Here is a 57,671-nt window from a genome sequence, read left to right on the forward strand (position 1 = left end):
GAGCAGCTGATCCCCGAGGGCATCGAGGGCCAGGTGCCCTACCGCGGCCCCCTGTCCTCCGTCGTGCACCAGCTGGTCGGCGGCCTGCGCCAGTCGATGTTCTACGTCGGCGGCCGTACGGTCCGGGAGCTCCAGGACAACGGCAGGTTCGTCCGGATCACCTCGGCGGGCCTCAAGGAGAGCCACCCGCACGACATCCAGATGACGGTCGAGGCGCCGAACTACAGCGGCAAGAAGTAGCGGCACACGCGCGTGCCGTCCGTTTCACCCGTCCGAGGGCGGCCCCGGAACCTCCGGGGCCGCCCTTGTCGTGCCCGTCGGCGATACTGGTAGACGCTGCAACGCATCAGGGAAAGGCCACACACGTGACTGAGATCGAGATCGGGCGCGGCAAGCGCGGCCGCCGGGCGTACGCCTTCGACGACATCGCCGTCGTCCCCAGCCGCCGTACGCGGGACCCGAAGGAGGTCTCGATCGCCTGGCAGATCGACGCCTACCGTTTCGAGCTGCCGTTCCTGGCCGCCCCCATGGACTCCGTGGTCTCGCCGGCCACCGCGATCCGCATCGGCGAGCTGGGCGGCCTGGGCGTGCTCAACCTCGAGGGCCTGTGGACGCGGTACGAAGACCCGCAGCCGCTGCTGGACGAGATCGCCAAGCTGCCCGTCGACACGGCGACCCGCCGGCTCCAGGAGATCTACTCCGCCCCGATCAAGGAGGAGCTGATCGGGCAGCGCATCAAGGAGGTGCGCGACTCGGGTGTGGTCACCGCCGCCGCGCTCTCCCCCCAGCGCACGGCCCAGTTCTCCAAGGCGGTCGTCGACGCGGGCGTGGACATCTTCGTCATCCGCGGCACGACGGTCTCCGCGGAGCACGTCTCCGGCTCGCACGAGCCGCTGAACCTGAAGCAGTTCATCTACGAACTCGACGTCCCGGTGATCGTCGGCGGCTGCGCCACCTACACGGCGGCCCTGCACCTGATGCGTACGGGTGCCGCGGGTGTCCTCGTCGGCTTCGGCGGCGGCGCGGCGCACACCACGCGCAACGTGCTCGGCATCCAGGTCCCGATGGCGACCGCGGTGGCCGACGTCGCCGCCGCCCGCCGCGACTACATGGACGAGTCCGGCGGCCGGTACGTGCACGTGATCGCGGACGGCAGCGTCGGCTGGTCCGGCGACCTGGCCAAGGCCGTCGCCTGCGGCGCCGACGCCGTGATGATGGGCTCCCCGCTCGCGCGCGCGACCGACGCGCCCGGCCGCGGCCACCACTGGGGCATGGAGGCCGTCAACGAGGAACTGCCGCGCGGCCAGAAGGTCGACCTCGGCACGGTCGGCACCATCGAGGAGGTCCTCACCGGCCCGTCCCACACGCCGGACGGCTCGATGAACTTCTTCGGCGCCCTGCGCCGCGCCATGTCCACCACCGGTTACAGCGAGCTGAAGGAGTTCCAGCGCGTCGAGGTGACGGTGGCGGACTCGGTGCACCGGCGGTAGTCCGCGGGGTCTTCGGCAGGGGTCGGCCGGCTCACCGAGTGAGCCGGCCGGCCCCTTTCGCGTTCCCGGACGGACGGGCATGGGGACGTGCGGCGTGGGTGGGGCGCACGGTCGCCTTCGGGGCGAGTGCGTGCCGGTCGGGGGGCGCAGGCGAGTGCGTCCGAGGCGGGGTCCCGGTGGTGAGGTGTGCCCCCTGCCAGGGGCATGGCTGCCGAACCGAGCCTTGGGGCCCGGTCCGACTTCCTGAGTTCCTGCACGAGCCGTCCACCGGGCCGTCGGCCGGCGTCGTCAGGGTCCGACGAGCCCTACCGTGAGACCGCTGACCGCTGACCGCCGGCGCCCAGCCGCCGGAGTTCGGTCGGCCTCGTGCGCCCTGCCTCACAACCGGTGCGCCGCCCCGGTCGGAGTGGCGCCGCGCGTGTCCAGCAGCAGTTGTGCCTTCACCGAGAGGCCCTGGAGGTCATACGTCCGGTGCTGCTGGAGGAGGATCGTCAGGTCGGCGTCGGCGGCGGCCTCGTACAGGGAGTCGGCGCGGGGGACCGGGCGGTCCAGGACGCTCCAGGACGGGACGTGCGGGTCGTGGTAGCTGACGGCCGCGCCCAGTTCCATCAGGCGGATCGCGATCTCGCGGGCGGGGGTGCCCTGCTGGTCGGCGAGGTCGGCCTTGTAGGTGACGCCGAGCAGCAGCACGCGCGCGCCCCGCGCCGACTTGCCGTGCTCGTTGAGGAGGGTGGCGGCGCGCTGGACGACGTAGCGGGGCATGCGGCTGTTGACCTGCTGGGCGAGTTCCACCATGCGCAGGGGGCTGCCGGGGTGGCCGGTGCGGTCCAGGGGCACGGAGTGGCCGCCGACGCCGGGACCGGGGCGGAAGGCCTGGAAGCCGAACGGCTTGGTCTCGGCGCAGCGGATGACGTCCCAGAGGTCCACGCCCAGGTCGTTGCAGAGGACGGCCATCTCGTTGACCAGGGCCATGTTCACGTGCCGGAAATTGGTCTCCAGGAGCGTCACGGTCTCGGCCTCCCTGAGGCCACGCGCGCGTACCACCTTGTCGGTCAGACGGCCGTAGAACGCGGCGGCGGACTCGGTGCAGGCCGGGGTGAGGCCGCCGATGACCTTCGGCGTGTTGGCGGGTGTGAAGTCGCGGCGGCCGGGGTCGACCCGGCTGGGGGAGTACGCGAGGTGGAAGTCGCGGCCCGCGCGCAGGCCGGACGTCTCCTCCAGGAGCGGTCGCAGGAACTGCTCCGTCGTCCCCGGGGGCACGGGCGACTCCAGGATCACGGTGGTGTGCGGGCGCAGGTGGCCGGCCAGGGTGCGGGCGGCCGACTCCACCTGGCTCAGGTCGAGCCCGCCGTCCGCGTCGCGCGGGGTGGGCGCGCAGATGACGGCGGTGCGCACCCGGCCCAGCTCGGCCGGGTTGGTGGCGGGCCGGAAACCCTCCGAGAGCATCCGGCGCAGCTCCGCGGGACTCAGGGAGCCCGGCTCGGGCCCGGTGCGGTAGCCGAGCGTGGGGATGCCGGCGGCCACGGCGGCCTGGGCCAGGGGCAGGCCGAGCGGGCCGAGTCCGATGACGGCGAGATCTGCGGGCATGGCGTGGGCCGTCCTTCCCAATAACCGGAGCGGGGGAGGTGCGCAAGCCCTGTGGACAGGACGGGCGAGCGCAATGTCAGACTAGGAGTAAATATGACCGATTTGCGGGATTGATCGGCTGTGTTTCCTGGGTGGCTCGGCGTGGGACCTGTGCTGTTCCGTGAGGGTTGTCCACAGGCTGGGTGCGAGTGGTGGCTGAAGTCGGGCAAGACGGTCACCATTGGGGCATGGGGGATCCGGGCCGTCCCCGCCCTGAGGGGCGCGGCCGGCGCGACCGACAGCGGGAGGCAGCGGTGAGGACAGCGACACTGGGGCCGGCACAGCGAGCCGAGTCACTTGCGGCCATGGCCGAGCGCGAGCTGGACGTGCTGGTCGTGGGAGGCGGGGTGGTCGGCGCGGGCACCGCCCTCGACGCCGTGACCCGCGGCCTGTCCACGGGCCTGGTCGAGGCTCGGGACTGGGCGTCAGGCACATCGAGCAGGTCGAGCAAGCTGATACACGGCGGCCTGCGCTATCTGGAGATGCTCGACTTCGACCTCGTCCGAGAGGCGCTCAAGGAGCGCGGACTGCTGCTGGAGCGGCTGGCGCCACACCTGGTCAAGCCCGTGCCGTTCCTGTACCCGCTCCAGCACAAGGGCTGGGAGCGGCTGTACGCCGGTTCGGGCGTCGCGCTGTACGACGCGATGTCGATGGCCCGCGGGCACGGCCGGGGCCTGCCGACCCACCGTCACCTGAGCCGCCGTCACGCTCTGCGCGTCGCCCCCGCCTTGAAGAAGGACGCGCTCGTCGGCGCCCTCCAGTACTACGACGCCCAGATGGACGACGCCCGCTTTGTCGCCACCCTGGTGCGCACGGCGGCGTCGTACGGCGCGCAGGTCGCCAACCGCGCGCGCGTGACGGGCTTCCTGCGCGAGGGTGAGCGGGTCGTGGGCGCGCGCGTGCAGGACGCCGAGGGTGGCGGGGAGTACGAGGTCCGGGCCCGGCAGGTCGTCAACGCCACGGGCGTGTGGACCGACGACACGCAGGCCATGGTGGGGGAGCGGGGACAGTTCCACGTCCGCGCCTCCAAGGGCATCCACCTCGTCGTGCCGAAGGACCGCATCCACTCCTCCACCGGCCTGATCCTGCGCACGGAGAAGTCCGTGCTGTTCGTCATCCCCTGGGGCCGGCACTGGATCGTCGGCACCACCGACACCGACTGGGATCTCGACAAGGCCCACCCGGCCGCCTCCAGCGCCGACATCGACTACCTGCTGGAGCACGTGAACTCCGTCCTCGCGGTGCCGCTCACCCGCGACGACGTCGAGGGTGTCTACGCCGGCCTGCGCCCGCTGCTCGCCGGCGAGTCGGACGCCACCAGCAAGCTCTCCCGTGAGCACACCGTCGCCCATCCCGTACCCGGTCTCGTCGTCGTGGCGGGCGGTAAGTACACGACGTACCGCGTGATGGCCAAGGACGCCGTGGACGCGGCGGTGCACGGCCTCGACCTGCGGGTCGCGGAGTGCGTCACGGAGGACGTCCCCTTGCTGGGCGCGGAGGGCTACCGGGCGCTGTGGAACGCGCGAGCGCGCATCGCCGCCCGGACCGGCCTGCACGTGGTGCGCGTCGAGCATCTGCTGAACCGGTACGGCTCGACGGCCGAGGAACTCCTCGACCTCGTCGCCGTGGACCCGACGCTCGGCGAACCGCTCCAGGCGGCCGACGACTACCTGCGCGCCGAGATCGTCTACGCCGCCTCGCACGAGGGGGCTCGGCACCTCGACGACGCGCTGACGCGGCGTACCCGCATCTCCATCGAGACCTTCGACCGGGGCGCCCGCAGTGCCCGGGAGGCGGCGGAGCTGATGGCGCCGGTCCTGGGCTGGGACGCGGACCAGATCGAGCGCGAGGTCCAGCACTACGAGAAGCGGGTGGAGGCCGAGCGGGAGTCGCAGCGGCAGCCCGACGACCTGACGGCGGACGCGGCGCGGCTGGGGGCGCCGGACATCGTGCCGCTGTGAGATCCCCACGGTCCTGTGGGTGAGGGCGGGTAGGCCGCGGGCCTGCCCGCTCGCTTCACTCGAACGAGTGTCGTGGGTCGGGATCTCCGTTCGGGACCCGCTCGTTCAAGAGGTGTGAGGGCAGAACTCGGCGGCGAGCAGGGCCGGTTCGAGGTCGGGATCCGCCATCGCTGTCGTGTTCACGCGGAAGGTGAGGACATGACGGCCGTCGACGGTGGCCGCGGTGCGCACGTAGCTGCCCGAGATCCGGCCGTTGTGACCCCACACGGTCACTCCGCAGGGCAGCCGCGCCGGGATCAGCCCCAAGCCGTACGAGCCGTGTGCGGCGCGGGTGTCGAGCATCTCGCGCAGCCAGTGCGAAGGCAGCAGCTCGCCGCTCAGGAGTGCCGAGGAGAAGCGGTTCAGGTCGGCGAGGGTCGTCACCAGCTCGCCCGCGGCCCCGGCCACCCGTGGGTCGAGTTCGGTGACGTCGGTCCCGTCCGTGTCGTGGGCGCGGCCGTGCGGGGAGGGAAGAGAGGTGCGGGACCCGGGAAAGGAGGTGCCGTTCAGACCCAGCGGATCGAGGATGCGGTGCTCGGCCTCCGTGGCGTAGGAGCGGCCGGTGACCTGTGCGACGACCAGGCCGAGCAGGACGTAACCGGTGTTGGAGTAGGCATAGCGGCCGAGGTCGGCCGGAGGGTGGGTGAGGGCGATACGGATGGCCTGGGCAGGGGTGAGGGGGCGAGTGCCGCCGGTGTCCCGGACGAAGTCGTACAGGCCGCTGGTGTGGGTCAGCAGGGAACGCAGGGTCAGCGCGCGCCCGTCGTTCCCGGCTCCCCGCACCAGGCCGGGCAGGTACCGCTCCACCGGGTCGGAGAGCGACAGCCGCTGCTCGGAGGCCAGTTGGAGCACGACGGTCGCGAGGAAGGTCTTGGTGATGCTGCCGGCCCGGAAGTGGTCGGACCGGGAGATGTCCGGGCCGGACTCGGCGTAGCGGGTGGCGCTCCCCTCGCGGGCCAGCAGGGCGGCGGCGGGAGCCTTGCCCCGGGTGCGGAGCAGAGGGAGCAGCGAGTCGGCGGTGTCCGCGGTCTCGGCGGCGTCGATCGTGGCGGTGGCGGTGGCGGTGGCGGCGGCGCGGGTGGCGGCGGCGCGGGGGGCGGGGGCCGGGCGGAAGGCGGCTGTGGTGGTGGCCAGGAGGGCCAGGGCCACGGGGATGACCAGGAGTCCACGCATCGGTCGTGTCACGGAGTCTCCCCCTCCCCTCCACTTCCTGTCCCTGATGTGCCCATCATGCAGGGTGGGAGGGGAACCCCCTGCCGGACCCATGGGTGGGCTTACGGCGGGTACGCGGTCGATGGGCGGCGTGAGGAAGGGGACTTTTCTGCATCGGACGAGGCTCGTTCGGCTCGTTGGCCGAAGTGTGCTGCACCTTCTGGCCGGAATGCACCGGTCCTGAGTGCCGGAGAGGGGCACCCTGGGCGTCGGGCACTTGTCGGGTGAGGGACAATGAAGGCTCTGTCAGGGCGGGTTGCATGAGGGGACGCATGTCGGAGGCGGAGCGGGCGGGAGCATCCCGTCAGGACAAGAGCGCACGTCTCCTCGCCGGGCGGTACCGGCTGGGAGACGTACTCGGCCGCGGCGGCATGGGGACGGTGTGGCGCGCCGAGGACGAGACCCTCGGACGTACGGTCGCCGTCAAGGAGCTGCGGTTCCCGGGGAACATCGACGAGGACGAGAAACGCCGGCTGATCACGCGGACGCTGCGCGAGGCCAAGGCCATCGCGCGGATCCGCAACAACAGTGCGGTGACGGTCTTCGACGTGGTCGAGGAGGACGACCGGCCGTGGATCGTGATGGAACTCGTCGAGGGCAAGTCGCTCGCCGAGGTCATCCGTGAGGACGGTGTGCTGGAACCGAGGCGCGCGGCGGAGGTCGGGCTCGCGATCCTCGACGTGCTGAAGTCAGCTCACCGCGAGGGCATTCTGCACCGTGACGTGAAGCCGTCGAACGTGCTGATCGCCGAGGACGGCCGGGTGGTGCTCACCGACTTCGGCATCGCCCAGGTCGAGGGCGACCCGTCCATCACCTCGACCGGCATGCTCGTCGGCGCGCCCTCCTACATCTCGCCGGAGCGCGCCCGCGGCCACAAGCCCGGACCGGCCGCCGACCTGTGGTCGCTCGGCGGCCTGCTGTACGCGGCGGTCGAGGGCACGCCCCCGTACGACAAGGGCTCGGCGATCGCGACGCTCACCGCGGTGATGACCGAGCCGCTGGGCGAGCCGAAGAACGCGGGTCCGCTGCGGGACGTCATCTACGGCCTGCTCACCAAGGACCCGGCGCTCCGGCTCGACGACGCCGGGGCACGGGCGAAGCTCAAAGCGGTGATCCGCGCGCCGGAGTCACGGGAGGCGGAGCCGGCCGACGCGACGAAGGTCGTGCCGTTGCCGGCGCAGTCGGACAGCGGGGAGAGCAGGGGCAGTTCGTCCGCGGGTGAGGCGGCGGAGAAGTTGCGCGCGGCTCTGCGGGGCGTGCGCAAGGCCGCCGGTGGGGCCGGGGCGGCCACCTCGGCCGCCGCGACCCGCGCCAAGTCGGCGGACGCCTCGGCCGCCTCGGGGTCTGTGGGCACACAGGAGGAGACGAGGGGTGGCGCGGCCACCGGGGCCGTCACCTCGGCGTCGGCCGTGGCAGCAGCCAAGGCCGAAGGGGCCGCGGGCCGGAAGACGACGACCACCGCGGCGTCCGCGTCCGTGCCGGTGTCCGGTGCCGCCGGCGGCACCGGGGCCCCCGGTCAGGAGGTTCGCGACGGGAACGGGCAGCCGACGCCGCGCAGTTCGGGATGGCCCGTGATGACGCCGCCGGACCTGCCGCCTCGGTCCGTGCCCAGGGCGCCGCTGACCGACGTGGTACCGAAGCGGACGTTGGTGATCATCGCCGTGGTGGTCGCGCTCGCCGTGCTCGGTACGGTGCTCGCCCTCACCCTCGGCGGTGGCGACGACACCGTGAACGGCCCCGAGGGCGGCGGCGGATCCCGGGCGGTCGCCAGCGACAGCGCCGCCGCCGGCACCAAGGAGGACGAGAGCGGCGGGACGCGGACGGACGGTTCGGCGTCGCAGTCCGCCACGGCGGGATCCACCGGATCCGCCTCGGGCGACAGCTCGCCCGGCAACACCGCCACTGCCACCGCCACCGTCGGCGCCGGCGCCGCCCCGGCCGCGACGACGCACGCGGGGAACCAGGGCTACTCGATCGGGCTGCCCACCGGCTGGAAGTACCAGTCCCCGAGCCGCGCGGGAGACCGTTTCACCGGGCCCGACGGGCAGAAGTTGCTGGTCGCGTGGACGACCACGCCCAAGGACGACCCGGTCGCGGACTGGGAGAACCAGGAGCGCTACATGAAGCGCTCCCAGTACCAGAAGGTCCACATACAGAAGGTGGGCTACCGCGGCTGGAACACGGCTGACTGGGAGTTCACCTACTCGGAGGGCGGCACCGCGTACCGCACGATCGACCGGGGATTCGTGGTCAACGACGAGCTCGGGTATGCCCTGATGTACACGGCGAAGGCCGCCGCCTGGGACGGCGACCTGCGGGAGAGTACCTGGAAGACGCTCACGGAGACGTTCACGCCGAAGAAGTAGCGGGGGCGGCGACCGTGCCGGTGCGTGCCCGAGGTCTGTCCGCGGCCGACGCGCTCGGGGGACGTCCGGCAGCTGCCGGGCAGGTCCTCCGGGCGCGTGCGGCGGACCTCCGGCCCGTCTTCGGCGGAACCGGCGGAGTCCGACCCGTCCGCTTGAAGCGCCCGGCGGCCGTTCGTTCCGTACTCGGCGGGTGTTCGGTGCGTGAGATCGGGCATCCCCTCTTTGCGGGTTGTCTCCGGCACGTATCGTGAGTGGCTGCGGACCGACCGTGCGCATCCGGCTATCGGGCTGGATCCGGCTGGAACGGCCGCGAGGCGAACGCATGTGACCGACCGGCCGGCCGGGGGAGGCAACGTGGACGACTATGCGGGACGGGTACTCGCCGACCGCTACCGCCTGCCGCTGCCGCCCTCCGACGAGTACGAACTCACCGAGACGCGCGCCTTCGACACCTACAGCGGGCAGGAGGTCCTGGTCCGGCAGGTGCCGTTGCCGGAGGTCGTCGAGGCCGAGGTGCTCGACGCGGAGGGGCTGCCCGAGGGGTTCGCCGCGCGGGAGCGCGGCGCACGCCGGCCGGCGGCGGGCCGCGGGCCGGGCGCGAGCACACGACGACCCGCCGATCCCGTCGTGCGGCGGGCGGTGGAGGCCGCACAGGCCGCCGCGAGCATCCCCGACCATCCGCGGCTCGACCAGGTCTTCGACGTGTTCGCCGAGGGGGGTTCCCTCTGGGTCGTCAGCGAACTGGTGTCCGCCCGGCCGCTGGCGGCGCTGCTCGCCGAGAAGCCGCTGACGCCGTACCGGGCGGCGGAGGTCGCCTCCGACGTGCTCATGGCGCTGCGGGTGCTGCACGCGCACGGCTGGGTGCACCGCAACATCACCGCGCGCACGGTGCTCGTCTGCGACGACGGCCGGGTCATGCTGACCGGCCTGGCGGTCGGCGCGGCGGAAGAGGCGCTGTGCGGGTACGACCCGGTGCCGGTGGACGAGGAGCAGCCACAGGAGCAGCGGGGGCAGCAGCCGTACGGAGGCCGGGGAGATGCCGCGCTCCCAGGGCGGCCCGGCGTTCCGGGGCCGGGGCGAGGTGCTGTGGGGCACGCTGGGGCCGGTGTCGTCGGTGGGGTGGATCCCGAGGCCGCTCGGCGGGCGGCGATCGAGGCGCGGGCCGCCGGTGGGCTGCCCGCGGCGGGAGTCGAGTCGGCGAGCGGGGTCTCCGGGGAGGTGGCCCGCAGGCCGGTGGAGACGGGCGGGGACATCCGTGCCGCGCGGGCCGGGGCGATCGCCGCGTACCGTGCGGGGGCCCGTGCCGCGGCGCGCGTGCACGAGGCGCAGCAAGGCGGGCGGACGGCGTTGCCGAGCGCCCGCACCCCGGTCGAGGGCGACACCGGCGCCGGGTCCGGGATCGCCGGCGTCGCGCCGTCGCCGTACGCCCTCGGAAGTGGGCTGGAGCAGGGGGTTGGTGGCGTGGGGGGTACGCCTCCCGGGCGGATCGCCGATCCCTACGGCGTGGGCGGCGCACCGGCACCGAGGACGCTCGAGTCCGGCGGGGTGCCCCTGCCGGCGCAGGGCGGCGGGGCGCCGGCCGGGACGCGGTGGGACGAGCCGGCCGCCGGGGCCGGAGTGCGGCGCGGGCCGACCACGGCGCTGGCCGCCGAGCGGGCGCGGCAGGCGCGGATGGCCGTCGTCGGGCCCGTCACGGAGCGGTGGGCGCCGGAACAGGCCGGGCCCGTGCACGAGAACTGGCAACTGGCCGCGCCCATCGGGCCTGCGACCGACCTGTGGGCGCTCGGCGCCCTGCTGTTCCGTGCCGTACAGGGGCATGCCCCCTATCCGGAGGAGTCGACGGCCGAGCTGGTGCAGCTGGTCTGCGCGGAACCGCCGGCGTTCGCCGAGGAGTGCGGGCCGCTCAGGCCGGTCGTGGAGTCGCTGCTGCGCCAGGACCCCACCGAGCGGCTGGACTTCGAGGAACTGCGCGGCTGGCTGCGTTCGCTGGTGCGCTCGGCGCCCGAACCCGAGGCGGGCACCCACGTCGTCGTCGCACCGCCCACCGACCCGCGGCGGTTGCCGATCGTGCGCCGCCGGGGCGAGCTGGTGCGCAGACGGCGTGCCGGGCTGCCCGCGACGCACGGGCGGCACAAGCGGGGCAGGCCGGAGACGGGGCGGTCGCCCCGCAGTCTGGGCCGCACCCTGGTCGTGCTGGTGCTGCTCCTGCTGGCCGCGGCGGTCGCATACGCCGTGATGTTCATGCCCAAGGCCGACGAGGAGGGGACCGGCGGCGTGAGCGGCGCCGAGCGGACCGGTGCCGCGGGCCAGGCGGACCCGGCGCCCGACGCGAGCAGCGAGCCCCGGCCCGACGAGGGAAGCGCCCCGGCATCGGGCAACGGCCCCTCCGGGTCGGCCTCCGGCGCCACCGAGACGCAGTCCGGCGGTCTGCCCAGCGGCTTCACGCTGCGCAAGGACGCCGAGGGTTTCCAGATCGCCGTCGCCGACGGCTGGGACCGCACCCCGAAGAACGGGCGCGGCCAAGTGGTCTACACGCACGCCGGCTTCGAGCTGATCGTGGTGCCGGGGCGGGACTCCGCCGCTCGGTACGGCAGCGACCCGATGGTGTACCAGCGGGAGAAGGAGAACGAGTTGCAGCCGTACCGCGACTCCAGCTGGGCCACCGCCTCCGGGCTGCGGACCATCCAGGTGGGCGGACGGATCTCGGCCGAGGGGCAGTTCACCTGGACCGCCGGTGACGGGCGCGAGTTGTTCGTGCGCAATGTCGCGCTGCTCCTCGACGGGCGGTACCACGTGGTCCAGCTGCGCGGCCCCGAGGCCGAGCGGGACGAGGTGACGCGGCTGTTCGAGCAGGCGTCGGCCAGCTACCGCTACACGGGCTGAGCGACCGGTCAGTAGCCCCTGCGGTTCGCCGGAGGAGGCCGACGGTTCCCCCGCGGAGGCAGAAGCGACAACCGTCACAGTGCGGTTTCCTTGGCCCCCCGCTGGTTCCCCGGACGCGGGCCGGTCTTTACGCTGACCTTGTCAAGAGTATTGCGGGGCAACGTGAATCAGATGCAGGGCCTGCTCGTCGCGGGCCGTTACCGGCTCGTCGACGCCATCGGCAGCGGCGGCATGGGCCGCGTTTGGCGCGCCCACGACGAGCTGCTGCACCGGGCCGTCGCCCTCAAGGAACTGACCGCCGCGCTCTATGTCTCCGAGAGCGACCGTCCGGTCCTGCTGGCGCGCACCCGCGCCGAGGCCCGTGCCGCCGCGCGTATCAACCACTCAGCCGTCGTCACCGTGCACGACGTACTCGAACACGACGGCCGCCCCTGGATCGTGATGGAGCTGGTCGAGGGCCGCTCGCTGGCCGACGCCGTCAAGGATGACGGGCGCGTCGAGCCGACCGAGGCCGCCCGGATCGGCCTGTGGGTGCTGCGCGCCCTGCGCGCGGCGCACACAGCGGGCGTCCTGCACCGCGACGTCAAGCCCGGAAACGTGCTGCTCTCCGACGACGGCCGGGTGCTGCTCACGGACTTCGGTATCGCCCAGATCGAAGGTGACAGCACCATCACCCGCACCGGAGAGGTCGTCGGGTCCGTCGACTTCCTCGCCCCCGAGCGCGTCCGCGGCCACGATCCGGGACCGTCCTCCGACCTGTGGGCGCTCGGGGCCACCCTGTACACGGCAGTGGAGGGCCGCTCGCCGTTCCGCCGCACCTCGCCGCTGTCCACGATGCAGGCGGTCGTCGAGGAGGAGGCCGTCGAGCCGCGGTCCGCCGGCCCGCTCGCTCCCGTCATCGCCGCGCTGTTGCGCAAGGACCCGGCCGCCCGGCCCGACACGGCCGTCGCGGAACGCCTGCTCGCTGAGGCGGCGGAGGGCCGCCGCCCCGACGAGGCGCACGCGTACATACCGACGCAGTTCACGGGGTCGGGGCAGGGCAGGCCGGGCAGCGCGACGACCGGTGGGACGACGACCGGCGGGGCGACCGGCGGTGCGCCCCACCTCACCGCCGGTGGCGGCACGACGTACTTCACCGGCGGCGGCGCCACGCCGTACCCGCCCTCGACTCCGTACGCCGGGCCGGCTGTCGGGGCGACAGCCGGCCCGGCGACCCCGGTCCCGGCCGCCTCCGGGACGCACGTCCACCCCGTCACCGGCGGCCCGACCGCCTTCGGCCCGACGGGGCGGGAACCCAGCCGGTCCCAGCCGGTCCCCCTGTCCCCGCAGCCGTCCCGGCGCCGCCGCCTGCGCACCCTCGCGCTCGTGGTCGTCGTCGCGGCGCTGATCGGGGGCGGCACGGCGGTGGCGCTGCGGACCTGGGGCGGCGACGGCAGTACGACGCAGGGCACCGGCTCGCCGAGCACCAGCCGCACCCCCACCGGGGAGCAGGCGGAGAAGGGCTCTTCCGACGCCCTGGTGGACATCGACGACCCGCTCGGCTTCGGGCTCTCGCTGCCGCCGGGCTGGGAGCGGACGGTGTACCAGGACGCCGGCGACCTGAAGCAGATCGACTACTCGCCCGACGGCGGCAAGCGCTTCGTCCGCATCGCCATCGACACCTCCCCGGACTTCGACGACCCCTACGCCCACCAGGTCGACCTCGAAGAACAGCTCGAGCGGCTGGTCGACTACCACCAGGTCACCCTCGAGCGGAACACCTACCGCGACCGCGAGGGCGCCCGGTGGGAGTACACCTGGACCGCGCTCGCCAAGGACACGGACTTCCCCGGTCCGCGGCACGCGGTCGAGGAGACGTACATGTCCCGGAGCGGCACCGAGTACGTCATCTACATGTCCTCCCCCGCGAAGGACTGGGCGCGCACCGACCGGCTGTTCACCTCGGTGCTCCAGAGCTGGCGGGAGCCGCCGGACGGTTCCTGAACCCCGGCCCCGCCCTGGGGGCCCCGCGTCCGTCCGTGACTTGGCCGATCGGCGCCCCGGAGGCCTGGGGTCCGGTGGGGCATGATGGGCGCATGGGGACCGAGGGGGACGCCGTCCGGGTCATCGCGGGCCGCTACCGGCTGGAGGCGAGGCTCGGGCGCGGCGGCATGGGGATCGTGTGGCGGGCGACGGACCACCTGCTGGGACGGCGTGTCGCGGTGAAGGAACTGGTCCAGGACGACTCCCTGTCCGCCGCCGAGGCCCGCGCCCGCCGCGACCGGACCCTGCGCGAGGCCCGCGCGGTCGCCCAGCTGAGCCACCCGCACATCATCGTGGTGCACGATGTCGTCGAGGAGGACGAACGGCCGTACATCGTCATGGAGTTGATCGAGGGTGGCTCGCTGGCCGACCGCATCGCCGAGCGCGGCCCGATCGAGCCGCGCGAGGCCGCCCGGATCGGCGCCGACCTGCTCGGCGCTCTGCGTGCCGCACACGCGGCCGGGGTGCTGCACCGGGACATCAAGCCGGCGAACGTCCTGGTCGACTCCGCCACCGGCCGTGCCGTTCTCACCGACTTCGGCATCGCGCAGGTCGCGGGTGCCACCACCCTCACCGAGACCGGTTCCTTCGTCGGCTCGCCCGAGTACACCGCGCCGGAACGCATGTCCGGGGAGCGGACCGGTCCCGCGTCCGACCTGTGGTCGCTGGGCGCGCTGCTGTGCACGGCGCTGAGCGGCGAGTCGCCGTTCCGCCGCGACTCGCTCGGCGGCATCCTGCACGCCGTCGTCTTCGCCGACATCCGTATGCCGCCGCAGGCCGAGCCGCTCCTGCCGGTCGTACGGGGGTTGTTGGAGCGGGATCCGGACCGGCGACTGGGCGCGGAGCAGGCCGAGCGGATGTTGCGCGCTTTCCTGGACACCGGGCGTACGCCGACCGGCCGGACCCGGTCCGCCCCCACGCGGGCCGACCTGCCGCGTCAACGGCCCGCCCGCCCCGCCTCGGACCCGCCGCTGCGGGAGCGGTCCACGCGGGGCGTGCTGGTGGCCGCGCTGCTGGTCGCCGCGATGGCGGGCGCCGGTGTGTCCGCGATGGCACTGCTGCTCGACCGGGACGGCGACCGCGGCGACACGCCGTCGAGTTCGGCGCCGGGAGAACCGAGCGGGACGGGCACGCCGGGCACGCCGGGTGTGACGTCCGGTGGCATCCCTGGGGGCACGCCCACCCCCTCCGCCCCCCCTACGGCCGCCCCCTCCCAGGGCCACCCGACGGCCCCCTCCGGCTATCGGGTCGTCGACGACCCGGCCGGGTTCGCGCTCGCCGTGCCGGTGGGGTTCACCCGTGACCCGCAGGGCGAGCGGGTCTTCTACCTCTCCCCGGAGCGGACCTTCCGGCTCGGCGTGAAGATCACCGCACCCCGGCCCGGCGGCCCGCTGGGGGTGATGAGGCGAGCCGCGGCCAAGGGCCCCGACACCAACCCCGGTTACCGCGACGGTCGCGTCACCGAGACCACGCGCGCCGGACGGCCGGCCGCCCTCTGGGAGTTCACCTGGAACGGCTACGACGAGGCTGGTGGCACCCGGCGCACCTACGACCTGTGCTGGGAGGACGGTGGGCGCCTGTACGACGTGTGGGTGTCGGCGCCCGTCGGGAAGGCGCGCGAGGCGCGGGAGTACTTCGACGTGGCGGTCGACACGCTCGTACCGGAATAACGAGGCGATAAAGGACGACCTGAGTCACGGGTCTGTGACCGGTGGGCGACGCCGGTGGATATCGGCCCACCTGGCGAGATATGGATGGACGCATGAGCCACAACGGGGGACCGGGCCACGGGGCCGACGACACCACGAGTTTTGTTCTGCAACCGCCCCGGCACGCGCGTGCCCAGCAACCTCCGCAGTCGCCGCAGGCATCTCACGCCGCACCGGCCGCCCCGCATCCGGGCAATCCCTACGCGGTGCCCGCCCACGCTGCCGGGTCCGCTCCACAGGAACCCGGTGTGGGGCGGCTCATCGCGGGTCGCTACCGGCTCCTCGCCAAGCTCGGGCACGGCGGTATGGGCACGGTGTGGCGGGCCAAGGACGAGACGGTGGACCGTGAGGTCGCCGTCAAGGAGCCGCGCGTACCGGACCACCTTCCCGAACGTGAACGGGCCAACGCGTTCGAGCGCATGCGGCGCGAGGCGCGGGCCGCCGCCCGGCTGGACCATCCGTCCGTCGTGAACGTGCATGACGTCGCGGTCGTCGACGGGCAGCCGTGGATCGTGATGGAGTTGGTCCACGGGCGCTCGCTCGGCGCCGCCCTCCAGGAGGGCACGCTCGGCGTGCGCGAGGCCGCCCGGATCGGTCTGGAGGTGCTCGGCGCGCTGGAGGCCGCCCACGCGGCGGGAATCCTGCACCGGGACGTGAAGCCGGACAACGTGCTGCTCGGGCGGCACGACCGGGTCGTCCTCACCGACTTCGGCATCGCCCAGATCGAGGGCGAGACCAACCTGACCGACACCGGCGGCTTCGTCGGCTCGCCCGAGTTCATCGCGCCCGAGCGGGTGCTGGGCCAGCGTCCCGGTCCGGCGTCCGACCTGTGGTCGCTGGGCGTGGTGCTGTACGCGGCGACGGAGGGCGTCTCGCCGTTCCGCCGCAGCAACACCCCGGCGACCCTCCAGTCCGTCCTCAACGCCACGCCCGCGTCGCCGGCCGCCGCCCAGGGCCCGCTCGCCGAGGCCATCAACGGCCTGCTGGAGAAGGATCCGGCCCGCCGCCCCGGGGCCGCGCAGGTCCGTGCCCTGCTGGAGCGCGCCGCGAACCCGCCCGCCCCGCCGCCCACCCAGGTGACCGCGCCCGTGGTCCTGGCCGAAGGCGCGGAGGCCCCGATCGGCGGCTGGTCCGTCAGGGTCGGCGCGGGACGCGCCGGCTGGGGACTGCGGGTCGGCACCCGGCTGTTCTGGACCGGGCTCGGCGCGGCGGTCGTCGCCGCGGCGGTCGCGGCCTGGCTGATCGTCGCCGACCCCTCCGCCGGCGGGCTGCCCGCCGACTGGAAGACGAGCGCCCACAAGGACGTCAGCGCGACGCTGGCGGTGCCGAAGGCCTACGTGCTCGGCCTGCCGGACCGGAAGTCCGACGACGGCCACTGGGTCGGCTTCACCGACCCGAGCGGGGCCATATCGATCGTGCTGACCGTCGAACGCAAGGCGCAGGACACCGGCGGCGAGATCAAGGACTCCGCGGCGGCCGAGATGTACGAGGACAACGACGACTTCAAGTCCAACGGCGACTACACCCTGGACATGCCGAAGGCGCCGAAGACCGCGCCGAACGCCACCGCCGAGTACCAGGGCAGGCCGGCCGCCGAGAACACGGTCCGCTACACCACCGACGACACCCAGAACCCCCGGCCCCGAGAGATGCGGGCCCTCTACTACAAGTCCACCGCGGGCGACATGTACAAGCTCACCATCGCCTACCCCGGCGAGGGCGACTTCACAAAGCGGGGCCAGGAGGTGGCGCGGACGGCGATCGCCCACCTGGAGGTGGACAAGCTCTGAGGGACCGCTCGTGGTAGTCATGTGGCATGAGCGACGACGGGAACACCGGAGGAACCAACGGCCGTACCGTCGGCGGGCGTTACCAGCTGCTCGAACGCATCGGACCCGGCGGGACGGGCACCGTGTGGCGGGCCCGCGACCTGTTCGTGGAACGTGAGGTGGCGGTCAAGGAACCCCGCTTACCGGGCGAACCCGAGGACGAGTCCCACCGCCGGGCCGCCCACCGGCTCTACCGGGAGGCCCGCGCCGCCGCCCGCGTCGATCACCCCTGCGCCGTCTCCATCCACGATGTCGTCGTCGAGGAGGGCGAGCGGCTCCGGGACGGAGCGCCGTGGATCGTCATGGAGCTGGTGCGCGGCGAGTCCCTGCACGAGGTGCTGCGCCGCGGCCCGCTGGACCCGGCCGAGGCCGCCCGTATCGGCGTCGCCGTCCTCGGCGCGCTGCGCGCCGCGCACGCCGTCGGCATCGTCCACCGCGATGTGAAACCCGCCAACGTGCTGCTCGGCCCGCACGACCGTGTCGTCCTCACCGACTTCGGCATCGCGCACATCCAGGGCGAGGAATCCCTCACCGCCGGCGGCGAGTTCGCCGGCTCGCTCGAGTTCATCGCCCCCGAGCGGATGTCCGGCCGCAGCGCCGGTCCCGCCTCGGACCTGTGGTCCCTCGGCGTCCTGCTGTACGCCGCCGTCGAGGGGTGGTCCCCCTTCCGCCGTACGACGGTGGAGTTGACCCGTGCCGCGATCCTCGCCGCGGACCTGCCCGAGCCGCGACAGGCCGGTCCCCTCGCCCCCCTCCTCATACGCCTGCTCGCCCTCGACCCCGACCGACGGCCGGACCCGGCGGAGACCACCGCGGCGCTGGCGGCGGTGGCCCGGGGCAGCGGGCCGGCCCCGTCCGCCGCCACCGAACCCGCGGATCCGCAGGACGCGGGGCGGCTGCGGGAGTTCCGGGACGACCGGGGGACGGTACGGACAGAGGCGGAGGCGGGGCCGCGCTCCCCAGAACCGCCGGGTGAGCCGGCGGCACCGTCGGGCGAGCCGGCGGCACCGCGGAGGGAGCCCGGGGCTCCGCGGAGGGAGCCGCAGCGCTCACAGGGCGAGCCCACCGACGGGCGGCGCTCACAGGGCGAGCCCACCGACGGGCGGCGCCCGTGCGGCGCGCCCACCGACCCGTGGCCCGAGTCCTCGGGCGAAGGGCCCTCGAAGCCGGCGCTCGACCCGGTCTCCGACACGGCGCCCGCCCCCGCCCCCGAGCCGACCTCCCCCCTCCGGCGCCTCGCACCCCTCACCCTCCTCGCCGTCCTCCTTCTCGCCGGAGCCGGACTCGCCGCCCCCCTCCTCCTGGACGCCGACAGCGGGGCGGCCACCGAACGGACCGCCACCCGCGGCTCCGGCCCCAGTCCCACCTCCGCCCCCACGCCCTCGACGGGCATGTCCCACGTCCCCTGGACAGCCCACCGGGAATCCCGAATGGGTGCCGTCCTCGCCCTCCCCGCCGACTTCCGCGAGTCCGCCCGGCAGGGCGGCGCCGACGAACAGCCGCGGCTCGTGGTCTACTCGGCCGGCTCCGTCGACGTACGCCTCACGCAGTGGGACAGGGCGCCGGGGTCGCCGCTCGGGCGGGCGGCTCAGGCGCACGAGACGTGGGACGGGTACGACGGGGGCGCGCGCACGCGGACCACCCGCACCACCTTCCGAGGCCACGAGGCCGTGCTCGCCGACACCACCTACGGTCCGGCCACCTCGCCGACCCGCGTGATGGAACTGTTCGTGCTCGCCGACGGCAGCCGGATGTACGAGCTGCGGGTCGACATGCCGAAGGGCACCCCGGACGAGCAACAGGGGACGGCGGTCTTCGAGGCGGCCCGCGACCGGCTCCGGGTCGACGTCCCGTAGAACGGGGATCATCCTCGCCCAACAGGCTGATCAGCGTGTTTGTTGCCAGTGGCCACTGGCGTCGTGTGCACGGTCGGTGAATCCCTATTACCGACGGGTACCAAAAGCCTTCCCCACGTCATACCCTGCGGCTCATGACGGACTCGCAGGCCCCGGAGAAGACCGGTACCCCCACCGGCACCAACCCCCTCGCGCCCACCCCCACCGGCGCCCGTACCGCCGCCGACGTGGTCACCCCTCAGCTCGTCGCCCATCTCACCAAGGACGTCGTCGGTTCCGGGCGTACGGCGAACCACACGCCCTTCACCGGTGAGAAGCTCGCCGACCTGCCCGAGTCCAACCCGGAGGACGTACAGCGGGCGTTCACCGCGGCCCGTGCCGCGCAGGCGGTGTGGGCTCAGGTGCCGGTGCGCGAACGGGCTGCCGTCCTGCTGCGCTTCCACGACCTGGTGCTCCAGCGCCAGGGCGAGGTCCTCGACCTGATCCAGCTGGAGACCGGCAAGGCGCGCCTGCACGCCCACGAGGAGGTGCAGGCGGTGGCGGTCGCCGCCCGTCACTACGGCCGCAAGGCCCCGTCCTACCTGCGGCCGAAGCGGCACGCGGGTGCCATGCCGACGCTGACCAAGGTCACCGAACTCCGCCACGCGCGCGGTGTCGTCGGTCAGATCGCCCCCTGGAACTACCCGCTCGAACTCTCCGTCGGCGACGCCCTGCCCGCCTTCGTCGCGGGCAACGCGGTCGTCATGAAGCCCGACACGGAGACCTGTCTCACCGCGCTGTGGGCCCGCGACCTGCTCATCGAGGCCGGGCTGCCCGCCGAGGTCTTCCAGGTCGTCATCGGCGAGGGCCCGGTCGTCGGCCCCGAGGTCGTCCGGCACGCCGACTACGTCTCCTTCACCGGCTCCACCCGCACCGGCCGCGAGGTCGCGCAGGGTGCCGCCGCCCGCCTGGTCGGCGTCTCCCTCGAACTCGGCGGCAAGAACCCCATGCTGGTCCTGGAGGACGCCGACATCGAGAAGGCCGCCGCCGGAGCCGTCCGCGCCTGCTTCTCCTCCGCCGGCCAGCTCTGCATCTCCATCGAGCGGTTGTACGTCCACGAGGCGATCGCGGACGCGTTCCTGGAGCGCTTCGCCGCCCGTACGAAGGCCATGCGCCTCGGCACCGCCCTCGCCTACGGCGCCGACATGGGCTCCCTCGTCGGCGAACGCCAGCTGGAGACCGTGTCCCGGCACGTGGAGGAGGCCGTCGCCAATGGCGCCGAGGTCGTCGCCGGCGGTGTCGCCCGCCCGGACGTCGGCCCGTACTTCTTCGAGCCGACGATCCTCGACGGTGTCACGGAACCGATGTCCGTCTGCGGCGAGGAAACCTTCGGGCCGGTCGTCTCGATCTACCGCTTCACGACCGACGACGAGGCGGTCGAACTCGCCAACTCCACGCCTTACGGTCTGAATGCCTCGGTCTGGACGAAGGACGGCCGTCGCGGCCGCGAGGTCGCCGCCCGCCTGCGCACCGGCACCGTCAACGTCAACGAGGGCTACGCCCCCGCCTACGGCAGCGTCCAGTCGCCCATGGGCGGCATGAAGGACTCCGGCCTGGGCCGCCGCCACGGCTCCGAGGGCATCCTCAAGTACACGGAGGCCCAGACGGTGGCCCAGCAGCGGCTGCTGCCGATGGCCCCGTCGCTGGGGATGAACGACGAGCAGTACGCGGCGTTCATGACCCGCAGCCTGCGCCTGATGAAGGCGTTCCGCTTCCGCTAGACAGCACCCGTTCTCAACGAGGAGAGCACGTGGCACAGGAGAACTCCGCCCAGAACCGGGACGAGGACGGCCCCGACCACCGGGATGCCGACGCCGACGCCGCGGACGCCGCCTACGACTACGACGTCGTCGTCGTGGGTTCCGGCTTCGGCGGTTCGGTCACCGCCCTGCGCCTCACGGAGAAGGGGTACCGGGTCGGCGTCCTGGAGGCGGGCCGCCGCTTCACCCGCGAGTCGCTCCCGAAGAACTCCTGGGACCTGAAGAACTACCTCTGGGCCCCCAAGCTCGGCATGTACGGCATTCAGCGCATCCACCTGCTGGGCAACGTCATGGTCCTGGCCGGCGCGGGCGTGGGCGGCGGCTCCCTCAACTACGCCAACACCCTCTACGTCCCGCCGAAGCCCTTCTTCGACGACCCGCAGTGGCGCCACATCACGGACTGGCAGGAGGAGCTGGCCCCCTACTACGACCAGGCCAAACGCATGCTCGGCGTACGTCTCAACCCGACCGTCACCCCGTCCGACGTGCACCTCAAGGCGGCGGCCGAGCGGATGGGCGTGGGCGACACCTTCCACCTGGCGCCGGTGGGCGTGTTCTTCGGGGACGGCCAGGACGCCGACGGGTCGGTGACGGCACGGCCGGGCGGGCAGGCGGCGGACCCCTACTTCGGCGGCGCGGGCCCCGCCCGCACGGCGTGCAACGAGTGCGGCGAGTGCATGACCGGCTGCCGGCACGGCGCGAAGAACACCCTCAACGAGAACTACCTCTACCTCGCCGAGAAGGCGGGCGCCGTCGTCCACCCCCTGACGACGGTCGTCTCGGTCACCGACGACTCACGGGGCGGGTACGCCGTGGCGACCCTCCCCACCGACGACCGCCGCAGGTCGAGCGGCCGTACCTTCACGGCCCGCCGGGTCGTCCTCGCCGCCGGCACCTACGGCACCCAGACGCTCCTGCACCGCATGAAGGCGGGTCGGCAGCTGCCGTACCTCTCCGACAGGCTGGGCGAGCTGACCCGCACCAACTCGGAGGCACTGGTCGGCGCCCAGACCGACGACCGCCGCTACCGCAAGGCCACCGGACAGGCGAAGGCCGACTTCACGCGCGGAGTCGCCATCACGTCCTCGATCCACCCGGATCCCTACACTCACATCGAGCCGGTCCGCTACGGCAAGGGCTCCAACTCGATGGGCAGCCTGTCGATCCTCCAGGTGCCGTACGCGGAAGGTTCGTCGCGGGTGGCGGCCTGGCTGGCGAACGCGGCCCGCCACCCCGTCCTCGTGCTGCGGTCCCTCTCCAACCGCCGCTGGTCGGAGAAGACCATCATCGGCCTGGTCATGCAGTCCCTGGACAACTCGCTGACGACGTATCTGAAGCCGACGGGCGTGGGCAAGGGCCTGCTCACCGCGCGCCAGGGGCACGGCAGCCCCAACCCCAAGCAGATCAGGGTGGCCTCGGAGGCGGCCAGCGCCCTCGCCGCCGACATCAACGGCTTCGCTGGCTCCAACGTGGGGGAACTGATGGGCACCCCGCTCACCGCCCACTTCCTCGGCGGCTGCCCGATCGGCGACTCGCGCGAGACCGGCGTCATCGACCCGTACCACCGGCTGTACGGCCACCCCGGCATCTCGGTCGTGGACGGCGCCGCCGTCTCGGCGAACCTCGGCGTGAACCCGTCTCTGACGATCACGGCCCAGGCCGAGCGCGCGATGTCGTACTGGCCGAACAAGGGCGAGCAGGATCCGCGCCCCGCGCAGGGAGCGGCGTACGAGCGCCTGAAGCCCGTGGAGCCGCGCGACCCGGCGGTCCCGGCGGAGGCGTTCGCGGCGCTGCGGCTGCCGTTCCTGGGGATGCCGACGGTCCCGCCGAAGAAGTGAAGAAGTAGCGGGAGAAGAAGCAAGGAGAAGACGCAGGAGATCAAGCGGGGGAAGGAGCGGCTGTACAGGAGAGAGGGACCTGCGCCCCCCTCCGAGCGCAGGTCCCCCTTCACAGTGGCCCTGAAGGCCGGTTCAGGCTTACGCCTGTGTCTTGCGGCGGCGCGCGGTGAACACCGCACCCGCACCGGCGACGACGGCGACTCCGCCGACCAGTCCGATCATCGGCAGCGCGGAGCTGGAGCCGGTCTCCGCGAGGCTGCCGGTGGCGGGGATCTCCTTGGCGCCGCCCTGAGGCTGCTTGCCGCCCGCGGGAGCCTCGCCCTCGCCCGGCTTGGCGTTGCCCGGGTCGTCGTTGCTGCTGCCGGGCTTGAGCACGGTGAACTCGTAGAGCGCGAAGGAGCTGTGGACGCAGTTCTTCTCCGCGTCCACGTAGCCGCCGAGGCCCAGGGTGAAGCCGTCGCCGGCCGGGGCCTTCGCGGTGATGTCGACGCGCAGCTTGATGTCGACGGTCTCCTTGGGGCCGAGTTCCGTCTCGCCGAAGTAGAAGCCGTTGCCCAACTCGTCCGCTATCGAGTCCCAGGTCTTGGTCTGCGGGTCGTAGTACTCGATCTTGGCGTAGGTGCTCAGCCAGGTCCGCTCGTCGTCGCTCATCGAGTCGTTGTCGATGGCGGCGAGCCACTGCACGGTGCCCAGGGCCTTGTCGCTGTGGTTGGCGGCGGTGAGCGTGAAGTTGTGCCGGCCGCTGCCCGCCACGATCTTGCCGGGCAGACCCGAGACGGACAGTTCCAGCTGCGAGTCCACGTCGACGCCGTCCTCGTCGACCGGGCAGTCGTCGGGGAACTCCGACGGCTCCTCGTCCGGCGACGACGACGCGGACGACGACGAGGAGGACGACGCGGAGGACGACGAGGAGGACGACGGGGAACCCGTCTCCGTGCCCTGCGTGGCGGATGCCGAGGCCGACGAGGACTCGGAGGCGGATTCGGACGCTGACTCCGAGGAACTCGCCGAGCCGGACGGCGAGGCGGAGGTGCTCTCGGACGAGGACGCGCCGGGCGACGCCGTGGCGCTCTCCTCGGCGAACGCGGTCGGTGCCGACAGCAGTGCCAGCGGCGCGAGGACGGCGGTCGCGGCCATGGTGACCATGGCCCGGCGGAGCTTCATGAGAAGACCTCGATGGCTGTGAGTGCGTCGCGACAGCAAGGCCGCGGCGCGGTTGAGGAGGCCTTCCGCATGGGGGAGCGGCTTTCGGCCCTGAGTTCGCTACGTGTGACCGGCGAAGCCGGTGAAGGGTTGCCCTTCCTTCACAGGTTCTTTATGTGGCATACGTCACGCCGGTCGACTCTCCTGGGGATCCCGACACACGCCCCGGACCGTCGCCCGGCCGGTCACGGACATGACGAAGGGCCCGGTCCCCGCCCTGCCCGGACATGACGAAGGGCCCCGCGGGACGGATCCGCGAGGCCCTTCGTCATCGTCGGCACCGGCGTCAGGGCAGCGCCGGTGCCTGGGGAGCGGCGCCGGGGGTTGCGCCGCCGGCTCGTCGAGCGCCGCTTTCGCGCCGGGTGGGCGGCGGAGCGCACGCGGGATCCGTGGCCGGCCCGGACCTCTGGCGGTCGATGAGGGCGGGACGCCGCACAGCGGTTGGTTCAAGCGGGGAAAGGCGCGTAATGCGATGCAATGCGGTTGTCCCCGGCGGGACTCGGGGCCTTGTGCGCATCGTGCTCGATGAACGCCGCCCGCAACCGTCCGATCCAGCCCTTGCGCATTTGCGCCCTTCCGCCGACCGGCCCCGAGCGTCCCCGAGGCCGGTCGTTCTCTCGGATGACCGGGCTGCTGTCCCCTGCCGTCCGGTCACTTCCCTGGAACGAGGTCCCACGGCGCACGGCACGACCCGTACGCCTCATCGCTCCAGTGACCCACGCGTGGTTCTTCCGGGCCCGCCCCTGGCTGGAACGGACATCGGGACCAACGAAGCCGTCCGGGGCCGGTCACGCGCCGTACGGGTGAGAGGAACGCCGTACTCGGGTGCGATGCCGGCTCGGGTGCGATGCCGGCTCGGATGCGCCCCGGCGCAGAGACGACCCCGGACTCAGACGCGCCCCCGGCACAGTTCGAGGAGGGTCATGGCGAGGGAGGTGCCGGGCTTGCCGAGGGCCTGCCGGTAGTGGTCGAGGATCTCCATCTCGCGGGAGAGGTTCACGCGCCGGCCGCCCGAGGTGAGCCGGGCCTCCTGGATCACGGCGGACACGGCGATCCGTTCCTGGATGAGACCGATGATCCGGTCGTCGAGCGCGTCGATGCGGTCACGTGCGCCGGTGATCACGGCGGCGGCCTCGGCCGTACGGGCGCCGGTCACGTCGATGGCGGTCATGGGGGCTCCTGTGGTGGTGGGTGCGGATGCCCCGGAGCGACAGGACCCGGAAGAAACGACAGGCGCCCCGGGCCTTGTCGGCCCGGGGCGCCTGGAAAGTCGCTGCCTAGCTCAAGCAGCACGACCATGGCAGCCGGCGGGCCGGGTGCCATAGGTAAAGACGAAGGTCGTGTGCGAAAGCATGGGGGTCAGTATGCCACGGCGGTTTTCAGGCGGGGGGCGTCGGGCCATACGGTCCCCGGCGACGGGACCGGTCCCACGCCCACCTCGGTAGAATTGGTCAGCACAGAGACCCCGCCCGAACCGCCGGAAGGCCCCCGTGTCATCAGCGACTCCTACTGCCGACGCCCCCGACACCGTCCTGGTCGTCGACTTCGGCGCGCAGTACGCCCAGCTCATCGCCCGTCGAGTCCGCGAGGCCCGGGTCTACAGCGAGATCGTGCCGAGCACCACGCCGGTCGCGGAGATGCTCGCCAGGAACCCGGCGGCGATCATCCTCTCCGGCGGCCCCTCGTCCGTGTACGAGGAGGGCGCCCCCCGTCTCGACCGCGAGCTCTTCGAGGCCGGCGTTCCCGTCTTCGGCATGTGCTACGGCTTCCAGCTCATGGCGCAGGTCCTCGGCGGCACCGTCGACAACACCGGCGCCCGCGAGTACGGCCGTACCGACCTGCGCGTCTCCCGCTCGTCCTCCACCCTCTTCGAGGGCACCCCGGCCGAGCAGGCCGTATGGATGTCGCACGGTGACGCCTGTTCCGCCGCCCCCGAGGGCTTCTCCGTGACGGCCTCCACGGACGTCGTCCCGGTCGCCGCCTTCGAGAACGACGAGAAGAAGCTCTACGGCGTCCAGTACCACCCCGAGGTCATGCACTCCACGCACGGCCAGCAGGTCCTGGAGCACTTCCTCTACCGCGGCGCGGGTCTGAGCCCGAGCTGGACCACCGGCAACGTCATCGACGAGCAGGTCGCCGCCATCCGCGAGCAGGTCGGCGACCGGCGCGCCATCTGCGGCCTCTCCGGCGGCGTCGACTCCGCGGTGGCCGCCGCCCTGGTCCAGAAGGCCATCGGCTCCCAGCTGACCTGCGTGTACGTCGACCACGGCCTCATGCGCAAGGGTGAGACCGAACAGGTCGAGAAGGACTTCGTCGCCGCGACCGGTGTCCAGCTGAAGGTCGTCGACGCGGAGGAGCGATTCCTCACCGCCCTCAAGGGAGTCTCCGACCCCGAGGAGAAGCGGAAGATCATCGGCCGTGAGTTCATCCGCGTCTTCGAGCAGGCGCAGGCGGAGATCATCGCCGACGAGGGCCCCGAGGTCGCCTTCCTGGTCCAGGGCACCCTGTACCCGGACGTCGTGGAGTCCGGCGGCGGCACCGGCACCGCCAACATCAAGTCCCACCACAACGTGGGCGGGCTGCCCGAGGACATCGAGTTCCAGCTGATCGAGCCGCTGCGCAAGCTGTTCAAGGACGAGGTCCGCATGGTCGGCCAGGAGCTCGGCCTGCCGGAGGAGATCGTCCAGCGCCAGCCGTTCCCCGGCCCCGGCCTCGGCATCCGGATCGTGGGCGAGGTCACCAAGGACCGCCTCGACCTGCTCCGCGACGCCGACGCCATCGCCCGCGCGGAACTGACGGCGGCCGGTCTCGACCGCGAGATCTGGCAGTGCCCGGTGGTCCTGCTCGCCGACGTCCGCAGCGTGGGCGTCCAGGGCGACGGCCGCACCTACGGCCACCCGATCGTCCTGCGCCCGGTCTCCTCCGAGGACGCCATGACGGCCGACTGGTCCCGCCTGCCGTACGACGTCCTCGCGAAGATCTCCACCCGGATCACCAACGAGGTGCGCGACGTCAACCGGGTCGTCGTCGACGTCACGTCGAAGCCGCCGGGCACCATCGAATGGGAGTAGGCCCTCTCAGGGGGGTCAGGTCCGCCTGAGAGTCCGCACCGGCTCTCCGGGCTTCCAGACCTGGACGACCAGATAGGTGTCGTCCTCGACGTAGGTCCGTACGACCTCCGTCAGCTCGGTGCGGAAGAGGTGGAACGGCTGCGGCGGTTCCACCTCTTTCAGGTATCCGGCCCTGGCCTCCCCGTCCTCCACCTCGACGGCGCGCCCGCTGATCCGTACGTCGCCGCCGCCCATCCCGGTGCCCTCGCCGGGGTTGGCCTGGAGCGAGAAACGGGGGTCGCGGCGCAGGTCGAGGACCTTGAGCGAGCCCGGCATCATGCCGAGCCACAGCTCGCCGTGAAGGAAACGCGCCTCCAGGCCGCTGGTGCGCGGGGAGCCGTCCTTGCGCAGGGTGGCGAGGACGTGGTGCGTGAAGGCGCCGAAACGGTCCTCGACGAGCCGCGCGAGGTCCGGCTCCGCCTCGGCGAACGCCGACCAGTTCACTGCTGTCGTACGACTTGCTGTCATACGGCGAGTGTGGCGCCGATACCCGACACCTTCTGTCGGTATTACGAGGCCGGTATCACATGGCCGGTCTCACGCCCGACCGCTGTCACCCGCGCTCGGGCCGCGAGGGTCACACCGGGTGCGGCAGCGGCCGCACGTACCGTACCCGGCCCGTCTCGTCCGGAACGGCCGTGCAGCCCGCCGCGGTCAGCTGCCGCGCCAGCCTCGCCCGGCGGGTGGCGTTGACGCGCAGGGCGCCGAGCACACCCGGCGGGGTCAGGACGGCGAGCGGGAGCAGTACGGCGTACTTGCCGGCCAAAGGCGCCATCAGCAGGAACAGAGCGGCGAAGCCCCAGGCCATGGCCAGCAGCTGCCTGCGGTTCACGGCCGCCTCCAGCGCATCGTGGCGGATGAGGGCCATGAGCAGGTCGACGTCCGGCTGTGCCTCGGGGACCGGGGTGAGCGAGCCGAGGTACATGCCCGGTACGGGCCGGCCGGCGCCCGGGTCGGGGAAGGCCGCGGTGTTCGCCGCCGCCCGCTGCCGCGCCCACGGGCTGGGGTCCCGCACCAGGGTGACGTGGGCGATCCGCTGCTTGCCGACCAGCCGGACACTCTCGTAGCGGAAGCCGTAGCACTCGTCCACGTACGCCAGCGCGCCGAGGGTCCGCCACTCCGCGAAGGGGCGGATGAGTTCGACCTCGTCGCGCCTGGTGACCTGTCGCATGAGGGAGGCGAGATGCCGGTCGGTGATGCTCGTGTCGTGCTCCACAGGTGACGGAAATCGTCATCTTCACATATCGGCTCTGCCCTTTTTCCCTGACCGACGGTAACTTCCGCCCCGTAACGCATCCAGTGCTGGAGGACCGATGCACGGGCCCACGTCACCCGCCCCGCTGCCCACCGACCAACTGCGCTTCGCCATGCCGCCGATGCACGAGTCGGTCGAGGACGAGCGTCGGCACCGCAAGGAACGGCTCGCGGGCGCCGTGCGGATCTTCGGACGGTACGGCCTCGAGGACGGGGTCTCCGGGCACATCACCGCCCGCGACCCCGAGTACAGCGACTGCTTCTGGGTCAATCCGTTCGGCATGCCGTTCAAGCACGTCACCGTGAGCGACCTCGTCCTCGTCAACGCCGGCGGGCAGGTCGTCGAGGGCCGCTATCACGTCAACCAGGCCGCCTTCACCGTCCACGCGCAGGTGCACGCCGCCCGGCCGGACGTCGTCGCCGTCGCCCACTGCCACTCCGTCCACGGCCGCGCCCTCGCCGCGCTCGGCGAACTGATCGACCCGATCACCCAGGAGAGCTGCGCCTTCTACGAGGACATGGCGCTGTACGACGCCTACACCGGCGTCGCCGTCGACGCCGAGGAGGGCCGGCGCATCGCGGCCGCGCTCGGCAGCCGCAAGGCGCTGGTCCTGCGCAACCACGGGCCGCTGACCGTCGGCGACTCGGTGGACGCGGCGGCCTGGTGGTTCCTGTCGATGGAACGCTCCAGCCAGGTCCAGCTCACCGCCCGCGCCGCCGGCCGACCCGTTCTGATCGAGCACAAGGCGGCGGTGGCGACCCGCGAACAGCTCGGCGGCGACCTGGTGGCCTGGATCAACTACCAGCCCCTGTGGCAGGACATCAGCCGCAGCGAACCCGACCTGCTCAGCTAGCCGCGTCAACATGGCGGCTCCGATTTCACCCGCGCTGACCAGACCTGCGGGAGCGCGACGGTGTGCCGTAGGGCACAATGCGCTGTCGTCGCAGGGGAGTTGTTACGGGGTCGGTGGCCGGTTTTCACCGGGTCACCAGCCGTACGGGTAGCGGGGAAGGCGGGCATCGGCAGTGGCGGTGCAGGAGGCGAGACAGGGCCCGGTTCCGGGCGCGCACGAGGGCGGCTGCGCCTGCGGGGACTGCCCGCACGGGGCACGCGAAGGGCACCGACGGGCGGTCGCCGCCTTCCTGGTGAAACGGGACGAGTTCGCCGCCGGACAGGGACTGCCGGCCGCCGTCGCCCATTCGGCCTCGGCCTCCCGCCAGTGGGTGTCGGAGGAGCTGACCCAGTCCGCCGAACTCGTCGCCGAACGCGGCCGCGCCGAGGGCGAGTCCTGGCTGACCCGCGTGTGGCTGCGCACGGCCTGCACAGCGGGGGCCGCGGTCGTCACCCTGCTGCTCGCGCAGTCCCTGACCGCGATCGGTGTCGGCTGGACCACGGCGCGCACCGCCGGACTGCTCGCCGCGCTCCTCGTCGGCGGCGCCCTGACCGCAGCCTCCTGGTTCCACCGGGCGCGCGGCGGAGCCCTGGCGCCCGTGATCGGCGAGGACAACCGTCTGTCCACCTCCCGTGCGGTCGCCGCCGCCTGGGTCCTGTTCGTCGCGTACGCCGTGCTGGTCCTGGTGGGCCGGCTCGCGGCCGCCTCCGGCCCCGCCGAACGCGAGGCGCTGATCTCCGGCCTCGACCTCGCGCGCGGCGCCGGCGCGGTGACCGTCCTCGCCGTGGTCTGCGCCATCGCCGTGCTGGTGCGGCGCGTGGTCGGTCTGCGCGTCCTCGGACAGCGGCTCCAGAAGGTCCGCGCGCACCGGCCGCGGGCCGCCGACCTGCTCACCGACGACGCGGGCCGCGGCACCTTCGCCGACATCCAGTACGTCGTGATCAGCGCGGTCGCCCTGGCCTTCGCCGCCGTACGCCTCGCCCGACGCCCCGACCAGCTTCCCGACCTGCCCTGGGGCCTCGCCGTGGTCGTGCTGGTGTCGGCCGCGACCTACCTCGCCGGAAAGTACGCCGAGGGCGGGCGGCCCGTGATCCTCTCCGTGGTCCGCTCCCGCGAGGCCGGCGACCTGGACGCCCCGATCCGCACCGGCGACGACATCGAGATCCGTGGCGCCGGATTCGTGCCGCCGGGCGCGCAGACCGCCGACCGCCTGTCCCGCATGGTCGTCCGCATCGGCGCCGTCCATGTCCACGTGCCCCTCGTCCCGGTCGCGGGCGGCTTCAGCAACCCCACCGACGCGGTCCTCACCGTCCCGGTCCCGGCGGAGGTAGAGCCCGGACGAGTGGAGGTGCAGGTGGTCACCGCGGCCGGCGTGGAGACGAACCGCTACGCCATCGACGTGACGGACTGAGACGCCGGGGCACGAAAGAACCGACGTCCCAGGATCCGACCGATCAGTGAGCGCAGCACCCCCTTCGTACGTATGGTCTGTCGAGGGGTCCACCGATGCGGGCGAGAGGCGGCTACGGGCGATGACTCACGGCATGCGAACGGACACGCACTCCCCCCTTCTCGGCGGCGGCAGTGGCAACTGGCGGGACACCGCCACCCGCCACGCCCTCCTTCCGCTCCGCGTGTTCCTCGGCGTCACCTTCATCTACGCCGGTCTGGACAAACTCACCGACGGCGCCTTCCTCAGGGACAGCGGCGCAGGCTCGATCGGCGACACCATGCGGGCCGTGCGGGACTCCTCGGCCGTCCCCGCCCTGGTCGACCTCGCCCTGAGGAGCCCCACCGGCTTCGGCTACGCCATGGCCTTCGGTGAACTCGCCGTCGGTATCGGCACCCTGCTCGGTGTCCTCACGCGCCTCGCCGCCCTCGGCGGCGCGCTGATCTCCCTCAGCCTGTGGCTGACGGTGAGCTGGGCCTCCGACCCGTACTACTACGGCAACGACCTCGCGTACCTCATGGCCTGGCTGCCGCTCGTCCTCGCCGGCGCTCCGGTCCTCTCCCTGGACGCCGCCTGGCACACGAGGAGGCGACAGCGGTCCGGAGGCTTCCGGTAGGCCGTGCCGCCCAGGGCCACGGCCCACTGCGGGGTCAGCTCTCCGCCGTCCCCCTCCCCGCCCCCGCGCCTGTCTCCGCGGGGGTGCCCGGTTCTCCGGCCCCGCGTCTGCGGACCGCGCGCATCACGAGGCCGGTGACGGCCGCCAGACAGAGGCCGGCCAAGACCACCGGTATGACGGCGAACCAGGGAGCGTTCCAGAGACCGCCCGCGTCGCCCGCGTGGATGGCGCCCGCGAGGACGAAGGCGGCGCCGCAGACCAGCCGGCCCGGCCTGAACTCATGACGCAGCACGGGCCACCTCCGCCTGTCCCGCCCCGACCTGGAGGTCGAGGTCGATCGTCCCGGTGTCCTTGCCGCCGGAGACGGGGGACAAGGTCACCTCCTTGTGCTTGCCCGGCTCCACGTCCACGTCCTCCTGGTTCTCACCGGGCAGTTGGATGTCGCCCAGGCCCACGTCGATCCGGACGATCACCGTCACGTCCGGAGGCACGATCACGCGCAGCCGGCCGAGCCCGACCTCGGCGTCGGTGCTCACCTTCTGCCCCTTCGCAGGACGGAGCCGGGACAGGTCCAGGGTGGCGTCGCCCGTGCCGAGGTCATATCTCTCCCGGACGTCCGCCGGCGCCGTGGGCCGCCATGTCGCGTCGGTCCAGCGCGTGCCGACGTCCTTCGGCACGGCGGTCGAGCCGGCCAGCAGGCCCGCCGTGACGATCGCCAGGAACACCGACCCGGCGCCCGTACGCCCCAGCAGCGAGCTGGCCGCGATGCCCACGCCGAGCACGATCAGCGCGGCGGACAGACCGGCCTGGAGGCTGGTGCCCAACGGGTGTTCGTCCCAGGTGAGCCGAGCCGCCAGGCCGCCGGCGAGCACGGCGAGCAGGAAGGACCAGCCGCCGATCCAGCGGGGGCCGCGCGGCCGGGGTGTCCGGCCGTAGGAGGTGCGTATGTCCTCGCGGGTGGGCGTGTGACCGATGAGGTCGACGTCGACGGAGGACACGAAGTCCGCGGTGCGGGAGTCCCCGGGGCCCCACAGATACCCCGTGCCGCCGTCGTGCGTGCCGTCCTTCACGATCGGGTCGCGCCACCAGGACGGGTAAGCGGCCGGAACCGGTGGCGCCTGGGCCTCCGGCGGGGCGTCGGCGACGGCCTGGGCGGCGAGCGGGTCGGCGTCGGAGGCTTCCCGGTGCCGCGACCAGTAACCGGCGCCGGCCAGCAGGAGGGAGAGGACGACGGCGAAGGTGAGCACCCCGCCGTTCTTGAGCATCGACAGGAACACCCCGCAGCCCACCAGCGCGAACAGCACGGCCGCGAGAGCCTGGCCGTCGACCCGGCCGGTCAGCAGCTTGCGCACCTCGTTCTGACCGTCGTCGGCGTAGGGAACGAAAAGCCACGCGAAGCCGTAGAAGATGAGGCCGATGCCGCCGGTCGCGGAGAGCACGGCGAGCGTGATCCGGAATATCACCGGGTCCATGTCGCACTGCCGCCCGAGGCCCGCGCACACGCCGGCGAGCATCTTGTGCTCACGGTCGCGGCGGAACCGGTGCGGGGGGTGCTCGGGGCCACGGCCGGGCGCCGGCGCCTCCCCGTGGGCGCCGGCGGGCGGGGGGGCCGCGTGGGGCGCGGTGCTCCCGTCCGGTCCGGTGTCCGCGGCGTGCTGGTGATCCGTCATGGGTCCATGGTGGCGGCCGGGCGGCCCCGGCGGCAGTCGGAACGACCCTGGTCGGACCCTGATATCGGCCCTGAGCCGTCGCGGGGAGTCGTTCGACGGGCAGGGCCGTCGAAGATCAGGGGCGTCTTGGGGGCAAACCCTGATGCCCACGACCTGCGGCCGTGTGACGATCGTGGGCATGCCGGAAGCCGCAACAGCGCCACTCGCCGAACCGCGGCCGCCGCGCAAGCTCTACCGCAGCGGCGACGGACGCTGGCTCGGTGGTGTGGCGCGGGGGCTCGCCGGACATCTCGGGCTGCCCGTGATCTGGGTGCGGCTCGTGTTCGTCGGCCTGTTCACGGCGGACGGCCTCGGGGCCCTGCTCTACGCGGCCTTCTGGTTCTTCGTCCCGCTCGGCATCGGCGGGGTCGGCGACCAACGGCCCCCCTCCCTCGTCGCCACCGAGACCGCGTCCGACGGGCGCCGCAGACTCCTCACCCGCAAGCCCGACAGGGGCCAGATCGTCGCCCTGCTCCTCATGGTCGTCGTCGCGATGGTCTTCGTCGGCAATGTGAACCTGGGCGGCGGCGCCAAGGCGTATCTCCTGCCCGCCGTGCTCGTCGGCGCGGGCGTCGCCCTCGTCTGGCGCCAGGCGGACAACGCCCGGCGGGCCCGCTGGGTCGAGGTCGGCCGCAGACGCCGTACGCTCACGCTGCTGCGCGCGGGCGCCGGTGTCCTGCTGGTCACCGCGGGCGTCTCCGGCATCTTCGTCCTCCAGGGTTCCGCCGCCCACCTCGGCTCGGTCCTCCAGGCGGCCCTCGCCGTACTGGTGGGCATCACCCTGCTCGCCGGGCCGTATCTGGTGCGTATGACGCAGGACCTGTCCGAGGAGCGGTTGATGCGCATCCGTGCCCAGGAGCGCGCCGAGGTCGCCGCCCATGTGCACGACTCGGTGCTGCACACCCTGACCCTGATCCAGCGCAACGCGGAGAACGCGAACGAGGTGCGCCGCCTCGCCCGCGCCCAGGAGCGCGACCTGCGCACCTGGCTGTACAAGCCGGAGGGCACCGGCAAGGACGAGGCGGACGAACCCACCACCCTCGCCGACGCGGTCCGGCGCAACGCCGCCGAGGTGGAGGACAAACACGGCGTCCCCCTGGAGGTCGTGGTCGTCGGCGACTGCCCGCTCGACGAGCGGCTGACGGCACAGATGCAGGCGGCACGCGAAGCGATGGTGAACGCCGCCAAGTACGGTGGCGAGGGCGGCGCCGTACAGGTCTACGCCGAAGTCGAGGGCAGGACGGTCTTCGTGTCCGTGCGGGACCGCGGTCCCGGCTTCGACCTCGACTCGATACCCGCCGACCGGATGGGCGTCAGAGAATCGATCATCGGCCGCATGGAGCGAAACGGCGGCACGGCGCGGCTCCGGGCGGTCCCGGGCGGCGGCACGGAGGTCGAGCTGGAGATGGAGAGGGCGGACAAGTGATGAGCGACCCGACCGAGACGAACGGCACGACGGGAGCGGCCCCGGGGGCCGGCCCCGCGCACGGCGGGGGCGGCGCCGGACGGCACGTGCGGGTGGTCCTCGTCGACGACCACCGCATGTTCCGCACGGGCGTCCAGGCCGAGATCGGCCGGACCGAGGAGACCGGTGTGGAGGTCGTCGGCGAGGCCGCCGACGTCGACCAGGCGGTCACGGTCATCACCGCGACCCGGCCCGAGGTCGTCCTCCTCGACGTGCATCTGCCGGGTGGCGGCGGCGTCGAGGTGCTGCGTCGTTGCGCCCCGTTGATGGGTGACGCCGAGCGTCCGGTGCGCTTCCTCGCGCTGTCCGTCTCGGACGCGGCGGAGGACGTGATCGGCGTGATCCGCGGCGGCGCCCGCGGCTATGTGACCAAGACGATCACCGGCACCGACCTGGTCGACTCCGTCTTCCGGGTCCAGGACGGCGACGCCGTCTTCTCGCCGCGGCTCGCCGGGTTCGTCCTGGATGCCTTCGCCTCCACCGACGCCCCGCCCGTCGACGAGGACCTCGACCGCCTCACCCAGCGCGAGCGCGAGGTGCTGCGCCTCATCGCGCGCGGTTACGCCTACAAGGAGATCGCCAAGCAACTGTTCATCTCGGTCAAGACGGTCGAGTCCCATGTCTCGGCGGTCCTGCGCAAGCTCCAGCTGTCCAACCGCCACGAACTGACCCGCTGGGCGACGGCCCGCCGACTGGTCTGACGGGGGCGCCCTCAGAGCACCCGGGTGGCTCCCGCGTACGGCATCTCGTCGAGCGGCGCCACGCGGACCGGCGCCGACGGGTTCGGGGCGTGGATCATCTTGCCGCCGCCGACGTAGATCCCGACGTGGGTGATGCCCGAGTAGAAGAACACCAGGTCGCCCGGTCGGAGTTCGGAGCGGGAGACACGGTGCCCGGCGTCGATCTGGGCGTACGTCGTGCGGGGCAGGGAGACGCCCGCCGAGCGGTACGCGGCCTGGACGAGACCCGAGCAGTCGAAGGCGTTCGGGCCGGTCGCCCCCCACACATAGGGGCTGCCGAGCTTGGAGTAGGCGTAGGAGACGGCTGCCGCCGCGCGGGAGTTGGAGGCGGTCGCGGTGGCCGAGCCGGGGGCGGGCAGGGCGTCGCGGGCCCCTGTCGAGGACCGCGAGGCACGGCTGTCCGTCCCGCCGCCCGTACCGGTGGTGATCCGTGCCCGTTCCTCGGCCGTGAGCCGGTTCAGCAGGCGGCGCGCCGCGGCCAGCTTGTCGGTGATCGTCTTCTTGTGCCGCTTCAGCTCCGCCTGACGTGTCCTGAGCGAGGTCAGTTGGACGCGGGCGGCGCCCCGCAGTTGCTCGATCTCCCGCAGCTGCTTGCCGACCCGGGTGACGGCGGCGGACTGGCGGTGGCCGGCCCGCTCCGCGAAGGCGGCGTTGTCGAGGTACTGGTCGGGGTCGTCGGAGAGCGCCAGTTGCATCGCCTGGTCGAGGCCGCCGCCGCGGTACTGCGCGGCCGCCATCGTCCCCAGGGCCTCACGGGCCGTGTTGAGGCGGGCCTCCCCGCGCGCGGCCTCGTCCCGCAGGGTCGCCAGCCGCCGCTCGGCCGCCGTCGCCTTCTCCTTCGCGCCGTTGTACTTCTCGGTGGCCGCCTCGGCCTCCTGGTACAACTTGTCCACCTTGGCCCTCACCTGCGCCGGGGTGGCGTTCGGGTCGGCGTGCCCGGTCCCGTCGAAGGCGGTCGCGCCGGCCACACCGGCGAGGGCGATGGTGGCCGCGGTGCGGGCCTTACGGCCGCCGGCCGAACGCTGACGGGGCTTGCGGTGCGCTGCCACGTGGGACTGCACGTCCTTTCGTCGACCGCCTCGTCGGTACGGCCGCCAGGAGGCCCAGGCCGTGGGGACGGGCCTCGGCCGCCGGGGGGAAGCGGGCGTACTGCCGCGGGGTGCGGCTGACGCGTCCGGCGACGCCCGCACGGGGGAGCGGGGCGCCGCCGGACCTTCTCGGCGGTGGTGTCCGACTGCCGCCCCGGGCCGGGCGGCGGTGGGGAGCCGGTCACCTGGGGGAGGACGCTAGGCCCGTTCGTGTCGGTCGGGTGACGCGATGTGCGGAAGTGACACGAGCGGACTGCCGGGTGACCGGAAGTGGTCGTACCACCGTTCCCAAGTCGTCGACTTCACTCGGCGGCCCGACCGATGCGGTGAATCCGGGACAGGCCGGCGCGGCAGGGTGCTATGAGGCGCATATATGCAAGGGCGAGGGACCGGTGTGGGCCGGTGTCGGGAGGTGCCCGGACCGCTGACTAGCATCCGGCCTCATGGACGTACTCATCCACCTCTTCGTCGGCCTGCACATCATCGGCATCGCCGCCCTGCTCGGCGGCTTCCTCACGCAGATGAAGGCGATGGGGCGGGGCACGGCCCGCTTCGTCCCCGCGATGCTGCACGGTGCCGCGACGATGCTCGTCACCGGCGTGATCCTGGTCGGCCTCAACCAGGCGGACGACCAGGAGGTCGACAACATCAAGATCGGAGTGAAGCTGGCCCTGCTGATCGTGATCCTCGGCCTCGTCTATGTGAAGCGGGACGACGAGAAGGTGGAGAAGCCGCTGTTCGGCCTGGTCGGCCTGCTGACCGTGGCCAACGTCTTCATCGCGGTGCTCTGGACCTGAGCGACGCCCCCGCGTCCACGACCGCGCCCGCGGCGACGGCGAGCCACGCCGCCACCGCGACCCACAGCAGCACCTCTCCGGGGCCCAACAGCCACGGCACGTCGACGGCGGTGGCGACGGACAGCGTCGCCACCGCCGTCATCCCCATCGGGAACACGGTCGCCCAGCGGCGCGTCTCGTAGCGCAGCCGCGGCCAGCGCACCTCCGCGACGAGCAGGACGGCGTACCCGATCAGGTCCAGCGTCAGCAGCGCGACGATCACCAGGCGCAGGACGTCACCGTCGTCGTCGTTCCACAGGTACGGTCCGCCGTCCTCGGCCGCCAGGAGCTTCGACCCGGCCAGCGCCGAGATCGCGAGTGCCCCGCCCGCCACCCAGTGGTCCCCGGCCCCTTCCAGCACCTGCCGTGGGTCGAAGCGGGTCAGCGCGAGGCCGTAGAGCACCAGGCCGAGCCAGAACAGCGCGAGCGAGGCGTGCGCCGGCCAGGCCACCGACTCGGCCCGTGCCACACTCGCCCCGAGCACCGCGAGCCCCTGGGTGGCCACACAGCACAGGAACACCGCGCCGGGCATGCGCCGCCCCCAGTGCCGCACGACGTTCACCAGCAGCACCGGCCACAGCGCCGCGGCCAGTGCCAGCAGCACTTCGGCGACGGTCTGCCGGCCGACCGCGGAGATTCCGGCGCCGAGGACGGCGGTCGCCGACACGGCCGTGAGCGCGCCCGGTGTGACCGCCTCGGCCCGCCACCGCTCGCGCTCCCTCAGCAGCCGTACGACGAAATCCGCCGCCAGCGCCACCCAGGCGGCGCCCGCCAGGACGAGAGCGAAGCGCGACAGGACGGCGTACCCCGTCTGGTGCAGGCCGACCGACAGGATGCCGGTCGCCATCACGGCGGCCCCGGCCGCCGGCGGGCGCTGCGCCCACCAGACGCGAAGGGAAGAGGTGCCGGGCATGCCGCCGATGCTAGGGAGCGCTCGGGGACTTCCACGGGGGAACGCGCGCGCGGGCGGCGAAATACGCGCGGGCGCGGGACGTGCGCGGGGCCGCGGGAGACCCGCGCGGGGGGTGCCGGAGACACGCGGGGCGGCCGGGCCGCACCGAACGAGCCTGGACCGGCCGGTTGTCCCCGCACAGGCCCCGCCGGTCGCGTCGCTCCCCGCCGAGGCAGCCGCCCCGCGGCGCGGGACGGGCGCGGGGGGCGCTGGAGGACGGACCCCGTCCCCGCACGCACGGCGCTCCCGTCAGGCCGGGCGCACCACGCTGTGGATCGACGACTCCCCGTCGTAGTAGACCGACTCCTCGCGCACGTACGCGCCGGGCTTCGGTGCGTGGATCATCATGCCGTTGCCGATGTAGATGCCGACATGGGTGACGTCGGCGTAGAAGAAGACCAGGTCACCGGGTTGCGCGGCGGAGAGGGAGACCCTCGTGCCGGCGTTCACCTGGTCGTAGGTGACGCGCGGCAGGACGAGGCCGGCGGCCTTCCAGGCGGCCTGGGTGAGACCGGAGCAGTCGTAGGAGTCCGGGCCGGTGGCGCCCCACACGTACGGCTTGCCGACCTGCGCGCGGGCGAACGTCAGTGCCTTCTGGGCCTTGGTGGCGTAGGAGGAGTCCGTGGAGGTGGCGGAAGACGGCGAGGACGGCGACGTACCGGTGCTCGAGCCCGTCGCGCCCGAGGCGTTGCCGCTCTCCGGCTGTACGGCTGCTGCCTCTGCCTGCTGTTGCTCGGCCAGCTCGGCCGCCTTGCGGGCGGCCTCCTGCCGCTTCCGCTCCTCGATCTTCGCCAGCCGTGCCTTCTCCTCGGCCGTCAGTCGCGACAGCAGCGCTCGGGCGGAGCTGAGCTTCTTCTGGACGGTGGCCTTGGCGGTCTTCAGGTCGTTCTGTGAGTCGGTGAGCGTCCGCAGGCTCCGGGAGGCCTCCTGGCGCTTCCTCATCGCCTCCGCCTGGTCGGCGAAGTAGTCGTCGACCGCGCCCTTCTGACGGTCGGTCATCCGACCCATCAGCTGCGTCTGGTCGAAGTAGTCCTGCGGGGAGTCCGCGAGCAGGAAGGTCGCCGTGTCGGGAGCCGAGGCGCCGGTGCGGTACTGGGCGGCGGCGTAGGAACCCAGCTCCTCACGGGCCTCGTTGAGCTGCTGGGCGCGCTGGGCGACGTCGTCGAGAAGGGTGTCGACCCTCTCCCGCTGCTTGGTCGTCCTCTCCCTGGCGGCGTTGTACTTCTCGGTGGCCGACTCCGCCTGGCGGTAGAGGTCGCCGACCTTCTTCTCGACCTCCTCCAGGCTCGGCTTGTCGTCGGCGGAGGGGGCGGCGGTGGCCGTCTGCGAGAGCAGTGCCACCGAGGTGAGGGCGGCGGTGGCGAGAGCGGGCGTACGGATGCCTGCCACACGGGTGCCCGCGGGCCGGTGCTTGCGGTGCTGCGACGCCAAGGGAGGCGACTCCTTCCGGTTTCCGCCTACCGGGTCAGTGGTGGGGTCCCTCAGGCCGTTCGGGCACTGGGGAGGGTTCGGGCGGGTGTTTCGGAAGGGTTGCCCTACGACTCGTGCTCCCCGGAGAGGAGTGAGCCGACTCACCCCGAGGTCTCGGTGGGTCCCCGGCTCCGGTTGCCGCGAGGGGCGCACCGGACTCGGCGGAGGCCGCACGGCCCGGCGAGGTTCGCCGGAAGGGGTCGAGCGGCCTGCCCGGCACGGTAGCCAACTGGTGCGGCCGCTGTGAAGATTGGCGGGTGATATGCCTGATACATTTTCGTGACCTGGGGGCGGGCGGGCGTCCGCCGTCACCGACGGTGTCAGGTGCGTGTCGGAAGGTGAGGGGTCGGGATCTTTCCGGGACGGCCGCGGGTTGTCAGTGGGGCAGCCTAGACTCGGAGAGCGATGAGCAGCCTCTTTGACGACAGCTTCCTGGCGGACCTCCAGGCCCCCCGCGGCCCCCATGAGGAACTCCCGCCGCCGCCCGAGGACGATCACTCTCCGGAACCGGTTCCGGACGATCTGTTCGGCGGGAAGTTCGACGTGCCGCCGGATCGGGACACGCACTACCGCGACGGCGCCCCCCGCCCGCCGATCGACGCGGCGGCACTCCTGGAGGGGCTCAACGAGAACCAGCGCGCGGCCGTCGTGCACTCGGGCACCCCGCTGCTCATCGTCGCCGGTGCGGGATCCGGCAAGACGCGCGTGCTGACCCACCGCATCGCCCACCTCCTCGCCGAACGGCATGTCCATCCGGGCCAGATCCTCGCGATCACCTTCACCAACAAGGCCGCGGGTGAGATGAAGGAGCGCGTCGAGCAGCTCGTCGGCCCGCGGGCCAACGCCATGTGGGTGATGACCTTCCACAGCGCGTGCGTGCGCATCCTGCGCCGCGAGAGCAAGAGGCTCGGCTTCACCTCGTCGTTCTCGATCTACGACGCCGCCGACTCCAAGCGTCTGATGGCCCTGGTCTGTCGCGACCTGGACCTCGACCCCAAGCGCTTCCCCCCGAAGTCCTTCAGCGCCAAGATCAGCAACCTGAAGAACGAGCTGATCGACGAGGAGGACTTCGCCGCGCAGGCCACCGACGGCTTCGAGAAGACCCTCGCGCAGGCCTACGCCATGTACCAGTCGCGACTGCGCGAGGCGAACGCCCTCGACTTCGACGACCTGATCATGACGACGGTCAATCTGCTGCGCGCGTTCCCCGATGTCGCCGAGCACTACCACCGCCGCTTCCGGCATGTCCTCGTCGACGAGTACCAGGACACCAACCACGCGCAGTACGCCCTGGTCAGGGAACTCGTCGGCTCCGCCGAGCACCCGGTGGACGTACCGCCGAGCGCGGACGACCTGCCGCCCGCCGAGCTGTGCGTCGTGGGTGACGCCGACCAGTCGATCTACGCCTTCCGCGGCGCGACCATCCGCAACATCCTCCAGTTCGAGGAGGACTACGCGGACGCCACGACGATCCTGCTGGAGCAGAACTACCGCTCCACCCAGACGATCCTCACCGCCGCCAACGCCGTCATCGAGCGCAACGAGTCCCGCCGTCCCAAGAACCTGTGGACCAACGCGGGCGAGGGCGCGCGCATCACCGGCTACGTCGCCGACACCGAGCACGACGAGGCGCAGTTCGTCGCCGACGAGATAGACCGCCTCACCGACGCGGGCGAGGCCAAGGCCGGTGACGTCGCCGTCTTCTACCGCACCAACGCCCAGTCCCGCGTCTTCGAAGAGGTCTTCATCCGTGTCGGCCTGCCCTACAAGGTCGTCGGCGGTGTCCGCTTCTACGAGCGCAAGGAGGTCCGGGACGTCCTGGCCTACCTGCGCGTCCTCGCCAACCCGGAGGACTCCGTCCCGCTGCGCCGCATCCTCAACGTGCCCAAGCGCGGCATCGGCGAGCGTGCAGAGGCGATGATCGACGCCCTCTCCCAGCGCGAGAAGATCAGCTTTCCGCAGGCCCTCAAGCGTGTCGACGAGGCATACGGCATGGCCGCGCGCTCCACGAACGCGGTCAAGCGGTTCAACGCGCTGATGGAGGAGCTGCGCACGATCGTCGAGTCGGGCGCGGGACCGGCCACCGTCCTGGAGGCCGTGCTCGAGCGCACCGGCTACCTGGCCGAGTTGCAGGCCTCCACCGACCCGCAGGACGAGACCCGCATCGAGAACCTCCAGGAACTCGCCGCCGTGGCCCTGGAGTTCGAGCAGGAGTCCGGCGAGGATGAGGCGACCGGCTCGCTCTCCGACTTCCTGGAGCGGGTCGCGCTGGTCGCCGACTCCGACCAGATCCCCGACGAGGGCGAGGACGGCTCGGGCGTCATCACGCTCATGACCCTCCACACCGCCAAGGGCCTGGAGTTCCCTGTCGTCTTCCTCACCGGCATGGAGGACGGCGTCTTCCCGCACATGCGCGCCCTCGGGCAGACCAAGGAGCTGGAGGAGGAGCGCCGCCTGGCCTACGTCGGCATCACGCGCGCTCGGGAGCGGCTCTACCTGACGCGCTCCGCGCTGCGCAGCGCCTGGGGACAGCCGTCGTACAACCCGCCCTCCCGGTTCCTGGAGGAGATCCCGGCCGCACACGTGGACTGGAAGCGGACGGGGGCGACCTCGCCGTTGTCCTCCGGCCCGGTGTCCGGGGTGGCGGCCTCGCTGTCGTCGTCCCGTTCGCGTTCCTCCGCGGCCGGCGCGTCCGGCTTCGCCACGCGACGCACCTCGGAGAAACCGGTGGTCGCCCTGGCCGTCGGTGACCGGGTCACCCACGACCAGTTCGGCCTCGGCACGGTCGTCGGCGTGAAGGGCACGGGCGCCAACGCGGAGGCGACGGTCGACTTCGGCGAGGCCAAGCCGAAGCGGCTGCTGCTGAGGTACGCGCCGGTGGAGAAGCTGTAGCTCGCACGACATGAGCCCCCGCCGTCAGGTCGACGGCGGGGGCTCATCGGTGCGTCGTGGGGTTCTACGTCGGGTCGAGCCCGTGGCTGCGCAGCCACGGCAGCGGGTCGATCGCGGAGCCGCCGCCCGGCCGGACCTCGAAGTGCAGGTGCGGGCCGGTGGAGTTCCCGGAGTTACCGGAGTACGCGATCGGCTCGCCGGCCTTCACCGTCGTACCCGAGGCGACGCGGTAGCTGGAGAGGTGGCAGTACCAGGTCTCCGTGCCGTCCTTCGCCGTCAGGATCATCATGTTGCCGTAGGCGCTGTTCCACTGGGTGCGGACGGTGCCGTCGGTCGCCGCCAACACCGTGGTGCCGTAGGACACCGGGAAGTCGATGCCGGTGTGCAGGGACATCCAGTTGATGCCGGACTGACCGTAGTAGGCGCTCAGGCCGTGGTTGGACACCGGCAGCGCGTACTTGGGGCGCAGCCGCTCCTTGCGGGCCGCCTCCGCCGCCGCCTTCTTCTTCTCGGCTTCCTGCTGCGCCTTGAGGTCGATGCGTTCCTGCGTACGGCTGGCCCGGTCGGCGAAGTTGTCGGCCTCGGCGGTGAGGATCTGGAGCTGGGCGTCCAGCTTGTTGTTCGCGGTGGACGGTTTCACCGCCTGCGCGTCCGAGGCGGACGCCGTGGTGTCCTGGTCGTCGCCACCGGTCAGCGTGCCGACCGAGGCCGCCGCGATACCGGCCACGCCCATGACGCACGCCGAGGGCACGGCCACGGTCAGCAGCGCGGAGCGCCTCGCGGGCGTACGGCGCCGGGAGCGGTTCGCGTTCCGGGTGGCCGCCCGTCCGAGAGGGGCGGGGACGGCCTCCTCCTGGTCGTCGAGGAGGAGAGGGGCGCCGTCGCCCGGCTCGTCGTCGCCGGGGGCGGGCTTGTCGTGGCCGACCTGCTCGAAGGTGGCCGTTGCCTGCTGGTCGAAGGGGACCTCGGCCTGCTGGTCGAATGAGGCCTCGCCCTGCTGCCCGTACTCGTCGCCGCTGTCCGTGGCCTCGTCGCCGCCGTCGGCGTTCCACTGCGTCGCGTCGTAGGCACCGGTGTCGAAGGCCTGCGTGCCCCATTCCCACTGCTGGGTCTGGTCGGCGGGGGCGGCGGATCCGTCCGGCTGGAGCCAGGCGCCCGACCACTGGCCGCTGACGTCGGCAGCCGTGGCCTGCGGCGGGATCCCCGACAGCGGCTGCTGGTCCGTGGGCCAGGCGGTCGTGTCGTAGGCGCCCGTGTCGTAGACGGCGTGGTGCTGGGCCGCGTAGGGGTCGTAGTTGAGGGTTTGATGACTGCCGGTGCACCACTGCGTGGCGTCGTACGCCCCGGTGGACGCGGTCGATGCGGCATCGCCCGGCATGTCGCCGAAGAGGGGGTCGGCCGCGTAGTGACCCGTGGCGTGCGCGCCGGTGTCGTAGGTGCCGGAGTCGTAAGCGTCGTACGTGGTGAGGTCGCCGTACTGGGCTTCCGGGGAGCCGTACGAGGCCTGGTGCGCCGGGTCGGCGTCGGAAGCCGGAGCCGGGGTGGTCATGGTCCCCGACGGGTGACGGTCGTTCACCAACTTCTCTCTCGCCTCGACAACAGGGTCTGCCAGAGCACAACACGGGCTGCCAGAGCAGTGCGGTGACTGTACCCGGCAGTATGCGGGCGCGACAATCTTCCGCAGGTTTCATGCCCCGGGGAAAGGGGCATTCGGCCTTGTTTCGGGGGAGGATGGACGCGGCCTTGGCCCTACGTTCGAAGAGTGTTCGATGTCGCTCGGTTGTCGTGGTGCTGGGGAAGCGCTGCGAGTCGGCTGGGTCGGTTGGTGGTTATGTCACCGTGTGTCATGTGGTGACCGGAAGTGGCGTCAGGTGTCCGGCCGAGGGCGGTTCGTGCAACGTCCTGGCTGTCCGGCCGGGAGTGCTCAGGCGACCGTCAGGTCACCGTTGCGCGCCGTCGGTGTGCCGGGCGTGGCGTCGGCCGTCGGTTCCTCGCGGTCGAGGGCCTGCCGTATGCCGCTCGCGACGGCCGGGTGCACCGGAAGGGCGAGATGACCGACTCCGCTCACCTGCACATTCTCCGTCAGAAGGTCAGGGTGCTCAAGGCGGGCGGTCTCCAGGGGCACCATCAGGTGGTCCAGATCGCTCCAGAAACTCACGAATCGCGTACGGCAGCCGGGCGCGGACAGGGACAACTCCTCGATGAGCGCGGAGCCGGGGCGCATCTGGCGCACGATCGGGTGGGCGCTCGCCAGGGGCGCCGCCCGGGTCCCGGAGTGCGGGGTGCCCAGCGTGACCAGCGTCCGCACGCGCGTGTCGCCGCCCAGTCGCTGCACGTAGTAACGCGCGATCAGCCCGCCGAGGCTGTGCCCCACGACATCCACCCGACTGCTGCCGGTGCGCTCACAGATCTCCTCGATATGGCGCCCCAGCAGCTCGGCGGCGATCCGGATGTCACAGGTCAGTGGAGAGTAGTTGAGCGACTCCACCCGGTGCCTGCCGTGCTGGGCGAGGCTGCGGCGCAGCAGGACGAACACCGAACGGTTGTCGATGAAGCCGTGCAGAAGGACGACCGGGGGCGGGGCCTGCGTCGGCAGCCGGGCCGGGTCCCCGGCGCCTTCGGCGCCGCCGGCCGGGGGACGCGCGGGTGTGGAGCCGCCGCGACGCTCCTGGACGATGCCCGACGGATACAGAAGGAGATGCCCCGTGAGGATCGCGAGTTCCAGGGCGGTCGCCTTGAGAAGGCTCACGGAGAGCCCCATCAGCCCGGTCGGCAGCAGGCGCCGACAGACACGGAACGGGAGAAGGGGCTCCAGGGCCCGGGTGAGCTGCATGGCCGACCTCCTGTCGGCACGCCGGGGGACGGCTCTGTCCCCCGCGTGCCCTCGTGAAAGTCGCGGCCGAGGACCGGCGGTGCGCGAAGGGCGTTGCGGTGGGGTGAGCGGTCCGCTCCCGGCACTCCTGACGTCGACCCGGTCCTGCCTGCCCATCGAGCCTGCGCCGATGCGCCTCGCCGCCACGCGCGGCCTGCGGCGCGGCGGGACGGCGACCTCGTTGCGGCTCCCGTTGCGCGGCTACCCCTGGGGTTCCCCCGTCGGGGGAGGGAGAACCGCGTTTGGTGAACGTGTCCCTCTGTGTGATTTCCCCCTCGGTGCCCACCGTAAAACCGCCGCTTGCGGGATGCTGGCGATAACGTTCGTTCACTTCCCCGGCCGGTGTGGTGGTACCTCTCGGTACGCAGGGAATCGGTACGGATGGATGTAGTCGCTTCATGGAGGCAGTGATGGGTGTGGCAGCCGGTCCGATCCGCGTGGTGGTGGCCAAGCCGGGGCTCGACGGCCACGATCGCGGGGCCAAGGTGATCGCGCGTGCGCTGCGCGACGCGGGTATGGAGGTCATCTACACAGGCCTTCACCAGACCCCGGAACAGATCGTCGGCACCGCGATCCAGGAGGACGCCGACGCGATCGGTCTGTCCATCCTTTCCGGGGCGCACAACACGCTCTTCGCCGCCGTGATCGAGCTCCTCAAGGAGCGGGACGCGGCGGACATCCTGGTCTTCGGCGGGGGGATCATCCCCGAGGCGGACATCGCGCCGCTGAAGGAGAAGGGCGTCGCGGAGATCTTCACTCCCGGCGCGACCACGGCGTCGATCGTGGACTGGGTGCGGGCGAACGTACGACAGCCGGCGGGGGCGTAGGCGGTCCCGAGGCGGGCACGGGCCTGGTCGCTCGGCCTCGGGGCGGCGACCCCGGACCTCCGCGTCAGGCCTCGGCCCGGTGCCGTGGCGCCGGCCTGACGGATCCGGACCCCGCATCACCCCTGACGGACCGGATGTCACGCGGCGACGGGTGTCGCTGTCAGCGTCACCCGTCGCTCACCCCGCGTGGCACCCGGCGAGGGGCGTCACCGGCGGCGTCACCCACTGCTCATCCCGCGCCCAGTTCCTCGCTCATCGCCGCCCGCAACCGCAGCGTCGTCCCGAGCCGCTGGAAGGCCTCCGCCCAGTAGCCTCCCGCGCCGGGCGACGAATCCTCCGACTCTTCCGGCACCGCCAGCAGGCCGTCGAGACGGGACGCCTCCGAAGGGTCGAGGCAGCGTTCCGCCAGGCCCATCACTCCGCTGAAACTCCACGGATAACTCCCCGCGTCCCGCGCGATGTTGAGTGCGTCGAGAACCGACCGGCCCAGCGTCGCGGTCCACGGCACCGCGCACACCCCGAGCAGTTGGAACGCCTCTGACAGGCCGTGCGCCGCGATGAAACCGGCCACCCAGTCCGCCCGTTCGCCCACCGGCAGGGTGCCCAGCAGCTTGGCCCGCTCGGCGAGGGACACCGCCCCCGGCCCGCCGGCCTCCGGCGCCGACGGAACTCCGAGCAACGCCCGCGACCAGTCGGCGTCCCGCTGCCGTACGGCCGCCCGGCACCAGGCGGCGTGCAGCTCACCCGCCCAGTCGTCGGCCACCGGAAGCGCGAGGATCTCCCTGGGCGTACGGCCGCCCAGTCGCGCCGGCCAGGACGTGAGCGGGGCCGACTCCACCAGCTGGCCGAGCCACCAGGACCGTTCTCCCCGGCCGGGCGGCGCCTTGGGTGCCACACCATCGCGCTCCATGGCCGCGTCGCACTCGAGCGGTGCCTCCACGACGATCGTCGGAGTGTCCCGCGTGCGGTCGACGGCCACGCAGGTGGCGGCCCGCACCGCCATCCGCGCGGCCAGCGCCGATCCCGGCAGCGCCGACAGCAACTCCGCCGCCGTGGAACGGACGTTGCGGCTCCGGTCGGCCAACGCCTGCTCCAGGAACGGCTCGTCCCCCGACCCCAGGCCGGTGCGCAGCGAGTCGAGGAACATCAGGCGGTCCTCGGCGCGCTCCGTCGCCCACGTCGACTCCAGCAACGTGCGGGCCGCATCGGGATCGCGGGACCTGATCCCCGCGAGGACGGCGACCCGTTCCGCGAACAGGCCCTCCCGCCAGAGTCTGTCGATCCGGCCGGTCTCCTCCGGACCCGGCAGGGACGTCCCGCCGCCCGGTGTCGAGCGCAGGGCGAACCGCCAGTCCGGATTGAGCCGGGCCAGCCACAGCGCACGCGGACCCGCGAACTCCAGCGCGGCCGGACGCAGATCCGTCCGGCCGCGGGCCGCGTCCAGCAGCGCGGGCAGTGTCGCGGCGGGCGCGGCGAACCCACGGGCGTTGGCGGCCGCAAGCCACTGGGGCAGCAACTCCATCAGGTCCGGTGCCGTGCTCCGACGGCCGCCTCCGCCGCTGCCGGGGCGGTCGGCCAGCAGGCGGGCCAGCCTGCGGGCCGCGGCGGCGGGCAGCGCCGGGCGCGGGTCCTCGGGCGCCGGCTCAGGGCGCGGCGCCGCCCGCCCCGGCCGCAGCCCGGCCCGACGCCGCACGGTCGCCGCGGCCGCCGCGTCCAGCAACGCCGAGGACGCGGCCCGACCCGGCGCCACGCCGGACGGCGTACGCCGATCCGTGCCGAGCAGGGCCACGGCGACGAGATCCTCCCAGGAGGCCGATGCGGTACCGGGATCGGTCATGCGCGTTCCCTTCATGAATCACCGAGTCGGTGGCGGGGCGTCGGGGGACGGACGAGGGCTTCGTGGCCGACCGAGTGGGGTGCGGGTCGCGTCGACGGCTGTTTCCGGGCCGGCGGAGTCGGGTGGTGGTGCGCTCGTCGTCGGTGTGCGGGCGGTGTACCGCCTGTGCCGGGGGACGGGTGGCAGCCGCGCCGTGGCTCCTTCCTGGCCGACCGAGTCGAGTGGTGGTGGGCGCAGGGCGGAGCCCTCTGGCGGGGGCTGGGACGGAGTGAGCACCAGGGGTCAGCACAAGGGGACCGCCTCTCCGGGGGCCGACGGCCAGGCCGTCAGGGGAGTGAAGCCGCGGTGGCCGCACTCGCCGAAGACCTTGACGGGCGAGCCCCCCGACAGGGCGACCAGGCGCCACAACCCGGGCCGGGCCGTCGCCGCGGGCGTGAGCGGCAGTGCCGTGTCCCCGTCGACATCCGCCAGCTGCCAGGAGGCCCCGTCCGGTGTGGGGACGACGTCGTCCAGGGTCACCGGCACGGCGTCCAGCCAGGGATCGTCACGCAGGGCCGAGCCATAGCGGGCGGCAGCCTCCACCGTCGTCACACCGTCCGGCCGGACCGCCGTGGGAACGGGCGGCGCGAACTGCTCACCCAGGGCCACCCGGCGCTGCCCGGAACCCGGATACGACGACACCTCCGCGTCCAAGGCCAGGCCGACCGGTAGCGACAGTTCGGGCGCCCGTCCGGCGGCGCCGTAGGAGAGGAGGAGCGCGGTGCGGCCCGAGGTGGTGCCGTGCAGCCAGGTGCGGCGGGTCGTCAGTTTCGGGTCGACGACGTCGTACCGGGCGAGGACCAGCCAGTCGTCGCGCAGCGGCGGTCCGTCCGGCGACCGGGTCAGGCCGACGCGGGTACGGACGGTGGCCGCCAGGGCCTCCGGGAGCCGCTCACGGCGCAGCCAGCCCTGGTCGAGGAGGTGGAGCAGCGCGCACTCCTCCAACAGCCGCACCGGCCAGCCCGGCCCGGACGCGGGGATCGCCTCCAACTCCCGCACACGCGACGCGAGTCCGGGAGCCTGGGCGTCGACCATGCGGGCCGCCGTCTCCTCCCACGCCCCGTACCCCGCCTGCTCGGCCGTGGCCAGGCCGGAGCGCAGGAAGTCGGCGAGCCGCTGCTCCAACTCCGTCGCCCCCGCGGTGATCCGCTCGGCGCGGCGTCCAGCTCTGCGACGGGCCGCCTCCGGATCGGCGGAGCCCGACCCGGAACCCCGCGCACCCGCCCCCCGTTCCTCCTGCGTGCACCCGCGCCGCGCCGCGAGCCATGCCTCCGCCCAGTCCGGCGCCCGCTCCTCCGCGAGCACCGGCACCGCCCCCTCCGACCAGAGCAGCAGCAGCCCGAGCGCGTGTTTGCACGGGAACTTCCGGCTCGGGCAACTGCACTTGTACGCCGGTCCGGAAGCGTCCGCGACATCGACGACCGTCCGGTACGGGTCCCTGCCACTGCCCCTGCACAGGCCCCACACCGCCCCCTTGTCGGAACTTCCCGTCTCGGACCACGGACCGGCCGCGCCGAGTTTGCTTCCCGCTTTGCGTGACGCGGCGTCAGGCGCCAGCGCCAGCACCTGGTCCGCGGTCCAGCGCACCCCCTGCTGTGTCATGTCATCGAAGGTAGATCCCCCCACTGACAATCGGCCCCGCGAATGCACCCGCAGAGGTGTTCTGGCAGGTCGGAGCGCATTGTCAGTGGTGTGGTGCAAGGTGGACACCAGATCCGAACCGGCCGAGCTGGAGGGGGCCTCAGCCATGTCGCTCACCGCTGAACCGACGTCCGCCGAACCACGCCACGAGCACTCCGCGCCCGCGAACGCCACACCCGGGCGAGAGGTGCTGCGGCCCCACGCCGAGGACGCCTTCGCCCATGAGCTCGCGGCGCTGGCCGCGCAGGACGACCGCCCCCGCCCCGCCCGCTGGAAACTGTCGCCGTGGGCGGTCGCCACCTATCTCCTCGGCGGCACCCTGCCGGACGGCACCGTGATCACACCGAAGTACGTGGGACCGCGCCGTATCGTCGAGGTCGCCGTGACCACGCTCGCCACGGACCGCGCCCTCCTTCTGCTCGGTGTGCCCGGCACCGCGAAGACCTGGGTCTCCGAGCATCTGGCCGCGGCCGTCAGCGGAGACTCGACCCTGCTGGTGCAGGGCACGGCGGGCACCCCGGAGGAGGCGATCCGCTACGGCTGGAACTACGCGCAGCTGCTCGCCCAGGGTCCCAGCCGGGCCGCGCTCGTTCCCAGCCCCGTCATGCGCGCCATGGCGGAGGGCATGACGGCGCGGGTGGAGGAACTGACCCGCATCCCGGCCGATGTGCAGGACAGCCTCATCACGATCCTGTCGGAGAAGACGCTGCCGATACCGGAGTTGGGACAGGAGGTGCAGGCGGTCCGCGGCTTCAGCCTGATCGCCACGGCCAACGACCGCGATCGCGGGGTCAACGAGCTGTCCAGTGCCCTGCGCCGCCGCTTCAACACGGTGGTGCTGCCACTGCCGGCTAGCGTCGAGGTCGAGGTCGACATCGTCGCTCGGCGCGTCGAGCAGATCGGTCGCTCCCTCGACCTGCCGGCCGGTCCCGACGGCATCGACGAGATCCGCCGCGTGGTGACCGTGTTCCGCGAACTGCGCGACGGCATCACCTCCGACGGCCGGACGAAGGTGAAGTCGCCGAGCGGCACCCTGTCGCCCGCGGAGGCGATCTCCGTGGTGACCAACGGCCTCGCCCTCGCCACCCACTTCGGCGACGGCGTCCTTCGGCCGGCCGATGTCGCCGCGGGTCTGCTCGGTGCCGTGGTCCGTGACCCGGCCGCCGACCGGGTGGTGTGGAGGGAGTACCTGGAGGCGGTGGTCCGCGAGCGGGACGGCTGGACGGACTTCTACCGGGCCTGCCGGGAGGTGACCGCGTGAGCGGGGACGAGGACACGACCTGGGGCCGCGTACCGGCGGGCCGTGGACGGATTGGGACCGTGGGAGGTGCCGGGGGACGAGGGCCGGTCGGGGAGTCAGGGGGGAGGAGCCGGGATGCCGGACGGTGAGGGAGCCAGCTGCGGCCGGGGGGACCCGGGGGTCCTTGGCCCCGGGGAGGGAGAGGGCGGGGAACCGGAGCCGGTAGTGACCGGGGGCGACGGGGCCGGCGGCCGGGGTTTCGAGGGGAGGGAGGGGGTCGAGGGCCCGGTTCGGGAACAGGAGCAGGCCCCGGACGGGGGCGAGGCGGTCGGCGGCCGGGGCTTCGGGGGGACGGACGGCGCCCGGAGCCAGAGCCGGGACCGGGAGCCGGACGGGGACGGGGTCGGAGTGGTCGGGGAACGGGGAAGCGGGGACGCCGGGGGAGGGACGGACGCGCGGTTCCGGTCGGGCCCCGGGGAGGCCCTGCTGCTCGGGGTGCGGCACCACGGGCCGGGGTCGGCGCGGGCCGTCCGCAGGGCGTTGGACGCCGCCCGGCCGCGGGTGGTGCTCATCGAGGGCCCGCCGGAGGCCGACGCGCTGATCCCGCTGGCCGCCGACGAGGACCTGCGACCCCCGGTCGCACTCCTCGCGCACGCCGTGGACGAGCCCGGACGGTCGGCGTTCTGGCCGATGGCCGAGTTCTCCCCGGAGTGGGTGGCGCTCCGTTGGGCCGTGGAACACGGCGTCCCGGCCCGCTTCATCGACCTGCCGGCCGCGCACACCCTGGCCTGGCAGCGCAAGCCGGACGAGGGCACGGGGAGTGACGGCACGGGGAGCGACCGGCGCCGTGGAGACACGGAGCCCGAGGACCCCGAGGACCCCGAGGACCCCGAGGACACGGAGTCCGAAGGCACGGAGCGCCAGGGGCAACCGCCGGGCGGCGGAGCCCTCCGCGTCGACCCGCTCGCCGCTCTCGCCGACGCCGCCGGACACGACGACCCCGAGCGTTGGTGGGAGGACGTCGTGGAACACCGGGGCGCGGGGCGGCGGGACCCCTTCGCACCCTTCGCCGCGATCGAGGAGGCCATGACGGCGCTGCGGGACAGGTACGGCGCCGCGGGCAGCGAGAGGGACCTTGTGCGGGAGGCGCACATGCGGCTCCGACTACGGGACGCCGGACGTGAGTTCACGGACCAGCACGTGGCCGTGGTGTGCGGGGCGTGGCATGTGCCCGCGCTCCGGCGGAAGACGGCGCTCACCGCCGACCGGGCACTGCTGAGAGGGCTGCCCAAGGTCAAGGCCGATCTGACGTGGGTGCCGTGGACCCACCGCAGGCTCGCACGGGCCGGTGGGTACGGCGCCGGTGTCGACTCGCCGGGATGGTACGCGCACCTGTTCGCCGCGCCCGACCGGCCGGTGGAGCGGTGGCTGACCAAGGTGGCGGGCCTGCTGCGCGAGGAGGACCGCATCGTCTCCCCGGCGCACGTCATCGAGGCGGTACGGCTGGCCGGGACACTCGCCGCGCTGCGCGGCCGCCCGCTGCCCGGCCTGAGCGAGACGACCGACGCCGTGCGGGCGGTGCTGTGTGAAGGCTCGGACGTGCCGCTGGCGCTGGTGCGGGACCGGCTGGTCGTCGGGGACGTCATGGGGGAGGTGCCCGCCCGCGCGCCCGCGGTGCCCCTGCGGCGCGACCTGGACCGGCTCCAGCGCCGACTGCGGCTGAGACCGGAGGCGGTGGAGCGGGAACTGGAACTGGACCTGCGCAAGGAGACCGACGCCGAGCGCAGCAGGCTGTTGCACCGGCTGCGGCTGCTGCGGGTGGAGTGGGGTGAACCGGCGGTCTCGCGGGGGAGCACGGGCACGTTCCGGGAGACATGGCGGCTGCGCTGGGAGCCCGAACTGTCCGTGCGCGTCGCCGAGGCCGGCGTGTGGGGGACGACCGTACTGGGCGCCGCCACCGCCAAAGCGGAGGCGGACGCCGTCGCCGCGCGGGGCCTCGCCGAGGTGACCGCCCTCGCGGAGCGTTGCCTGCTGGCCGGGCTCCCGGACGCCCTGCCGACGGTGATGCGGGTCCTCGCCGACCGGGCGGCGCTGGACACGGACGTCGGCCGTCTCGCCCAGGCGCTGCCCGCCCTGGTCCGCTCGCTGCGCTACGGCGACGTCCGCGGCACCGACACCGGCGCGCTGGCGCACGTCGCCGCGGGCCTCGCCGAGCGCGTCTTCGTCGGCCTGCCGCCGGCGTGCGCGGCACTGGACACCGACGCGGCCGAGGAGATGCGCGGCCATGTGGACGCGGTGCACGGCGCGGTGGGGCTGCTGGAGGAGGCGGCCGGAGCGGAGCGGGCCTCGCTCCACAGCCGGTTGCGTGACCGCTGGCGGGCGGTGCTGCGGGTGCTGTCCGGCCGGGACGCCGTGGCGGGAGCCGTGCGGGGCCGGGCCGTACGGCTGTTGCTGGACGACGGGGAGCTGGCCGGGGACGAGGCGGCGCGGCTGATGGGGCTCGCGTTGTCGCGGGGGACGCCGCCGGCGGACGCGGCCGCCTGGATCGAGGGCTTCGTCGGGGGCGGGGCCGGCGGCGGGCTGCTCCTCGTGCACGACGAACGGCTGCTCGGTTTGGTCGACGGGTGGCTGGCGGGCGTGTCGGCGGAGGCGTTCACGGACGTACTGCCGTTGCTGCGGCGGACGTTCTCGGCGTACGAGGCGGGGGTGCGCCGGACGCTCGGGGAACTGCTGCGACGAGGGCCGGGGGAGAGGGGGCGCGTGGTGGGTGCCGGCTTCGGGACCGCCGGGTTCGCGGACGGCCTGGACGCCGGGCGCGCGGACGCCGTCCTCCCCGTCGTGCGCCTGCTGCTGGGACTGGACGGGGAACAGCGGGAAGGCAACGACATCGACCTGACGGGGGCGCGGACATGATGTTCGACGAGACGGAGGCGGACCCCGAGCGGGAGCGGCTGCGGCGCTGGCGGCTCGTCCTCGGCGGCGGCGAGGCGGACGGCACCGAACACGAACTGTCCGGGAACGACGCGGCGATGGACGGCACCCTCGCCGCGCTCTACGGCAAGGGGGACAGGGCGCGGACAGGGCGGGACCGTTCGGCGGGGCTCGGGGCGTCGGCGCCGTCGGTGGCGCGCTGGCTCGGGGACATCCGGACGTACTTCCCCTCCTCCGTCGTCCGGGTCATGCAGCGCGACGCCATCGATCGGCTCGGACTGGCCACGCTGCTGCTGGAACCGGAGATGCTGGAGGCGGTGGAGGCCGACGTGCACCTCGTCGACACACTCCTCTCCCTCGGCAAGGCGATGCCGGAGACCACCAAGGAGACCGCACGGGCCGTCGTGCGCAAGGTGGTCGAGGACCTGGAGAAGCGGCTCGCCACCCGCACCCGCGCCACCCTCACCGGCGCCCTCGACCGCAGCGCCCGGATCGCCCGGCCCCGCCACCACGACATCGACTGGAACCGCACGATCGCGGCCAACCTCAAGCACTACCTCCCCGAGTACGGGACGGTCGTGCCGCAGCGCCTCGTCGGGTACGGGCGCGCCTCGCGGTCCGTGAAGAAGGAGGTGATCCTCTGCGTCGACCAGTCCGGATCGATGGCTGCCTCGGTCGTGTTCGCCTCCGTGTTCGGGGCGGTGCTGGCGTCGATGCGGTCGATCAGCACCCGGCTCGTCGTCTTCGACACGGCGGTCGTCGACCTCACGGACCAGCTCGACGATCCGGTGGACGTCCTGTTCGGCACCCGGCTCGGCGGCGGCACCGACATCAACCGGGCGCTCGCCTACTGCCAGTCGCAGATCACCCGGCCCGCCGAGACGGTCGTGGTGCTCATCAGCGACCTCTACGAGGGGGGCATACGTGACGAGATGCTGAAGCGGGTCGCGGCCATGAAGGCGTCGGGGGTGCAGTTCGTCGCTCTGCTCGCACTCTCCGACGAGGGAGCGCCCGCCTATGACCGGGACCACGCCGGCGCTCTGGCGGCGCTGGGCGCCCCCGCCTTCGCCTGTACGCCCGACCTGTTCCCCGAGGTGATGGCGGCGGCGATCGAGAGACGCCCCCTTCCCGTGCCGGACCCGGACACCGCACCCTCAAATGGGACATGACTACCCATCGGTAACAGGGGGCTTGCGCTACCTCGGGACTCCCGTGCGAGGATCGACCGCCTCGTTTCGTCGCACGGGAGGTTCCTCCCCCCTTGACCCGTCCCGCTCTCCGTCCCGCCGTCGCCCTGCGCATCGCGCTGCGCGGCGCGGTGATGCTGGGCGGGTTGTTCGCGCTGGGGCTCCTCTTCGGTGGGTCGGCACAGGCGGCGGACGGAGCGCCGGCCGCTACGACGGCGCTTCCCGCGGTGACGGTTTCCCCGGCGAAGGCGGCCACCGTCTCGCTGTCGGAGGCCCTGGCCGAACCGTCCCCGCCGGACACCCTTGACGCGCCGGCATGGACGCCGACGCCGGCGTCCATGCCGGCATGGGCCGCCTCGTCCGAGGAGGCGCCGTCGGATTCGGACGCCGTGACGAACCCGGTCGTTCCCGTTCGGGAGCGGGTGGTGAAGTCCGTCGGTCAGGTGCTGGAAAGTGTGAGCGGGGAGTTGGCGGAGGCGGGGCCTGCGACATCGCTGCCCGGCGTCTCCGGACTGCCGTCGCTTTCCTCGCCGGGCTCCCTCCCCGGACTGCCGTCGCTTTCCTCGCCGGGCTCCCTCCCCGGACTGCCGTCGCTTTCCTCGCCGGGCTCCCTCCCTGAGTTGCCGGACGCCCCTTCGCTGCCGTCCCTTCCGGCGCTGCCCGTGCCGCAGCCGGGGCTCACCTCGCCGGTGACGGTGACGGTGACGGTGACGGTGACCTCGGTGCCCGTGGCATCGGATGCCGTCGTCCCCGGCCCCGGACCGTGCTCCGCGACCGTTGAAGCGGCGGCTCCGCAGTCGTCGTACGGGCCCCGAGGCGTCGTGAGCGAGGCCCAGGTGGGGTCGGTGGCGCGCGACGGTGGGCAGTCACGTGCCGGGCATGCCGGGACCGGCGGTCATGGGCCCGTGCGGGGGACGCCTGCCGGGGTGCCCGACGGCGCGCCGGGCCGCGCTTCCCTGCTCGACGGCGGGGCACGGCATGCCGACGCGCACGCCGTGACCCCGTTTCACCGGGTGCCGCTGCTGCTGGTGCCCGGCAGTGCCGTGCGTACGGACGCGGCCGAGATCAAGGACAGGTACCGGGACATCCCCGTCTTCCCCGGATAGGGCAGGGCGCGCTCCCTCCGCCGGCGATCTGCCGCGCGGGGTGGAGACACGTCGCCCGCCGGCCCGGAGCCCGTGTCTGTGCTCCGAAGGCCGGATGTCTTCCAGTCTCAAGGATCTGACGTACGCATGAACAAGAACATCCGTCGTTCCCTCGTCATAGCCGCCGGTGTCACGGGCGCGTGGGCGCTCGGCTCCACAGCGGCGAGCGCGGACGAGCTGCCGGCCTCCTCCCTCACCCTGCCGGACGTGACCTGCGGGGTCGACGACACCCTCGACGGCGCGCCCGACAGCACACTCGGCGACACCCTCCCGACCACCGACGTCACCGGAAAGGTCACCGACGCGGGCGCCGTCGTCCCGCGGGCCGCCGAGGTCCGGGGCGCGCAGGCGATCCAGGGCGCGCGGGCGGCCGCGGAGGCCCGCTCGGAGATCCGCCCCGAGGGCATGGCCACCGATGCCACGCACACCGTCACCACCACCGGGCTCGCCGGAGAGGTCAGCGACGCCGACGCCCCCGTCGCCCTCGGCGCTCCCGTCACCCCCGTCGCCCTCGGCGCTCCCGGCGCTCCCGGTCTTGCGGCCGCCCCGGCGGCCGGCGCCGACGTCGACTACCTCTTCGGACCTCTCGCCGCCTTCGCGCCGGAGGTGGAGCAGGCGCTGGCCGCCGTGCGGACGAAGCGCGCGCCGGCCGTCCGAGACACCGCGGAGGGGGTCGTCCCGCCGGTGGCCGCCTCCGCGGTGGACGGGGCGGGACCCGTGGCGACCGGCGCGGTGCGCGGAACCGTCCCGGTCGTCGGGCAGGCGGCGCACGGCCTGGCTCCCGTCGGCGGGCACACGGCCGGTGCGGCGACCGCGCTGGCCGGCGGGGTCGTCGGCGAAGTCCAGCCGGTCGTCGGCGGAGCGGTGCGGGGTCTGCGGCCGGTCGCCGGGGGCGTCGTCTCGGACGTGCCGCCGTACGCCACCGGGCTCGTCGGCGAGGTCGCCCACGACGCGACGGGCGCCGTACTGCCGCCCGTGGCGCACACCGCCGTGCGGGCCGCCGTCCCGGTCGTCGGGCGGGCCGCCGCGGACGCGGCCACGCTGGTGTACGACGTCGGCGGCCAGGCCGGTTCCTTCGCCCTGGGCGCCACCGGCACGGTGCACGGCTTCACCGCGGCCGTGGCAGCCCCGGTCACCCCGCTGGCCACGGACCTGACGGCCCCCGTGGCCCCGCTCGCCGGGGACCTGACCGCGCCCGTCGCACCCTTCGCCCAGCAGGTGACGCGACCCGTCGTGCCGTTCGCCCAGGACACGACGGCCCCGGTGGTGCCGTTCGGGCACGCGGTGACCGCAGCCGTCGGCGCCCCCGTCGTCGCGCTCGCGCACGAAGTGGCCGCTCCGGTGGTGGTGTTCGCCCAGGACGTCACGGCCCCGGTCGGCCCCTTCGCCGGGGAGGCGACCGCGCCCCTGGCACCCTTCGCGGCGGAGGCGACGGCTCCGGTCGGACCCTTCGCCCACGACGTCACCTCCCCTGTCGAACCCTTCGCGCGGACCGTCACCCGTACGGCCGACGGGTTCGCCCAGGACCTGACGTCCCCGGTCGGGCCCTTCGCCCGCGACGTGACCGGTGACGCAGGTTCATCGGTGTACGGCCTGGCCGGCACCGCCGGTTCCGCCGCCCACGCGACCGCCCGCCACGCCCTG

At 73.0% G+C, this 57,671-nt stretch carries 40 protein-coding genes and 1 pseudogene (2 of these 41 cut by a window edge); 26 read left to right on the forward strand and 15 right to left on the reverse strand.

What is annotated here, in order from left to right; genetic code table 11:
* Positions 1-240: the 3' portion of an IMP dehydrogenase gene (gene guaB, locus ACZ5Y0_RS04010; protein WP_469127035.1), read on the forward strand. Its footprint begins 1,269 nt before the window's first position; the window shows 240 of its 1,509 coding nt (coding positions 1,270-1,509); its start codon lies off the left edge, out of view; the stop codon is at positions 238-240.
* 125 nt (positions 241-365) lie between these two features.
* Positions 366-1,490: a GuaB3 family IMP dehydrogenase-related protein gene (locus tag ACZ5Y0_RS04015; protein ID WP_469127036.1), complete on the forward strand. Its 1,125-nt coding sequence runs from the start codon at positions 366-368 to the stop codon at positions 1,488-1,490.
* Positions 1,491-1,868: 378 nt separating this feature from the next.
* Here the strand turns inward: ACZ5Y0_RS04015 and ACZ5Y0_RS04020 are convergent, their stop codons facing one another.
* Positions 1,869-3,077, reverse strand: coding sequence for a nucleotide sugar dehydrogenase (locus ACZ5Y0_RS04020; protein ID WP_469127037.1), 1,209 nt, complete (start codon positions 3,075-3,077; stop codon positions 1,869-1,871).
* A 293-nt stretch (positions 3,078-3,370) separates the two neighbouring features.
* Here ACZ5Y0_RS04020 and ACZ5Y0_RS04025 point away from each other — a divergent pair, with 293 nt between their 5' ends.
* Positions 3,371-5,077 carry a glycerol-3-phosphate dehydrogenase/oxidase gene (locus ACZ5Y0_RS04025; RefSeq protein WP_469127038.1) on the forward strand — a complete coding sequence of 569 codons (1,707 nt, stop codon included), beginning with the start codon at positions 3,371-3,373 and terminating at the stop codon, positions 5,075-5,077.
* A gap of 105 nt (positions 5,078-5,182) precedes the next feature.
* Here ACZ5Y0_RS04025 and ACZ5Y0_RS04030 read toward each other — a convergent pair whose 3' ends face one another.
* On the reverse strand, positions 5,183-6,289 hold the full coding sequence (locus ACZ5Y0_RS04030) for a serine hydrolase domain-containing protein (RefSeq protein ID WP_469127495.1): 1,107 nt from the start codon (positions 6,287-6,289) through the stop codon (positions 5,183-5,185).
* Positions 6,290-6,600: 311 nt separating this feature from the next.
* Between ACZ5Y0_RS04030 and ACZ5Y0_RS04035 the strand changes: the two genes are divergently transcribed.
* From ACZ5Y0_RS04035 to ACZ5Y0_RS04070, 8 genes are all read left to right on the forward strand, one after another.
* Positions 6,601-8,694 (forward strand): serine/threonine-protein kinase, encoded by a 2,094-nt coding sequence (locus ACZ5Y0_RS04035; protein WP_469127039.1) that lies wholly within the window; start codon positions 6,601-6,603, stop codon positions 8,692-8,694.
* Between the two features lie 354 nt (positions 8,695-9,048).
* Positions 9,049-11,577, forward strand: a complete 2,529-nt coding sequence (locus ACZ5Y0_RS04040; RefSeq protein ID WP_469127040.1) for a protein kinase — start codon at positions 9,049-9,051, stop codon at positions 11,575-11,577.
* A 171-nt stretch (positions 11,578-11,748) separates the two neighbouring features.
* Positions 11,749-13,560, forward strand: coding sequence for a serine/threonine-protein kinase (locus ACZ5Y0_RS04045; RefSeq protein WP_469127496.1), 1,812 nt, complete (start codon positions 11,749-11,751; stop codon positions 13,558-13,560).
* Between the two features lie 92 nt (positions 13,561-13,652).
* The gene (locus ACZ5Y0_RS04050; RefSeq protein WP_469127041.1) at positions 13,653-15,269 is read left to right on the forward strand and encodes a serine/threonine-protein kinase; all 1,617 of its coding nucleotides are present in this window, start codon (positions 13,653-13,655) and stop codon (positions 15,267-15,269) included.
* A 92-nt stretch (positions 15,270-15,361) separates the two neighbouring features.
* On the forward strand, positions 15,362-17,098 hold the full coding sequence (locus ACZ5Y0_RS04055; RefSeq protein WP_469127042.1) for a serine/threonine-protein kinase: 1,737 nt from the start codon (positions 15,362-15,364) through the stop codon (positions 17,096-17,098).
* 26 nt (positions 17,099-17,124) lie between these two features.
* On the forward strand, positions 17,125-18,993 hold the full coding sequence (locus ACZ5Y0_RS04060; protein WP_469127043.1) for a serine/threonine-protein kinase: 1,869 nt from the start codon (positions 17,125-17,127) through the stop codon (positions 18,991-18,993).
* 134 nt (positions 18,994-19,127) lie between these two features.
* On the forward strand, positions 19,128-20,753 hold the full coding sequence (locus ACZ5Y0_RS04065; protein WP_469127044.1) for a succinic semialdehyde dehydrogenase: 1,626 nt from the start codon (positions 19,128-19,130) through the stop codon (positions 20,751-20,753).
* Between the two features lie 29 nt (positions 20,754-20,782).
* The gene (locus ACZ5Y0_RS04070) at positions 20,783-22,630 is read left to right on the forward strand and encodes a GMC oxidoreductase (RefSeq protein ID WP_469127045.1); all 1,848 of its coding nucleotides are present in this window, start codon (positions 20,783-20,785) and stop codon (positions 22,628-22,630) included.
* Positions 22,631-22,768: 138 nt separating this feature from the next.
* Here the strand turns inward: ACZ5Y0_RS04070 and ACZ5Y0_RS04075 are convergent, their stop codons facing one another.
* Positions 22,769-23,431 carry an LAETG motif-containing sortase-dependent surface protein gene (locus ACZ5Y0_RS04075; protein ID WP_469127046.1) on the reverse strand — a complete coding sequence of 221 codons (663 nt, stop codon included), beginning with the start codon at positions 23,429-23,431 and terminating at the stop codon, positions 22,769-22,771.
* Between ACZ5Y0_RS04075 and ACZ5Y0_RS04080 the strand changes: the two genes are divergently transcribed.
* Positions 23,388-23,816, forward strand: a complete 429-nt coding sequence (locus tag ACZ5Y0_RS04080) for a hypothetical protein (protein ID WP_469127047.1) — start codon at positions 23,388-23,390, stop codon at positions 23,814-23,816. The two genes, ACZ5Y0_RS04075 and ACZ5Y0_RS04080, sit on opposite strands and share 44 nt — an antisense overlap.
* 906 nt (positions 23,817-24,722) lie before the next feature.
* Here the strand turns inward: ACZ5Y0_RS04080 and ACZ5Y0_RS04085 are convergent.
* Positions 24,723-25,022, reverse strand: a pseudogene (locus ACZ5Y0_RS04085) (chorismate mutase); the annotation flags it as partial.
* A gap of 301 nt (positions 25,023-25,323) precedes the next feature.
* Between ACZ5Y0_RS04085 and guaA the strand changes: the two are divergent.
* On the forward strand, positions 25,324-26,904 hold the full coding sequence (gene guaA / locus ACZ5Y0_RS04090) for a glutamine-hydrolyzing GMP synthase (RefSeq protein WP_469127048.1): 1,581 nt from the start codon (positions 25,324-25,326) through the stop codon (positions 26,902-26,904).
* A 15-nt stretch (positions 26,905-26,919) separates the two neighbouring features.
* On the opposite strand, the gene ACZ5Y0_RS04095 is transcribed toward guaA, so the two are convergent.
* Both ACZ5Y0_RS04095 and ACZ5Y0_RS04100 read right to left on the reverse strand, forming a co-directional pair.
* Positions 26,920-27,411: a pyridoxamine 5'-phosphate oxidase family protein gene (locus ACZ5Y0_RS04095; RefSeq protein ID WP_469127049.1), complete on the reverse strand. Its 492-nt coding sequence runs from the start codon at positions 27,409-27,411 to the stop codon at positions 26,920-26,922.
* Positions 27,412-27,520: 109 nt separating this feature from the next.
* On the reverse strand, positions 27,521-28,159 hold the full coding sequence (locus ACZ5Y0_RS04100; RefSeq protein WP_469127050.1) for a hypothetical protein: 639 nt from the start codon (positions 28,157-28,159) through the stop codon (positions 27,521-27,523).
* 97 nt (positions 28,160-28,256) lie between these two features.
* On the opposite strand from ACZ5Y0_RS04100, the gene ACZ5Y0_RS04105 reads away from it, so the two are divergent.
* The 3 genes from ACZ5Y0_RS04105 to ACZ5Y0_RS04115 all read left to right on the forward strand — a co-directional run bounded on the left by ACZ5Y0_RS04105 (position 28,257) and on the right by ACZ5Y0_RS04115 (position 31,156).
* The gene (locus tag ACZ5Y0_RS04105) at positions 28,257-29,051 is read left to right on the forward strand and encodes a class II aldolase/adducin family protein (protein ID WP_469127051.1); all 795 of its coding nucleotides are present in this window, start codon (positions 28,257-28,259) and stop codon (positions 29,049-29,051) included.
* 172 nt (positions 29,052-29,223) lie between these two features.
* Complete coding sequence (locus ACZ5Y0_RS04110) at positions 29,224-30,501, forward strand: hypothetical protein (RefSeq protein WP_469127052.1); 1,278 nt, start codon at positions 29,224-29,226, stop codon at positions 30,499-30,501.
* 133 nt (positions 30,502-30,634) lie between these two features.
* Complete coding sequence (locus ACZ5Y0_RS04115) at positions 30,635-31,156, forward strand: DoxX family protein (protein WP_469127053.1); 522 nt, start codon at positions 30,635-30,637, stop codon at positions 31,154-31,156.
* Positions 31,157-31,190: 34 nt separating this feature from the next.
* On the opposite strand, the gene ACZ5Y0_RS04120 is transcribed toward ACZ5Y0_RS04115, so the two are convergent.
* Positions 31,191-31,448 (reverse strand): hypothetical protein, encoded by a 258-nt coding sequence (locus ACZ5Y0_RS04120; RefSeq protein WP_469127054.1) that lies wholly within the window; start codon positions 31,446-31,448, stop codon positions 31,191-31,193.
* A complete protein-coding gene (locus ACZ5Y0_RS04125; RefSeq protein WP_469127055.1) occupies positions 31,435-32,826 on the reverse strand; it encodes a PspC domain-containing protein in 1,392 nt (463 codons plus the stop codon). Before ACZ5Y0_RS04125 ends, ACZ5Y0_RS04120 begins: the two co-directional genes overlap by 14 nt.
* 178 nt (positions 32,827-33,004) lie before the next feature.
* Here ACZ5Y0_RS04125 and ACZ5Y0_RS04130 point away from each other — a divergent pair, with 178 nt between their 5' ends.
* Together ACZ5Y0_RS04130 and ACZ5Y0_RS04135 are read left to right on the forward strand one after the other, a co-directional pair.
* Positions 33,005-34,291: a PspC domain-containing protein gene (locus tag ACZ5Y0_RS04130; RefSeq protein WP_469127056.1), complete on the forward strand. Its 1,287-nt coding sequence runs from the start codon at positions 33,005-33,007 to the stop codon at positions 34,289-34,291.
* A complete protein-coding gene (locus ACZ5Y0_RS04135; RefSeq protein ID WP_469127057.1) occupies positions 34,291-35,031 on the forward strand; it encodes a LuxR C-terminal-related transcriptional regulator in 741 nt (246 codons plus the stop codon). Before ACZ5Y0_RS04130 ends, ACZ5Y0_RS04135 begins: the two co-directional genes overlap by 1 nt.
* 11 nt (positions 35,032-35,042) lie before the next feature.
* Here ACZ5Y0_RS04135 and ACZ5Y0_RS04140 read toward each other — a convergent pair whose 3' ends face one another.
* Positions 35,043-36,119, reverse strand: coding sequence for a C40 family peptidase (locus ACZ5Y0_RS04140; protein WP_469127058.1), 1,077 nt, complete (start codon positions 36,117-36,119; stop codon positions 35,043-35,045).
* A gap of 482 nt (positions 36,120-36,601) precedes the next feature.
* Between ACZ5Y0_RS04140 and ACZ5Y0_RS04145 the strand changes: the two genes are divergently transcribed.
* Complete coding sequence (locus tag ACZ5Y0_RS04145; RefSeq protein WP_469127059.1) at positions 36,602-36,955, forward strand: hypothetical protein; 354 nt, start codon at positions 36,602-36,604, stop codon at positions 36,953-36,955.
* Here the strand turns inward: ACZ5Y0_RS04145 and ACZ5Y0_RS04150 are convergent.
* Positions 36,933-37,907: a tellurite resistance/C4-dicarboxylate transporter family protein gene (locus ACZ5Y0_RS04150; protein ID WP_469127060.1), complete on the reverse strand. Its 975-nt coding sequence runs from the start codon at positions 37,905-37,907 to the stop codon at positions 36,933-36,935. The two genes, ACZ5Y0_RS04145 and ACZ5Y0_RS04150, sit on opposite strands and share 23 nt — an antisense overlap.
* 288 nt (positions 37,908-38,195) lie before the next feature.
* On the reverse strand, positions 38,196-39,377 hold the full coding sequence (locus ACZ5Y0_RS04155; RefSeq protein ID WP_469127061.1) for a C40 family peptidase: 1,182 nt from the start codon (positions 39,375-39,377) through the stop codon (positions 38,196-38,198).
* A 444-nt stretch (positions 39,378-39,821) separates the two neighbouring features.
* Here ACZ5Y0_RS04155 and pcrA point away from each other — a divergent pair, with 444 nt between their 5' ends.
* Positions 39,822-42,308, forward strand: a complete 2,487-nt coding sequence (pcrA, locus tag ACZ5Y0_RS04160) for a DNA helicase PcrA (protein ID WP_469127062.1) — start codon at positions 39,822-39,824, stop codon at positions 42,306-42,308.
* Positions 42,309-42,372: 64 nt separating this feature from the next.
* On the opposite strand, the gene ACZ5Y0_RS04165 is transcribed toward pcrA, so the two are convergent.
* Together ACZ5Y0_RS04165 and ACZ5Y0_RS04170 are read right to left on the reverse strand one after the other, a co-directional pair.
* The gene (locus ACZ5Y0_RS04165; protein ID WP_469127063.1) at positions 42,373-43,857 is read right to left on the reverse strand and encodes a M23 family metallopeptidase; all 1,485 of its coding nucleotides are present in this window, start codon (positions 43,855-43,857) and stop codon (positions 42,373-42,375) included.
* Between the two features lie 375 nt (positions 43,858-44,232).
* A complete protein-coding gene (locus ACZ5Y0_RS04170; RefSeq protein WP_469127064.1) occupies positions 44,233-45,141 on the reverse strand; it encodes an esterase/lipase family protein in 909 nt (302 codons plus the stop codon).
* A 449-nt stretch (positions 45,142-45,590) separates the two neighbouring features.
* Between ACZ5Y0_RS04170 and ACZ5Y0_RS04175 the strand changes: the two genes are divergently transcribed.
* Complete coding sequence (locus tag ACZ5Y0_RS04175) at positions 45,591-46,007, forward strand: cobalamin B12-binding domain-containing protein (RefSeq protein ID WP_020132112.1); 417 nt, start codon at positions 45,591-45,593, stop codon at positions 46,005-46,007.
* 229 nt (positions 46,008-46,236) lie between these two features.
* Here the strand turns inward: ACZ5Y0_RS04175 and ACZ5Y0_RS04180 are convergent, their stop codons facing one another.
* Entirely contained in the window at positions 46,237-47,844 is a 1,608-nt protein-coding gene (locus tag ACZ5Y0_RS04180) for a DUF5691 domain-containing protein (protein ID WP_469127065.1), read from the reverse strand.
* 282 nt (positions 47,845-48,126) lie between these two features.
* The gene (locus ACZ5Y0_RS04185) at positions 48,127-49,485 is read right to left on the reverse strand and encodes an SWIM zinc finger family protein (protein WP_469127066.1); all 1,359 of its coding nucleotides are present in this window, start codon (positions 49,483-49,485) and stop codon (positions 48,127-48,129) included.
* A 145-nt stretch (positions 49,486-49,630) separates the two neighbouring features.
* On the opposite strand from ACZ5Y0_RS04185, the gene ACZ5Y0_RS04190 reads away from it, so the two are divergent.
* The 5 genes from ACZ5Y0_RS04190 to ACZ5Y0_RS04210 form a co-directional block, all read left to right on the forward strand.
* Positions 49,631-50,785 (forward strand): ATP-binding protein, encoded by a 1,155-nt coding sequence (locus tag ACZ5Y0_RS04190; RefSeq protein ID WP_469127497.1) that lies wholly within the window; start codon positions 49,631-49,633, stop codon positions 50,783-50,785.
* A 114-nt stretch (positions 50,786-50,899) separates the two neighbouring features.
* Entirely contained in the window at positions 50,900-53,677 is a 2,778-nt protein-coding gene (locus ACZ5Y0_RS04195; RefSeq protein WP_469127067.1) for a DUF5682 family protein, read from the forward strand.
* The gene (locus tag ACZ5Y0_RS04200) at positions 53,674-54,864 is read left to right on the forward strand and encodes a VWA domain-containing protein (RefSeq protein WP_469127068.1); all 1,191 of its coding nucleotides are present in this window, start codon (positions 53,674-53,676) and stop codon (positions 54,862-54,864) included. The genes ACZ5Y0_RS04195 and ACZ5Y0_RS04200 overlap by 4 nt, the downstream gene beginning before the upstream one ends.
* 92 nt (positions 54,865-54,956) lie before the next feature.
* Positions 54,957-55,988 (forward strand): hypothetical protein, encoded by a 1,032-nt coding sequence (locus ACZ5Y0_RS04205; protein WP_469127069.1) that lies wholly within the window; start codon positions 54,957-54,959, stop codon positions 55,986-55,988.
* A 126-nt stretch (positions 55,989-56,114) separates the two neighbouring features.
* Positions 56,115-57,671, forward strand: partial view of a hypothetical protein gene (locus ACZ5Y0_RS04210; protein ID WP_469127070.1) — the 5' portion only. Its footprint extends 75 nt past the window's final position; the window shows 1,557 of its 1,632 coding nt (coding positions 1-1,557); the start codon lies at positions 56,115-56,117; its stop codon lies off the right edge, out of view.

This window comes from Streptomyces sp. NPDC033216 (assembly GCF_055577115.1).

Coding starts and splice junctions, on each gene's coding strand:
- ACZ5Y0_RS04145 (WP_469127059.1), top strand. CDS start 36,602: ATGGACGTACTCATCCACCTCTTCGTCGGCCTGCACATCATCGGCATC.
- ACZ5Y0_RS04190 (WP_469127497.1), top strand. CDS start 49,631: ATGTCGCTCACCGCTGAACCGACGTCCGCCGAACCACGCCACGAGCAC.
- pcrA (WP_469127062.1), top strand. CDS start 39,822: ATGAGCAGCCTCTTTGACGACAGCTTCCTGGCGGACCTCCAGGCCCCC.
- ACZ5Y0_RS04125 (WP_469127055.1), bottom strand. CDS start 32,826: ATGACGGATCACCAGCACGCCGCGGACACCGGACCGGACGGGAGCACC.
- ACZ5Y0_RS04055 (WP_469127042.1), top strand. CDS start 15,362: ATGAGCCACAACGGGGGACCGGGCCACGGGGCCGACGACACCACGAGT.
- ACZ5Y0_RS04045 (WP_469127496.1), top strand. CDS start 11,749: ATGCAGGGCCTGCTCGTCGCGGGCCGTTACCGGCTCGTCGACGCCATC.
- ACZ5Y0_RS04165 (WP_469127063.1), bottom strand. CDS start 43,857: ATGACCACCCCGGCTCCGGCTTCCGACGCCGACCCGGCGCACCAGGCC.
- ACZ5Y0_RS04035 (WP_469127039.1), top strand. CDS start 6,601: ATGTCGGAGGCGGAGCGGGCGGGAGCATCCCGTCAGGACAAGAGCGCA.
- ACZ5Y0_RS04170 (WP_469127064.1), bottom strand. CDS start 45,141: ATGCAGCTCACCCGGGCCCTGGAGCCCCTTCTCCCGTTCCGTGTCTGT.
- ACZ5Y0_RS04135 (WP_469127057.1), top strand. CDS start 34,291: ATGAGCGACCCGACCGAGACGAACGGCACGACGGGAGCGGCCCCGGGG.
- ACZ5Y0_RS04150 (WP_469127060.1), bottom strand. CDS start 37,907: ATGCCCGGCACCTCTTCCCTTCGCGTCTGGTGGGCGCAGCGCCCGCCG.
- ACZ5Y0_RS04180 (WP_469127065.1), bottom strand. CDS start 47,844: ATGACCGATCCCGGTACCGCATCGGCCTCCTGGGAGGATCTCGTCGCC.
- ACZ5Y0_RS04060 (WP_469127043.1), top strand. CDS start 17,125: ATGAGCGACGACGGGAACACCGGAGGAACCAACGGCCGTACCGTCGGC.
- ACZ5Y0_RS04105 (WP_469127051.1), top strand. CDS start 28,257: ATGCACGGGCCCACGTCACCCGCCCCGCTGCCCACCGACCAACTGCGC.
- ACZ5Y0_RS04195 (WP_469127067.1), top strand. CDS start 50,900: ATGCCGGACGGTGAGGGAGCCAGCTGCGGCCGGGGGGACCCGGGGGTC.
- ACZ5Y0_RS04175 (WP_020132112.1), top strand. CDS start 45,591: ATGGGTGTGGCAGCCGGTCCGATCCGCGTGGTGGTGGCCAAGCCGGGG.
- ACZ5Y0_RS04200 (WP_469127068.1), top strand. CDS start 53,674: ATGATGTTCGACGAGACGGAGGCGGACCCCGAGCGGGAGCGGCTGCGG.
- ACZ5Y0_RS04185 (WP_469127066.1), bottom strand. CDS start 49,485: ATGACACAGCAGGGGGTGCGCTGGACCGCGGACCAGGTGCTGGCGCTG.
- ACZ5Y0_RS04030 (WP_469127495.1), bottom strand. CDS start 6,289: ATGCGTGGACTCCTGGTCATCCCCGTGGCCCTGGCCCTCCTGGCCACC.
- ACZ5Y0_RS04130 (WP_469127056.1), top strand. CDS start 33,005: ATGCCGGAAGCCGCAACAGCGCCACTCGCCGAACCGCGGCCGCCGCGC.
- ACZ5Y0_RS04065 (WP_469127044.1), top strand. CDS start 19,128: ATGACGGACTCGCAGGCCCCGGAGAAGACCGGTACCCCCACCGGCACC.
- ACZ5Y0_RS04115 (WP_469127053.1), top strand. CDS start 30,635: ATGCGAACGGACACGCACTCCCCCCTTCTCGGCGGCGGCAGTGGCAAC.
- ACZ5Y0_RS04095 (WP_469127049.1), bottom strand. CDS start 27,411: ATGACAGCAAGTCGTACGACAGCAGTGAACTGGTCGGCGTTCGCCGAG.
- ACZ5Y0_RS04050 (WP_469127041.1), top strand. CDS start 13,653: ATGGGGACCGAGGGGGACGCCGTCCGGGTCATCGCGGGCCGCTACCGG.
- ACZ5Y0_RS04020 (WP_469127037.1), bottom strand. CDS start 3,077: ATGCCCGCAGATCTCGCCGTCATCGGACTCGGCCCGCTCGGCCTGCCC.